This window comes from Microbispora sp. NPDC049125 (assembly GCF_040802045.1).
In the GTDB taxonomy this organism is placed as follows: Bacteria; Actinomycetota; Actinomycetes; order Streptosporangiales; family Streptosporangiaceae; genus Microbispora.
Window position 1 is genome coordinate 173015 of record NZ_JBEZDW010000001.1, and the last position, 56901, is coordinate 229915.

Annotated in this window: 54 protein-coding genes (2 of these 54 only partly in view); 41 read left to right on the top strand and 13 right to left on the bottom strand. The window is 71.3% G+C overall.

Going from position 1 to position 56901, the window contains the following annotated elements; genetic code table 11:
* Positions 1-271, top strand: partial view of a phosphoenolpyruvate carboxylase gene (locus AB0B72_RS00735; protein ID WP_367736148.1) — the 3' end only. Its footprint begins 2366 nt before the window's first position; only the last 271 of its 2637 coding nucleotides appear in the window; its start codon lies beyond the left edge, outside the window; its stop codon occupies positions 269-271.
* A gap of 79 nt (positions 272-350) precedes the next feature.
* On the opposite strand, the gene fdhD is transcribed toward AB0B72_RS00735, so the two are convergent.
* Positions 351-1217 (bottom strand): formate dehydrogenase accessory sulfurtransferase FdhD, encoded by an 867-nt coding sequence (gene fdhD, locus AB0B72_RS00740; protein WP_367736149.1) that lies wholly within the window; start codon positions 1215-1217, stop codon positions 351-353.
* Between the two features lie 166 nt (positions 1218-1383).
* Here fdhD and AB0B72_RS00745 point away from each other — a divergent pair, with 166 nt between their 5' ends.
* The 8 genes from AB0B72_RS00745 to AB0B72_RS00780 all read left to right on the top strand — a co-directional run bounded on the left by AB0B72_RS00745 (position 1384) and on the right by AB0B72_RS00780 (position 8042).
* Positions 1384-2250: a biotin--[acetyl-CoA-carboxylase] ligase gene (locus tag AB0B72_RS00745; RefSeq protein WP_367736150.1), complete on the top strand. Its 867-nt coding sequence runs from the start codon at positions 1384-1386 to the stop codon at positions 2248-2250.
* A gap of 89 nt (positions 2251-2339) precedes the next feature.
* Positions 2340-2852, top strand: a complete 513-nt coding sequence (locus AB0B72_RS00750; RefSeq protein ID WP_367736151.1) for a PH domain-containing protein — start codon at positions 2340-2342, stop codon at positions 2850-2852.
* Between the two features lie 39 nt (positions 2853-2891).
* The gene (locus AB0B72_RS00755; protein WP_367736152.1) at positions 2892-3920 is read left to right on the top strand and encodes an adenylate/guanylate cyclase domain-containing protein; all 1029 of its coding nucleotides are present in this window, start codon (positions 2892-2894) and stop codon (positions 3918-3920) included.
* A 9-nt stretch (positions 3921-3929) separates the two neighbouring features.
* A complete protein-coding gene (locus AB0B72_RS00760; protein ID WP_367736153.1) occupies positions 3930-5015 on the top strand; it encodes an S-(hydroxymethyl)mycothiol dehydrogenase in 1086 nt (361 codons plus the stop codon).
* 101 nt (positions 5016-5116) lie between these two features.
* On the top strand, positions 5117-5296 hold the full coding sequence (locus AB0B72_RS00765) for a bacterioferritin-associated ferredoxin (RefSeq protein WP_367736154.1): 180 nt from the start codon (positions 5117-5119) through the stop codon (positions 5294-5296).
* A 13-nt stretch (positions 5297-5309) separates the two neighbouring features.
* Complete coding sequence (gene bfr / locus AB0B72_RS00770) at positions 5310-5792, top strand: bacterioferritin (protein WP_367736155.1); 483 nt, start codon at positions 5310-5312, stop codon at positions 5790-5792.
* Between the two features lie 276 nt (positions 5793-6068).
* Positions 6069-6737 carry a response regulator transcription factor gene (locus AB0B72_RS00775; protein ID WP_030451323.1) on the top strand — a complete coding sequence of 223 codons (669 nt, stop codon included), beginning with the start codon at positions 6069-6071 and terminating at the stop codon, positions 6735-6737.
* A 36-nt stretch (positions 6738-6773) separates the two neighbouring features.
* Positions 6774-8042 carry an ATP-binding protein gene (locus tag AB0B72_RS00780; RefSeq protein ID WP_367736156.1) on the top strand — a complete coding sequence of 423 codons (1269 nt, stop codon included), beginning with the start codon at positions 6774-6776 and terminating at the stop codon, positions 8040-8042.
* Between the two features lie 27 nt (positions 8043-8069).
* On the opposite strand, the gene AB0B72_RS00785 is transcribed toward AB0B72_RS00780, so the two are convergent.
* A complete protein-coding gene (locus tag AB0B72_RS00785) occupies positions 8070-8552 on the bottom strand; it encodes a GtrA family protein (RefSeq protein WP_367736157.1) in 483 nt (160 codons plus the stop codon).
* Positions 8553-8749: 197 nt separating this feature from the next.
* On the opposite strand from AB0B72_RS00785, the gene AB0B72_RS00790 reads away from it, so the two are divergent.
* From AB0B72_RS00790 to purE, 3 genes are read left to right on the top strand one after another with little or no spacing between them, the layout of a single operon-like run.
* Positions 8750-9727, top strand: a complete 978-nt coding sequence (locus tag AB0B72_RS00790) for a hypothetical protein (protein WP_367736158.1) — start codon at positions 8750-8752, stop codon at positions 9725-9727.
* A gap of 57 nt (positions 9728-9784) precedes the next feature.
* Entirely contained in the window at positions 9785-10951 is a 1167-nt protein-coding gene (locus tag AB0B72_RS00795) for a 5-(carboxyamino)imidazole ribonucleotide synthase (protein ID WP_367736159.1), read from the top strand.
* 7 nt (positions 10952-10958) lie between these two features.
* Positions 10959-11489 (top strand): 5-(carboxyamino)imidazole ribonucleotide mutase, encoded by a 531-nt coding sequence (gene purE, locus AB0B72_RS00800; protein ID WP_367736471.1) that lies wholly within the window; start codon positions 10959-10961, stop codon positions 11487-11489.
* A 111-nt stretch (positions 11490-11600) separates the two neighbouring features.
* Here the strand turns inward: purE and AB0B72_RS00805 are convergent, their stop codons facing one another.
* Positions 11601-12914: a UDP-glucose/GDP-mannose dehydrogenase family protein gene (locus tag AB0B72_RS00805; RefSeq protein ID WP_367736160.1), complete on the bottom strand. Its 1314-nt coding sequence runs from the start codon at positions 12912-12914 to the stop codon at positions 11601-11603.
* A 219-nt stretch (positions 12915-13133) separates the two neighbouring features.
* Here AB0B72_RS00805 and AB0B72_RS00810 point away from each other — a divergent pair, with 219 nt between their 5' ends.
* Positions 13134-14297, top strand: coding sequence for an acyl-CoA dehydrogenase family protein (locus tag AB0B72_RS00810; RefSeq protein WP_367736161.1), 1164 nt, complete (start codon positions 13134-13136; stop codon positions 14295-14297).
* A gap of 87 nt (positions 14298-14384) precedes the next feature.
* Here AB0B72_RS00810 and AB0B72_RS00815 read toward each other — a convergent pair whose 3' ends face one another.
* The 3 genes from AB0B72_RS00815 to AB0B72_RS00825 form a co-directional block, all read right to left on the bottom strand.
* Positions 14385-15017 (bottom strand): hypothetical protein, encoded by a 633-nt coding sequence (locus AB0B72_RS00815; protein ID WP_367736162.1) that lies wholly within the window; start codon positions 15015-15017, stop codon positions 14385-14387.
* Between the two features lie 1193 nt (positions 15018-16210).
* Positions 16211-17809, bottom strand: a complete 1599-nt coding sequence (locus tag AB0B72_RS00820) for a lyase family protein (protein ID WP_367736163.1) — start codon at positions 17807-17809, stop codon at positions 16211-16213.
* A 295-nt stretch (positions 17810-18104) separates the two neighbouring features.
* Positions 18105-18683 carry a TetR/AcrR family transcriptional regulator gene (locus tag AB0B72_RS00825; RefSeq protein WP_367736164.1) on the bottom strand — a complete coding sequence of 193 codons (579 nt, stop codon included), beginning with the start codon at positions 18681-18683 and terminating at the stop codon, positions 18105-18107.
* Positions 18684-18773: 90 nt separating this feature from the next.
* Between AB0B72_RS00825 and AB0B72_RS00830 the strand changes: the two genes are divergently transcribed.
* From AB0B72_RS00830 to AB0B72_RS00840, 3 genes are all read left to right on the top strand, one after another.
* Positions 18774-19220 (top strand): anthrone oxygenase family protein, encoded by a 447-nt coding sequence (locus AB0B72_RS00830; protein WP_367736165.1) that lies wholly within the window; start codon positions 18774-18776, stop codon positions 19218-19220.
* Between the two features lie 315 nt (positions 19221-19535).
* Entirely contained in the window at positions 19536-20786 is a 1251-nt protein-coding gene (locus tag AB0B72_RS00835) for a serine hydrolase domain-containing protein (protein WP_367736166.1), read from the top strand.
* A gap of 311 nt (positions 20787-21097) precedes the next feature.
* Positions 21098-21673 carry a hypothetical protein gene (locus AB0B72_RS00840; protein ID WP_367736167.1) on the top strand — a complete coding sequence of 192 codons (576 nt, stop codon included), beginning with the start codon at positions 21098-21100 and terminating at the stop codon, positions 21671-21673.
* Positions 21674-21911: 238 nt separating this feature from the next.
* Here the strand turns inward: AB0B72_RS00840 and AB0B72_RS00845 are convergent, their stop codons facing one another.
* On the bottom strand, positions 21912-22526 hold the full coding sequence (locus tag AB0B72_RS00845) for a dihydrofolate reductase family protein (protein ID WP_367736168.1): 615 nt from the start codon (positions 22524-22526) through the stop codon (positions 21912-21914).
* Positions 22527-22592: 66 nt separating this feature from the next.
* Positions 22593-23162 carry a cysteine dioxygenase gene (locus AB0B72_RS00850; protein ID WP_367736169.1) on the bottom strand — a complete coding sequence of 190 codons (570 nt, stop codon included), beginning with the start codon at positions 23160-23162 and terminating at the stop codon, positions 22593-22595.
* A 105-nt stretch (positions 23163-23267) separates the two neighbouring features.
* Between AB0B72_RS00850 and AB0B72_RS00855 the strand changes: the two genes are divergently transcribed.
* Positions 23268-24668, top strand: coding sequence for a PLP-dependent aminotransferase family protein (locus tag AB0B72_RS00855; RefSeq protein ID WP_367736170.1), 1401 nt, complete (start codon positions 23268-23270; stop codon positions 24666-24668).
* A gap of 37 nt (positions 24669-24705) precedes the next feature.
* On the opposite strand, the gene AB0B72_RS00860 is transcribed toward AB0B72_RS00855, so the two are convergent.
* A complete protein-coding gene (locus AB0B72_RS00860; protein WP_367736171.1) occupies positions 24706-27477 on the bottom strand; it encodes an AAA family ATPase in 2772 nt (923 codons plus the stop codon).
* Between the two features lie 82 nt (positions 27478-27559).
* Here AB0B72_RS00860 and AB0B72_RS00865 point away from each other — a divergent pair, with 82 nt between their 5' ends.
* The 23 genes from AB0B72_RS00865 (at position 27560) to AB0B72_RS00975 (ending at position 51961) form a co-directional block, all read left to right on the top strand.
* Complete coding sequence (locus AB0B72_RS00865) at positions 27560-30361, top strand: helix-turn-helix transcriptional regulator (RefSeq protein WP_367736172.1); 2802 nt, start codon at positions 27560-27562, stop codon at positions 30359-30361.
* Positions 30362-30465: 104 nt separating this feature from the next.
* Complete coding sequence (locus AB0B72_RS00870; RefSeq protein ID WP_367736173.1) at positions 30466-30999, top strand: LuxR C-terminal-related transcriptional regulator; 534 nt, start codon at positions 30466-30468, stop codon at positions 30997-30999.
* A gap of 260 nt (positions 31000-31259) precedes the next feature.
* Positions 31260-32051 carry an alpha/beta hydrolase gene (locus tag AB0B72_RS00875; protein WP_367736174.1) on the top strand — a complete coding sequence of 264 codons (792 nt, stop codon included), beginning with the start codon at positions 31260-31262 and terminating at the stop codon, positions 32049-32051.
* A 64-nt stretch (positions 32052-32115) separates the two neighbouring features.
* Complete coding sequence (locus tag AB0B72_RS00880) at positions 32116-33048, top strand: alpha/beta fold hydrolase (protein WP_367736175.1); 933 nt, start codon at positions 32116-32118, stop codon at positions 33046-33048.
* Positions 33049-33062: 14 nt separating this feature from the next.
* Positions 33063-33878 carry an alpha/beta fold hydrolase gene (locus AB0B72_RS00885; protein ID WP_367736176.1) on the top strand — a complete coding sequence of 272 codons (816 nt, stop codon included), beginning with the start codon at positions 33063-33065 and terminating at the stop codon, positions 33876-33878.
* A gap of 55 nt (positions 33879-33933) precedes the next feature.
* A complete protein-coding gene (locus tag AB0B72_RS00890; RefSeq protein WP_367736177.1) occupies positions 33934-34722 on the top strand; it encodes an oxidoreductase in 789 nt (262 codons plus the stop codon).
* A 113-nt stretch (positions 34723-34835) separates the two neighbouring features.
* Positions 34836-35561 carry an alpha/beta fold hydrolase gene (locus tag AB0B72_RS00895; protein WP_367736178.1) on the top strand — a complete coding sequence of 242 codons (726 nt, stop codon included), beginning with the start codon at positions 34836-34838 and terminating at the stop codon, positions 35559-35561.
* Positions 35562-35642: 81 nt separating this feature from the next.
* Positions 35643-37349 carry a hypothetical protein gene (locus AB0B72_RS00900; RefSeq protein WP_367736179.1) on the top strand — a complete coding sequence of 569 codons (1707 nt, stop codon included), beginning with the start codon at positions 35643-35645 and terminating at the stop codon, positions 37347-37349.
* 155 nt (positions 37350-37504) lie between these two features.
* Positions 37505-37930: a GNAT family N-acetyltransferase gene (locus AB0B72_RS00905; protein WP_367736180.1), complete on the top strand. Its 426-nt coding sequence runs from the start codon at positions 37505-37507 to the stop codon at positions 37928-37930.
* Positions 37931-38246: 316 nt separating this feature from the next.
* Positions 38247-39545, top strand: a complete 1299-nt coding sequence (locus AB0B72_RS00910) for an extracellular solute-binding protein (RefSeq protein WP_367736181.1) — start codon at positions 38247-38249, stop codon at positions 39543-39545.
* 19 nt (positions 39546-39564) lie between these two features.
* The gene (locus tag AB0B72_RS00915; RefSeq protein WP_367736182.1) at positions 39565-40533 is read left to right on the top strand and encodes a carbohydrate ABC transporter permease; all 969 of its coding nucleotides are present in this window, start codon (positions 39565-39567) and stop codon (positions 40531-40533) included.
* Positions 40530-41360, top strand: coding sequence for a carbohydrate ABC transporter permease (locus tag AB0B72_RS00920; protein ID WP_367736183.1), 831 nt, complete (start codon positions 40530-40532; stop codon positions 41358-41360). Before AB0B72_RS00915 ends, AB0B72_RS00920 begins: the two co-directional genes overlap by 4 nt.
* A gap of 28 nt (positions 41361-41388) precedes the next feature.
* Positions 41389-42759 carry a glycoside hydrolase family 5 protein gene (locus tag AB0B72_RS00925; RefSeq protein WP_367736184.1) on the top strand — a complete coding sequence of 457 codons (1371 nt, stop codon included), beginning with the start codon at positions 41389-41391 and terminating at the stop codon, positions 42757-42759.
* A gap of 230 nt (positions 42760-42989) precedes the next feature.
* Positions 42990-43430, top strand: a complete 441-nt coding sequence (locus AB0B72_RS00930) for an ester cyclase (protein WP_367736185.1) — start codon at positions 42990-42992, stop codon at positions 43428-43430.
* 187 nt (positions 43431-43617) lie between these two features.
* Positions 43618-44910 carry an ABC transporter substrate-binding protein gene (locus tag AB0B72_RS00935; RefSeq protein WP_367736186.1) on the top strand — a complete coding sequence of 431 codons (1293 nt, stop codon included), beginning with the start codon at positions 43618-43620 and terminating at the stop codon, positions 44908-44910.
* Positions 44911-44912: 2 nt separating this feature from the next.
* On the top strand, positions 44913-45839 hold the full coding sequence (locus AB0B72_RS00940) for a carbohydrate ABC transporter permease (RefSeq protein ID WP_367736187.1): 927 nt from the start codon (positions 44913-44915) through the stop codon (positions 45837-45839).
* Entirely contained in the window at positions 45836-46669 is an 834-nt protein-coding gene (locus AB0B72_RS00945) for a carbohydrate ABC transporter permease (RefSeq protein ID WP_367736188.1), read from the top strand. The genes AB0B72_RS00940 and AB0B72_RS00945 overlap by 4 nt, the downstream gene beginning before the upstream one ends.
* 98 nt (positions 46670-46767) lie before the next feature.
* Positions 46768-47472, top strand: a complete 705-nt coding sequence (locus AB0B72_RS00950; protein ID WP_367736189.1) for a FadR/GntR family transcriptional regulator — start codon at positions 46768-46770, stop codon at positions 47470-47472.
* Positions 47469-48614, top strand: a complete 1146-nt coding sequence (gene dgoD / locus AB0B72_RS00955; RefSeq protein WP_367736190.1) for a galactonate dehydratase — start codon at positions 47469-47471, stop codon at positions 48612-48614. Before AB0B72_RS00950 ends, dgoD begins: the two co-directional genes overlap by 4 nt.
* On the top strand, positions 48608-49438 hold the full coding sequence (locus AB0B72_RS00960) for a hypothetical protein (protein ID WP_367736191.1): 831 nt from the start codon (positions 48608-48610) through the stop codon (positions 49436-49438). The genes dgoD and AB0B72_RS00960 overlap by 7 nt, the downstream gene beginning before the upstream one ends.
* Entirely contained in the window at positions 49435-50073 is a 639-nt protein-coding gene (locus AB0B72_RS00965) for a bifunctional 4-hydroxy-2-oxoglutarate aldolase/2-dehydro-3-deoxy-phosphogluconate aldolase (protein ID WP_367736192.1), read from the top strand. Before AB0B72_RS00960 ends, AB0B72_RS00965 begins: the two co-directional genes overlap by 4 nt.
* Positions 50070-51050 (top strand): sugar kinase, encoded by a 981-nt coding sequence (locus AB0B72_RS00970; protein WP_367736193.1) that lies wholly within the window; start codon positions 50070-50072, stop codon positions 51048-51050. The genes AB0B72_RS00965 and AB0B72_RS00970 overlap by 4 nt, the downstream gene beginning before the upstream one ends.
* Positions 51051-51100: 50 nt before the next feature.
* Positions 51101-51961, top strand: a complete 861-nt coding sequence (locus tag AB0B72_RS00975) for an SMP-30/gluconolactonase/LRE family protein (protein ID WP_367736194.1) — start codon at positions 51101-51103, stop codon at positions 51959-51961.
* A gap of 26 nt (positions 51962-51987) precedes the next feature.
* Here AB0B72_RS00975 and AB0B72_RS00980 read toward each other — a convergent pair whose 3' ends face one another.
* Together AB0B72_RS00980 and AB0B72_RS00985 are read right to left on the bottom strand one after the other, a co-directional pair.
* On the bottom strand, positions 51988-52977 hold the full coding sequence (locus AB0B72_RS00980; protein ID WP_367736195.1) for a hypothetical protein: 990 nt from the start codon (positions 52975-52977) through the stop codon (positions 51988-51990).
* Positions 52978-53077: 100 nt separating this feature from the next.
* On the bottom strand, positions 53078-54442 hold the full coding sequence (locus AB0B72_RS00985) for an LCP family protein (protein ID WP_367736196.1): 1365 nt from the start codon (positions 54440-54442) through the stop codon (positions 53078-53080).
* A gap of 221 nt (positions 54443-54663) precedes the next feature.
* Here AB0B72_RS00985 and AB0B72_RS00990 point away from each other — a divergent pair, with 221 nt between their 5' ends.
* On the top strand, positions 54664-55722 hold the full coding sequence (locus AB0B72_RS00990; protein ID WP_367736197.1) for a glycosyltransferase family 2 protein: 1059 nt from the start codon (positions 54664-54666) through the stop codon (positions 55720-55722).
* Here AB0B72_RS00990 and AB0B72_RS00995 read toward each other — a convergent pair.
* Both AB0B72_RS00995 and AB0B72_RS01000 read right to left on the bottom strand, forming a co-directional pair.
* Positions 55699-56313 (bottom strand): Uma2 family endonuclease, encoded by a 615-nt coding sequence (locus AB0B72_RS00995; RefSeq protein ID WP_367736198.1) that lies wholly within the window; start codon positions 56311-56313, stop codon positions 55699-55701. The genes AB0B72_RS00990 and AB0B72_RS00995 overlap by 24 nt on opposite strands.
* Positions 56314-56366: 53 nt before the next feature.
* Positions 56367-56901 carry the 3' portion of a CDP-glycerol glycerophosphotransferase family protein gene (locus tag AB0B72_RS01000; RefSeq protein ID WP_367736199.1) on the bottom strand. The gene runs 1238 nt beyond the window's last position, so the window shows 535 of its 1773 coding nt (coding positions 1239-1773); its start codon lies beyond the right edge, outside the window; the stop codon is at positions 56367-56369.

Sequence of the window (56901 nt, forward strand, 5' to 3'; positions counted from 1 at the left end):
CGCGGGCCAGGTCCTCGAGGAGTACGACCTGACGCGGCGCCTGGTGCTGGAGGTGACGGGCCACGGCAGGCTGCTGGAGAACCGGCGGGTGCTGTCGCGCGCCGTCCAGCTGCGCGACCCGTACGTCGACGCGCTCAGCCACCTTCAGCTCCGCGCGCTGTCGGCGCTGCGGGCAGACCCCGACCTGCCGGAGGAGGAGCGGGAGCGCCTGTCCACCCTGCTCCTGCTGAGTGTGAACGGCGTGGCGGCCGGCCTGCAGAACACGGGCTGACCGGAACACGGCTGACCGGAACACGGGCTGACCAGAGGACGGGCTGACGGCGGGACACCGGGCCGGCGGCCGTCCGCGCTCAGGTGGCGATCCGCTCCTCGCCGGCGTAGATGTTGAAACGCTCCTCGCGCAGGAACCCGACGAGGGTCATGCCGAACTCGCGGGCCACGTCCACCGCGAGCGACGAGGGGGCCGAGACCGCGCAGACCGTCTGGACGCCGGCGGCCATGGCCTTCTGCATGATCTCGTAGCTGGCGCGCCCGCTGACCAGCAGCACGTGATCGTCGAGGGGGAGCCGGCCGCCGAGGAGCGACCAGCCGACGAGCTTGTCGACCGCGTTGTGCCGCCCCACGTCCTCCCTGACCCCGACGAGCGCGCCTTCCGGGGTGAACAGGCCGGCCGCGTGCAGGCCGCCGGTCCTGCCGAACACCCCCTGGGCCCGGCGCAGCAGGGCGGGCAGGCCGTAAAGGACCTTGGGGGAGACGGTCATCGCCGTGCGGGCGGCGGGCGGGCGGCAGCGGTCGCGCAGGGCGCCGAGGCTGGCGGCCCCGCAGACGCCGCAGGCGCTGGACGTCAGGAAGTGCCGTTCCAGCGAGGCGATGTCGGGCATGGCGGGCAGCGCGAGCCGTACGGTGACGGTGTTGTAGCGCGCCTCGGGCTCCAGGTCCTCGTCGGTGCAGTAGCCGATGGCGGCGATGTCGCCGGGCCCGGCGACCCCCTCGCCGTGCAGGAACCCGGCCGCGAGCTCGAAGTCGGCGCCGGGCGTGCGCATGGTGATCGCCACGGTACGGCTCTCGCCTCCGGCCAGCAGCCGGATCTCCAGGGGCTCTTCGGTGGCGAGGTCGTCGCGGCGGTCCCGTACGTCCGAGCCGGACACCTGCCGGACCCGGATCCGGGTGACGGGCCCTGGGCGGTGCGCCGGCCCCCGGCTGCCGTCCGGTTCCATTCCGCTCCCCTTCCCTTCGAGTTCCCTTCGAGGCACTCCAGCTTCGAGGCGTTCCCGCTTCGAGGCACTCCAGCATGGCCGATCACGCGCCGTCCCGTACGGGCGGGGGCCGCCAGGAAAGGGCGCCGGACGGTCGTCGGCGCTCCGAGCCCGATAACCTGGGCATGTGCCCGACTCGCCGTACACCGATCTCGACCGGCCGCCGCTTTCCGAGGCGGCGCTGCGTGGAGCGCTGCTGCGCCCCGGGTCGCTGTGGTCCTCCCTCGACGTCGTCGAGCGGACCGGGTCGACCAACGCCGATCTCGCGAGAGCCGTACGTGAGGGGACGCGTGAGGGCGCGGTGCTGGTCGCCGAGTCGCAGTTCGCCGGGCGCGGGCGGCTGGGCCGGGCGTGGACGGCGCCGTCCCGGTCGGGGCTGACGTTCTCGGTGCTGCTGAAGCCGGATGTGCCCATCGCGCGCCAGGGCTGGCTCTCGCTGCTCGTGGGGCTGGCCGCCGCGTCGGCGGTCCGGCGCGTCGCCGAGGTCGACGTCCGGCTGAAGTGGCCGAACGACCTGCTGGTGGGCGAGCGGAAGCTGGCCGGGATCCTGGCGGAGCGGGTGGACCGGGCCGTGATCATCGGCATGGGCATGAACGTCTCGCTGCGGCCCGGGGAGCTGCCGGTGGACCGGGCGACGTCGCTCGTCATCGAGAACGCCGCCTGCGCCGACCGTGACCCGCTGCTGCGGGCCGTCCTGCGGGAGATCGAGTCCCACTACCGCGACTGGGTCGCGGCGGAGGGCGACGCCGACGCCAGCGGTCTGCGCGCCGCCTATCTCGCCTGGTCGGCCACGGTGGGGCAGGAGGTCAGGGTCGAGCTTCCGGGGGAGCGGGTGCTGACGGGTCTGGCCGTCGGGGTGGACCCGTCCGGTCACCTGCTGGTGCGCTCCCAGGGTGAGGATCACGCGCTGAGCGCGGGTGACGTCGTGCACGTCAGGCGGCCTCCGGAGCAGGCTCCGCCCGGCCTCGGCCGTCCCGGCCTGGCGGACGGCTGACCGGCGGCTCAGCGGGCAACTCGGGGGACAACTGAGCGGGCTGCTGCTCCGGCATGCAAACGCAACGCGAACGTGTCACGATTTGCGCCATGGGTCTCCCGGATCATCACCTGACCGAGGGCGAGCGGGTCGTTCTATCGTTCCATCCGCACTGGAAGCGGCTGATCATGCCGTTCCTCGCCCTCATCGTTGTCGTGGCCGCCGTCGGCGCCGCGTTCTTCCTCCTTCCCGGCGACTACGAGTACGCGGGGTACGCCTGGATCGCCGTGGGCGTGGTCGCGTTCGTCGCGCTCGTGCTGTGGTCGATCATTCCCTTCCTGCGGTGGCGGACGACGTCCTACACCCTGACCTCGCACCGGTTCGCCATCAGCGTCGGCGTACTCAACAAGTCCGAGGACGACATCCCCCTCGCCAAGGTCAACAGCGTCAGCTCCGACCAGAAGTTCATCGAGCGCCTCCTCGGCTGCGGCACCCTGCGGGTGGAGTCGGCCTCCGAGAAGGGCGAGATCGACTACCGGGACATCCCCAAGATCCAGCTCGTCCGCCAGGAACTGTTCCGCCTGGTGGAGGACGCCTCAGATGGGAACATCGACGGCAGATGACCAGGGCGCGGACCACGCGCCGGCCGGGGGGAGGGGGACGTGGACAGATCCGGGCGTCCCGGCGCCGACGACATGCGGAGGCTGATTCTCGGGCCGTCGCCGTCCTACACCCGCCGCCAGGTGGCCGAGGCGGCGGGCGTCCCGCAGGATCTGGCCGCCCGCGTCTGGCGGGCGCTGGGCTTCGCCACGCTGGCCGACGACGTGGTGGCGTTCACCGACGCCGACCTGGCGGCGCTGAACCGGATCCGCGACCTGCTCGACGAAGGGCTCCTCGATGAGCGCACCGTCATCCGGATGGCCCGGGCCCTCGGCCGTACGACCGCGCGGCTGGCGCAGTGGCAGGCCGAGATCATGATCGAGACGCTGCTCGACCCGCAGGGCAGGCCGAGCGACGACGATCTCGCGCGGGCGATGGAGACGGTGACCCGGCTGCTGCCCGACTTCGAGCAGACCCTGCTCCACGTCTGGCGGTCACAGCTCGCGGCGGCCGCCAGCCGTCTCACCGCCCTCGCGGATGCGGGGGACGAGCCGGTGCCGACCCGGCCGGACCTCGCCGTGGGGTTCGCCGACCTGGTGTCGTTCACCAGGGTGTCGCGGGAGCTCGACGAGCTGGCCCTCGCCGACCTGATCGAGAGCTTCGAGTCCCGGGCCTCCGATGTCATCGCGGCCCATGACGGGCGGCTGGTCAAGACCCTCGGCGACGAGGTGCTGTTCACGGCCGCCGACCCGCCCACCGCGGCCGCCATCGCGCTCGACCTGGTCGACGAGCTCAGGCCACGGGGTGAGGGGCCGGACGTGCGCATCGGCCTGGCGTACGGACCGGTCCTGCCCGTCATGGGCGACGTCTTCGGCACCACGGTCAACCTGGCGGCCCGGCTCACCTCGATGGCCCGTCCGGGCACGATCGTCACCGACGACGGGATGGCCGAGGGCCTGGCCGGGGCGGCCGGCACCGACCTGCTGAAGCTCCGCCGCCGGCCCGCCCGCGGGCTCGGCGTCGTCCAGCCGTACGTTCTCCGCAGGGCCGACCCGGCCCGGCGGAGGACTCAGCGAGAAGAGAAAGAGTGAGGTACAGGCATGCCGTACGAAGTGCAGGGCGTGGTGGCGCGGGGCAAGGGCGAGCCGGTGACGCTGGAGACGGTCCTCGTGCCGGATCCGGGGCCGGGGGAGGCGGTCGTCGCCGTGCAGGCCTGCGGGGTCTGCCACACCGACCTCCACTACCGCGAGGGCGGCATCAACGACGACTTCCCGTTCCTGCTCGGCCATGAGGCCGCGGGCGTGGTGGAGGCCGTCGGCGAGGGCGTGACCGGGGTGGAGCCGGGCGACTACGTGATCCTCAACTGGCGCGCGGTGTGCGGCCAGTGCCGGGCCTGCCTGCGCGGCCGCCCGTGGTACTGCTTCAACACCCACAACGCCACCCAGAAGATGACGCTGGCCGACGGCACCGTCCTCAGCCCCGCGCTGGGCATCGGCGCGTTCGCGGCGAAGACGCTGGTCGCCGCCGGGCAGTGCACGAAGGTCGACCCGGCGGCCAAGCCCGCGGTGGCCGGCCTGCTCGGCTGCGGCGTCATGGCGGGCCTCGGGGCGGCGATCAACACCGGCGGGGTCACCCGCGGCGACTCGGTGGCCGTGATCGGCTGCGGCGGCGTGGGCAACGCCGCGGTCCTCGGGTCGCGGCTCGCCGGGGCGCGCAAGATCATCGCGGTGGACGTCGACGACCGCAAGCTCGCCTGGGCGCGCGACTTCGGCGCCACGCACCTGATCAACTCCAGCGACACCGACCCGGTGGAGGCGATCCGCGAGCTGACGGAGGGCAACGGCGCCGACGTGGTGATCGAGGCGGTCGGCCGCCCGGAGACCTACACCCAGGCGTTCTACGCCCGCGACCTCGCCGGGACCGTCGTGCTCGTCGGCGTGCCGACCCCGGAGATGCGGCTCGACCTCCCGCTGCTCGACGTCTTCGGGCGCGGTGGCGCGCTGAAGTCCTCCTGGTACGGCGACTGCCTGCCGAGCCGCGACTTCCCCATGCTGATCGACCTCTACCTGCAGGGCAGGCTCGACCTGGACGGGTTCGTGTCCGAGACCATCGGCGTCGGCGACGTCGAGGAGGCGTTCGCCAAGATGCACCGCGGGGAGGTGCTGCGGTCGGTGGTGGTCTTCTGACGTGGCGGCGAGGTTTGTGAGGCAGCACACATAGGCATACCTAACATTGTGGGTTACCTTAGGTATGCCTAACCTCGCCTACCACTGAGAGGCCCTCCCGCATGTACGTCTGCGTCTGCCGCGCGGTCACCGAGAACGACGTGCACGACTGCATCGCCGCAGGGGCCAAGACCGCCCGCCAGGTGCGGGACGCCACCGGCGCCGGGGGGGACTGCGCGTCATGCGTCCGGAAGATCTGTGCGATGCTGAAACGGTCAGAGGACCTGGTCACCAGCGCATAGAACGAGGAACGCGATGCAGGGGGACAAGGAGATCATCGCGCTGCTCAACGAGCAGCTCACCTCCGAGCTCACCGCCATCAACCAGTACTTCCTGCACGCCAAGATGCAGGCCAACTGGGGATACACGAAGCTCGCGGGCTACACCCGTGCCGAGTCGTTCGACGAGATGAGGCACGCGGAGGAGCTCACCGACCGCATCCTCTTCCTGGAGGGGCTGCCGAACTACCAGAAGCTGGGCACGCTGCACATCGGTCAGACCGTACGCGAGCAGCTCCAGGCAGACCTGGAGCTGGAGCTGGGCGTGGTCAAGCGGCTCCGGCCGGGGGCCGCGCTGATGCGGGAGCGGGGCGACATCACCTCCGCCGCGCTCTTCGAGCGGATCCTGGCGGACGAGGAGCACCACATCGACTATCTGGAGACCGAGCTCGGGCTGCTCGACAGCCTGGGCGAGCAGCTCTACCTCCAGCGCTACGCCGAGCCTCCGTCGCCCTCCTGAGACGCCCTCCTGAGACGCCCTCCTGAGGCGCTCCCGAGGGGGTCCCGAGAGCCATGAGAACGCCTGCCGGATTCTTCCGGCAGGCGTTTCTTCTGTTTTGCAGTACTAAGCCCTCGAAGGTCTAAATGGCGGAGGAATAGGGAGAACATCAGGGCCCTTGCGTGTTGACTATCCCGGATTTATCAGTGTTTGCCCAGGTCATTTAATGAGTCAACGACAAGTCAAACTGCGCGCTGTAGCCGGGAAACGATCGCTTAAGGTCCTACGATCGCATCCATGACCTGCGTACTTCTCGCCGAGGATGACACCTCGATATCAGAGCCGCTGGCGCGTGCCTTGCGCCGGGAGGGCTACCAGGTGGAGGTGAGCCCGGATGGCCCGCAGGCCCTGGAGAGGGCCCTGTCGGGGGGCGTCGACCTGATAGTTCTCGACCTCGGCCTTCCGGAAATGGACGGGCTGGAGGTCGCTCGCCGCATCAGAGCGGAAGGGCACGGGACTCCGGTCCTGATCCTCACCGCCCGTGTCGACGAAGTCGACACCGTCGTCGGGCTCGACGCCGGGGCCGACGACTATGTGACCAAGCCGTTCCGCCTCGCAGAGCTGCTCGCCCGTGTGCGGGCACTGCTGCGGCGCGGGACGTCCGAGACCCCGGTGGTGCAGGGCGTCCGTATCGACGCCGATTCGCGCCGGGCATGGATGGGGGACAAGGAGCTGCACCTCACCACGAAGGAGTTCGACCTGCTGCGCGTGCTCGTACGAGACGCCGGCAAGGTCGTCACCCGCGAGCAGATCATGCGCGAGGTGTGGGACACCAACTGGTGGGGATCCACGAAGACACTCGACATGCACATCTCATGGCTGCGCCGCAAGCTGGGGGACGACGCGGCCAAACCGCGCTACATCACGACCGTCCGAGGGGTCGGCTTCCGTTTCGAGCGCGAGTAGGCCACCGTGAGGTGGCCGTCGGGGAGGAGCTAGCACGTGCGCCGGCGCCTGCTTTCCTCCATGTTGCTCGTCGCTGTCATCGCCGTCCTGTTGTTAGGCGTGCCCCTGGGCGTAGTCGTCGTCCGGCTCATCAACGACGAGGCCGCCCAGGAGCTCAGATCGGACGCGAGCAGGCTGCTCATCGGAGTGGAGTACTCCGTCAGTCAGCGGCAGCCCATAGATCCGTACCAGCTCGCCAAGAACTATCCGGACCGATACCTCCAGGTGTTCGTCCGGGGAAACCCGTCCCTGATGGTGGGCACGCCGCCGCCGGTCGGCCGCGAGCTCACCGAGGAGGCACGGTCAGAGAACGGTTACGTCCGGGTCGGCCGCGACGCCGGCCAGATCCAGCAGGACATCCAGGCGCGGCTGGTGCTCACCACCGCGCTCGCCGTGGTCGCGCTCGGCGCCGCCATCGGCCTGGCCACCGTCACCTCGCGCCGCCTGAGCCTGCCGCTCCAAGACCTCACGAAGATCGCGGAGCGGCTGGGCTCGGGCGACGCCAGGCCCAGCAGGCACCGCTACGGCATCCCCGAGCTCGACCTGGTCGCCGAGGTCCTGGACCGCAGCGCGCTGCGGATCTCCGACCTGCTCGCCCGCGAGCGGGAGTTCGCCACCGACGCCTCCCACCAGCTCCGCACCCCGCTCACGGGGCTCACCATGCGCCTGGAGGAGATCGTCGCCGCGGCGGCCGATCCCCGGGTGGTCCGGGAGGAGGGCGAGGCCGCCATCGTGCAGGTCGAGCGGCTCACCGCGGTGATCGACGAGCTCCTGGCCGCCGCGCGGCGGCAGCGCCACGCCCAGGCGGAGCCGATGCCCGTCGACGACGTCGTGGAGCAGCAGATGACCGAGTGGGAGCCGGCGTTCCGCCGGGCCCAGCGCTCACTGGTGCTCGCCGGGGACCGGGGCCTGTACGCCCTCGGCACCACGGGCGGGCTGAGCCAGGTGCTGTCGACCCTGCTGGAGAACTCCCTGAAGCACGGCGGAGGCGCCCTGACGATCAACACGTCGAGCAGCGAGAGGTCGATCGTGATCGAGGTGGCAGACGAGGGGCCGGGCATCCCGGAGGCGCTGGGCCAGAAGGTCTTCGAGCGCACCGTCAGCGGCGGCGACGGGACGGGGCTCGGGCTGACGCTCGCCCGGGCCCTCGTGGCGGCCGACGGAGGGCGGCTGGAGCTGGTCAAGCGCCGCCCCGCGACCTTCGCCATCTTCCTGCGCCACGTCCGTGACAACGACCGGCACCGCGTGGTGAGCGGCCCCGCCTGAGGGCCGCTCCGGCGGGCGCGTACGGGGTCAGCGGGTGGGCAGCGGCCCGGCGTTCGCGGCCAGGTCGACTTCCTCCGGAGGGACCGCGAGGAACACCCACTTCTTGTACGACCAGAAGCGGAAGATCGTGCCGAGCACCAGGCCGATGCTCTGGGCGATGTTGTAGCTCAGGATGTCGTGCCTGCCCAGCGAGTAGGTCACGAAGCCGATCACGAGGAGCGAGATCAGCAGGCCCACGCCGTTCAGCAGGAAGAACAGGACGTACTCCCGGGCGAGGCCGCTCTGCTCCCGGTGCCGGAAGGTCCAGAAGCGGTTGCCCAGGTAGGCGATGGTGGCGGCGACGACGGTGGCGATGGCCTTGGAGACAAGGGGCCCCATCTCGACGCCGAACCGCAGGAGGTTGGTGCCGCCGAAGTCCACCACGAAGGCGAGCGCGCCCACCATGCCGAACTTGAGCAGCTCGTGGAGCAGTGCGGCGAACCGCTCGTAGGCGAGTCGAAGAAACTGCACGTCCCGCAGGTCCCTCCTGGTTGGCGGCGAGGTCATCTCAGGCTACCGGTACAGGTGATGAATCGGGCTGTTACCTCCACCTCCCCGTGTTTCGCCCCAGGTCACGAAAGAACATTTCAGAGAAAATCGCACTATCAGGCATAAGGCGAAGTGTCACCTACTACGCTCTCGCCCGACCAGGATCACCCGAAATCTGCGTGTTCTGGAGAGGTGGCACCTACGTGCTCCGCGCGATCATGGCCCTCGGCGTCGTCCTCGGCCTCGTCCTGCTCACGGCGTGCGGGAACGAGAGCGCGGGGGAGGTCACCGGCGTGCCCAGCGACTCGCCCGTCGCGTCGGCGGCGACGATCGGCCGGGCCGACGCCGAGGCGGTCTTCGGCACGCTCAAGGGGCTGGACGACGCCTGGAAGCGCGAGGACTGCGCCGAGATCGGCCGCCTCACCGCGTGGGCGGAGAGCACGCTGGGCCGCCGGGCCTGCGAGGCCGGCCGCGCGGCGCCGAGCGTCGGCGGCTACGGCGACGCCGAGTTCTTCCTGCCGGCCACGGGCGACGACGAGGACGGGGCGTGGTTCGTCGCGCTGGCCCGCCATCCCAAGCCCGCGTATTTCGTGTTCGTCCAGGAGGACGGCGGGTGGCGGCTCGGCGCCGGGCCCATCCCCGTCGTCGGCGACGCGCCGGAGCTCCAGGGCGAGGTCGAGGCGGCCGGCCAGGAGCCGGGCTCCGCGCTCAGGGCGAAGCTCACACCCACCCGGCATGTGGCGTTCCTGACCGACGCCGCCGGGGTCAGCGGGGTGAGGTTCGCCTCGGGCGACCCGATGCGCGCCCTCCTGGCCGAGCTGGTCCGCGCCCCCGCCCGGGTCCGCCCCGACCGCCTGACGACCGACGTCCGGCTCGAAGGGCCCGCCCGCGCGCTGGCTCTGCCCGGCGGGGCCGCGCTGGTCTTCCACGTGCTGCGGGTGGTCTTCACCCAGAAGCCGGGCTCCGGCCGCTCAACCCTCGCCCACCCCCGGTACGGCGCCGCCGACGTGCGCTCCTTCGCCGGTGACAGCCGGCCGGGGGAGATCACCGGAAGTGAGCTGGTGTTCCTGGCCACCGAGGTGTCCAAGGACAACCGGATGAGGACGGTCGCCATGCGCCGGGTCCTGGCCGACATCGCGGCCGGCGACTCCGAGTAGGCGTACGACCTGGGCGGCGGCGGCCGTACATCCGGTGAATCGGTAGGCTGACCTGTCGTGAGCAGCCAGAACGTTTCCCCTCTTCGATCCGGCTCGGCCCCCGTCGTCGGCATGGTCGGCGCCGGCCAGCTCGCCCGGATGACCCAGCAGGCGGCCATCGCCCTCGGCGTCGAGCTGCGGGTGCTGGCGAACGCGCGGGACGAGAGCGCCGCCCGGGTGATCGTCGACACCCGGCTCGGCGACTACCGCGACCTCGCCGACCTGCGGGAGTTCGCCAAAGGGTGCGACGCCGTCACGTTCGACCACGAGCACGTGCCGACCGAGCACATCCGGGCGCTCGTGGCCGAGGGCCACGCCGTCCACCCGGGCGCGGACGCGCTGATCCACGCCCAGGACAAGGCGGTCATGCGGGAGCGGCTGACCGCGATCGGCGCCCCCTGCCCCGCGTGGGCCAGGGTCTCCACGATGGCCGACGTCGAGGACTTCGCCGCCGGGAACGGCTGGCCGGTCGTGCTGAAGGCCGTACGCGGCGGGTACGACGGCCGCGGCGTGTGGGTCTGCCGGTCGGCGGAGGAGGCGCGCGAGCCGCTGGCCTCGGGCGTGGCGCTGCTCGCCGAGGCGTTCGTGCCGTTCGAGCGGGAGCTGGCCGTGCTGGTCGCCCGGTCCCCGCACGGCCAGGGCGTCAGCTACCCGGTTGTGGAGACCGTGCAGAAGGACGGCATCTGCGTCGAGGTCATCGCCCCCGCGCCGGGCCTGTCCGAGGAGGACGCGGCCGCGGCCCAGCACATCGCGCTCAGCATCGCCCGCGACCTCGGCGTCACCGGGCTGCTCGCGGTCGAGATGTTCGCCACCGCGTCGGGCCTGGTCGTCAACGAGCTCGCCATGCGGCCACACAACAGCGGCCACTGGACCATCGAGGGAGCGCGGACCTCCCAGTTCGAGCAGCACCTGCGGGCCGTGCTGAACCTGCCCCTGGGATCGCCCGCGCCGGCCGCGCCCGTCGTCGTGATGGCCAACCTGCTCGGCGGCCCCGACCCGGACGTGTTCTCCCGCTACGAGCACGTGATGGCCAACGACCCCGGCATTAAGATCCACTTCTACGGCAAGGACGTACGCCCCGGCCGGAAGATCGGCCACGTGACCGCGCTCGGCACGGACCTCGACGAGGTCAGGGCCCGCGCCCTGCACGCCGTCACCTGCCTGAGAGGACCCGTTGATGCCTGACGTGCCGATGCCTGACGTGGGGATAGTCATGGGGAGCGACTCCGACTGGCCGGTCATGCGGCTGGCCGCTGAGGCGCTCGCCGAGTTCGGCGTGCCGTTCGAGGCGGACGTCGTGTCGGCGCACCGGATGCCCGCCGAGATGATCGAGTACGGCTCCCGCGCCGCCTCCCGGGGGCTCAAGGTGATCATCGCCGGCGCCGGCGGGGCCGCTCACCTGCCGGGCATGCTGGCCGCGGTCACCCCGCTGCCGGTGATCGGCGTCCCCGTGCCGCTGAAGTACCTCGACGGGATGGACTCGCTGCTGTCCATCGTCCAGATGCCCGCCGGGGTGCCGGTCGCGACCGTGGCGATCGGCGGGGCGCGCAACGCCGGTCTGCTCGCCGTACGCATCCTCGCCGCCTCGGACGAGACGCTGCGCGGGCGGATGGAGGAGTTCCAGGCGGCGCTGCGAGAGCAGGCGCACGCCAAGGGCGAGCGGCTGCGCGCCGAAGCCGCCGCGATGCCGGCCGCGGTCACCGGCTCGTCGCACGGCGGCTGACGCGGGAGGGCGGCCCCGCCGACACGACGGAACGCCGTCGCCGGGCGGTCAGGACGCCCGGCGACGTGGTCGCGGGTGATCAGGGCCGGATGAGTTCAGGGTCGGGTGAGTTCAGGGGCGGCCGAGCGCCCGATAGTTCCAGCCCGCGCACCGCCAGGTCTCGGCGTCCAGCACGTTGCGGCCGTCGATCAGGTTGCGGGCCGCCACCGTGGCGCCGAGCTCCTCCGGGTCGAGCGCCAGGAACTCCTGCCACTCGGTGAGGAGCAGGACCACGTCGGCGTCCCGTGCCGCGTCGAAGGCCGACTCGGCGTATCCCAGATGCGGATGGGCGGCCCGGGCGTTGCCGAGGGCCGCCGGGTCGTAGACCTTGACCTTCCCGCCCTGCTCGGCGATCGTGACGGCCACGTCGAGCGCCGGCGAGTCGCGGATGTCGTCCGAGTTGGGCTTGAACGCGGCCCCGAGCACGGCGACCGTGCGGTCGTCGAACGAGCCGCCGAGCAGCTCCCTGGCCAGGTCGACCACCCGGACCCTGCGGCGGATGTTGATCGAGTCGACCTCGCGCAGGAAGGCCAGCGACCGATCGGCTCCCAGCTCCTCCGCGCGGGCGATGAAGGCCCGGATGTCCTTGGGCAGGCAGCCGCCGCCGAACCCGAGCCCGGCGTTGAGATACCGGCCGCCGATCCGGTCGTCGTACGACAGGGCCTGCGAGAGCTGCCGTACGTCGCCGCCGGAGGCCTCACACATCTCCGCCATGGCGTTGATGAAGGAGATCTTGGTGGCCAGGAAGGCGTTCGCCGCCGACTTGACCAGCTCGGCCGTCGGGAAGTCGGTCACCACGATCGGCACCTCGCCCAGCGGGGCGTACACGTCCCTGAGCACCTTCTCGGCCCGCTCCGACGCGACGCCCATCACGATCCGGTCGGGCCGCAGGGTGTCCTGGACGGCGAAGCCCTCCCGCAGGAACTCGGGGTTCCAGGCCAGCTCGACCTGCATCCCGGCGGGCGAGAGCCGTACCAGCTTCTCGGCGAGACGCTCCGCGGTGCCGACGGGAACGGTGGACTTGCCGACCACGAGGCACTCGCGGTCGAGGTGGGGCGCGAGGGACTCCACCACGGCGTCGAGGAACGAGACGTCCGCGGCGTACTCGCCCTGCATCTGTGGCGTTCCCACGCAGATGAAGTGCACGTCGCCGAAGGCGGCCGCCTCCTCGTAGGAGGTGGTGAAGCGGAGCCGGCCGGACTCCAGGTTCCGCTGGAGGAGCTCCTCCAGGCCTGGCTCGTGGATCGGCAGCTCCCCGCGCCGGAGGCGCTCGATCTTGCCCGGGTCGACGTCCAGACCGAGCACTTCGAAGCCCATCTCGGCCATGCACGCCGCGTGCGTGGCACCCAGGTAACCGGTCCCGAGCACGGTGAGGCGGTACGGCACGGCAGCTCCCCTCTTACCGACTCTGTGTGATGTGGCATGGTACCGGGCCGGTCAACTGCCCCGTGAGCCGCCAGGGTTAACCCATCCCTGGCCCAAAGGTACGGTGGTCATCGCCGCACGTCGACGGCGGGCCGCCGTTCGGCTGGGGTTACACGCCCAGTCAAGAGACGAGGCCGTACTGGCTGGTAACCTTCTGTTCGGACGTCCTAGTATCTCGCTATGAGCTTCCCTCTCTACGCGCTGCCCGAGGAGCACGAGATGCTCCGCGAGACGGTCCGGGCCCTCGCCGAAGAAAAGATCGCCCCGCGGGCCGCGGCGGCGGACGAGAACGAGGAGTTCCCGTGGGAGGTCTACAAGGACCTCGTCGCGGCCGACCTGCACGCGGTGCACGTCCCCGAGGAGTACGGAGGGGCCGGGGCCGACGCCCTCGCCACCGTGATCGTGATCGAGGAGGTGGCGCGCGCCTGCGCCTCGTCCTCGCTGATCCCGGCCGTCAACAAGCTGGGCACCGTCCCGCTGCTGCTGTCGGCGTCCGAGGAGCTCAAGCAGCGTTATCTCGCCCCGGTCGCACGCGGGGAGGCGATGTTCTCGTACGCGCTCAGCGAGCCCGAGGCGGGCTCCGACGCGGCCGCGATGAAGACCCGCGCCGTCCGGGACGGTGACCACTACGTGCTCGACGGCACCAAGATGTGGATCACCAACGCCGGGGTGTCGGAGTTCTACACCGTCATGGCCGTGACCGACCCCTCTGCCGGCGCCCGGGGCATCTCGGCGTTCGTCGTGGAGAAGGACGACGAGGGCGTCTCCTTCGGGGCCAAGGAGAAGAAGCTCGGCATCAAGGGCTCGCCCACCCGTCAGGTCATCCTGGAGGGGGTGCGCATCCCGGCGTCGCGGATGATCGGCGAGCCGGGGACGGGGTTCAAGACCGCACTGGCCACACTCGACCACACCCGTGTCACCATCGCGGCGCAGGCGCTCGGCATCGCGCAGGGCGCCCTCGACTACGCGATCGGGTACGTCAAGGAGCGCAAGCAGTTCGGCAAGGCGATCGCCGAGTTCCAGGGGCTCCAATTCATGATCGCCGATATGGCGATGAAGCTGGAGGCCGCCCGTCAGCTCACCTACGCCGCCGCCGCCAAGTCGGAGCTGGCCATGCACGGCACGCCGGTCAAGGACCTGACGTTCTTCTCCAGCGCCGCCAAGTGCGCCGCCTCCGACGCCGCCATGGAGATCACCACCGACGCCGTCCAGCTTCTCGGCGGGTACGGCTACACGCGGGACTACCCGGTCGAGCGCATGATGCGCGATGCCAAGATCACCCAGATCTACGAGGGCACCAACCAGATCCAGCGCGTAGTCATGGCTCGCCAGCTTTTGAAGTAGCCCTTGACGTGCAGAAACCCCGCTTCCGGTGTATGGGGAGCGGGGTTTGCCATGTCGAGTTCCGGACCTCTGCGCGATCTTGCTCGTCTACCTGGCTCCCATGATCAGGGCTAGGAGCCCCATGCGGACGACGACGCCGTTGAATCCCTCGACCCAGTAGCGCGCGTACGGCGTGTCGTCTATCTCCTCGGACAGTTCGTCCAGGTGTGGCAACGAGTGCAGGACGATGAGGTCTGGTTTGGCTTTCTCCCGGAGCAGGTCCAGAGTGAGCCGGTATTCGGGCGGAGTGGCGTCGGCGCCGGCGGCGCGGGTCGAGCTGGACGCGCCGTGGTCCGGCTGTCGGAGCGCCTCCATGTACACCACGTCGGCCGTGCCGATCACGGACTCGATGCTGTCCGCCTGGACGAATTCGGCGCCGGCCGCCCGGATCTCCCTGCAGAAAGACTCGGCCGGGGCCATCTCCGGGCGTGTCACCCATGTGATCTTCATCGGGAACAGGGTGGCCGCGAAGGCGAGCGAACGCATCGTGCGCATGCGCATGTCGCCGGTGCACACGATGTGCACTCCCTCCAGCTTCCCGAATTCCTTCCAGATCGTATAGAGGTCGATCATGACCTGGGTCGGATGCTCGCCCCAGCCGTCACCGCAATTGATCACGGGGACGGACGCCCATCGCGCCGCCTCATGCGGAGCGCCTTGGTCGATGCGCTCGTGAGCCAAGGGATCATGGAAGACGTCAACCCTCACCAGCTCCAGCGCCTGCTGAGAACCACGTCAGGCTGACCCTCACCCTTTTGCGGAGATTCGCGGGGAAAGCAGGCTGGCGGATCTACGCTTTGGCCACGGAATCCCACGATCCCACCTTGATCCGGACGTAACGTGACCGAGCCACCGAACATCCGCACCGCACGCCGCCGCTACGCCGCGGCCTGCGCGCTCTTCTGGCTGCCGACCGGGCTGACCATCGCACCCCTGATCCTGCTGTTCACCGAACGGGGCATGTCACTCGCGGCCATCGCGGCCTTCTTCGCCTCGCACTCCGTCACCGCCGCCGCGCTTGAGCTGCCCACAGGAGGGCTGTCCGACGTCCTGGGTCGCCGCACCGTCCTGGCCGCCGCCGGACTGCTGAACCTGGCCGCGCTGGTCCTCCTGGGCCTGGGCACCACAGCCTTGATGCTCACCTGCGGCATGGTTCTCATGGGAGCGGGCCGGGCCCTGTCCAGCGGACCGGCCGAGGCATGGTACGTCGACACCGTCCACGCGCACTCCGGCCCCGGCGCCGACCTGCGCCCGGGTCTGGCCAGCGGCAATACCGCGACGTCGGCGGCACTGGCCACCGGCACCCTGCTCGGCGGCGCCCTACCCTGGCTGCTGGCGACGGGCCCTGATGTCGGCGCACGGCTGGGTGAGGCGACCTCGGGCCTGGTTCTTCCGCTGTCGGTTCCGCTGCTGGTGGCCGCCGCGCTCGAGATCGCCTTCGTGCTGTACGTCCTGGCGGCCCTGCGCGAGCCACCCCGGCCCGCGGCCACCGTACGGGACATCCTGCGCGGCATCCCCGTGACCGTCGCAGGCGGGCTGAGCCTGGGCGCACGCGACGTGCTGGTCCGGCGGATCCTCCTCAGCGCGGCGGCCGCCGGAGGCGCCTTGGCCGCCATGGAACTGCTGACACCGGGCCGCGTCGCCGCCCTGACCGGCGCGTCGGAGTCGGGCGCGGTGGTCTTCGCCGGGCTGGCCTGCGCCGGTTTCGTCTGCTCGGCCCTCGGGAGCCACCTCGCGCCGCTCGTCGCGTGCCTTGCGGGCAGCGGCGAGCGCGCGGTCCTGGCCAGTCTTGCGACCAGTGCCGGCGGCCTGCTGATCCTCGGCGTCACCGCGGCCTTCAGCGGAGTGCCCGCGACGGCACTCGCGGCCGTCGGCTACGGGCTGGTGTACCTCGGGCTCGGCGCGTCGGGCCCGAGCGAGAACGACCTCCTGCACCGCCGGGTCACCAGCGCGGGCCGCGCCACCGCCCTGTCCGTGCAGTCTCTGGCCCTGCAACTGTCCGTCGCCCTCACCGGCCTGCTCATCGGCGTCCTGCCGCACGGCCCGATTCCCTGGCTGCTGGGCGGTGTCATCCTGCTGACCGGAGCCCTGTTGTGGATCCGCCGCGCGGGCCCGGCTCCTGCGACCGCCACGGGCGCGCCCGAGCAGACCACGACGGTGCCGGATCCGGACGCGCCGCCCCGCGCCTGACGACGCGGCTCAGCCGTAGGCGATCCAGTCGCACCGCTCGAGGGAACGCCCTGAGCCACCAGCTGTTCTGACGGCGCGGTGGCGGCGGTCAGACCGGCGTCGGCCCGGCGCTGGAACGCGCCCGGGTCCGGACGCCCCCGGGCGATCGCCATGCGGGTGATCCGTACGGCGTCGGCCATCGCCCGCAGGGCGGGCCACACCGGCCGGACCGCCTCGGTCCCCACCGCGACGGAGTTGGTGAACGGGGTGCCGCGCATCGCGCTGACGGCGGAGACGAACGAGCCGAGCGGCTGCACCGTCATTCCCTGGACGTGCTCGAGCACGAACACGTTGCGCTTCTGCGGCATCATCGAACTCGACCCCACCAGGCCGTCCGGCATCGTCAGGAACCCGAACTCCTGGCCAGACCACAACAGCAGGTCGAGCGCGACGCGGTCCAGCGTGGTGGCGAGCGACGTCATGGCCGCCAGCAGATACAGGATGGCCGTCCGGCTCGCCACCGCGTCGAGGGAGTTCACCACCGGAGCGTCGAAGCCGAGCAGCTCCGCCGTACGCGCGGCGTCGATCGGCACGGTGGTCCCGCCGACGGCCCCGGCTCCGAGCGGGCAGGTGGCCATAGCCGTGCCGGCGTGCCGGAGGGGGTCCAGGTCACGTCCGACGGCCGCGGCGACGCCGAGGAGATAGTGGCCGTAGGTGATCGGCACCGCTGGCTGGAAGTGGGTGTAGGCGGGCATCATGGTGGCCCGGTGCCGGCGCGCCCGCCCGAACAGGACGTGGCCCAGCCGTACCATCTCGCCGGTGAGACGGCGGTAGACGGGGCGGAGGTGCAGCAACAGGCACGTGGCGTTGAGGTCGTTGCGGGAACGGCCGGTGTGCAGGACGCCGCCGATCTCATCGCCGGCCTGTTCGATGAGATGCCGTTCGTAGGCCAGGTACACGCCCCTCTGCATGGGCGCGCCGGCCAGGGCGGCGTAGCCGGAAGCGCGCAGATCGAGGATGGCGCGCAGGAGAACGGCCGCCGGCCCGGCCTCGATGATCCGGCGTTCGGCCAGCATGGCGACGTGGGCCAGGTCAACGGTGCTGATCTGGCGTAGCTCCGCGAGCCGGTCCGGATGGGCGGCGGGACGCTCCTCGAAGAGCATCTGGCGGACGGACGGAAAGGCGGGCGCCAACAGGCGGCCGGTCGCGGGATCGCCGGCGGCGGCGGAGTCCGGGCCCAGCTCGCGCACGGCCGCCCCAGCGGCGTGAGCGGCCTTCTCTGCTGTCGGCGCGCGGGTGATCACGTGTCCCAGACGATCCCTGAAGTCGCCGTGGCCGCCGGGCGGGGCCGCCCGGATCGTGCGCCTGCCCCGGCTCGGCCAACTGCGGCAGGTCCACCCCTGACACCTCGACCTGCCTGCGCCGACGCCAGGAGAGGGGCGAATCCCCTGGTGGCGGGGTCGCGGCGGACGACCGCCAGCTCCTCAAGTAGGCCTTGACCAGCGAAAACCCCGTCTCCCTTTTGTTGGGGAGGCGGGGTTTGCCGTTACGCTCAGTGAGGCCCGAGGGCCCCGGCTGCGTGCCCGCCGGGATGGTGTGTCAGACCATGGCGAGCCGGTCCACCAGCAGCTCCACCCTCGGCTCGGTGTCCTGTGGCGGCAGCCGTCCCGCTCGGGTGAGGGTGGCCAGCCCGTGCAGGGCCGCCCAGAACACCTCGGTGAACAGTGCCGGGTGGACGCCGTCCCCGGCGACCTCGCCGAGGCTTTCCAGCAGGGCGGCGAAGGCGTCCTTCAGAGGTTGTGGGGTGTCCTCGTTCGCGAAAGCCAGGCCGCCATCGAGCTCGAACATGGCGTCGTAGACCGCCGGGTTGCGGGCGGCGAATTCGAGGTAGGTGCGGGCCAGGGCGGTGACCCGGGTGCGAGGTCCGTCCGCGGCGGAGGTCGCGGCCCGCAGCGCCCCGGCCATCTCGGTGGCGCCCTCGAGGGCGACGGCACCGATGATCTCGCGCTTGCCGCGGAAATGGCTGTAGAGGACGGGCTGGCTGTATTCGATGCGCTCGGCGAGCCGGCGGGTGGTCACCGCGTCCCAGCCTTGCTGCTCGGCGAGTTCGCGGGCTGTCGCCACGATGAGGCGCTCGCGCGCCGCCCGTTCGCGTTCCTTGCGTTCCTGTACCGACACGGTTTGATCCTAGCATCGCTAGACAATCAAGCGGTAGCAGTACTAGCGTTGCCTCATCAGCTAGCAACACTAGATGCCGGGACGGTCGTCATGCTCAACGCACTCGAGGTCTTCACCACCGTGGTCGTCGGCCTGATGGTGGGGGTGGAGTTCTCCGTCGCCTTCGTCATCAACCCGATTCTCAACGCACTCCCCGGTGACGGTGGCCAACTCGGCCGCGCCCACGGGGGCCGGATGCTCGGCGCCGTGATGCCGGTCTGGTACATCACCTCGCTCGTCCTCGTCGCGGTCTGGGCCATCGCCAGATGGCACCACCCCGGAAGCGGCCTCACCGTCACCGCCGGCGCGCTGCTGATCCTCAGCGTGATCATGTCGATCCTGCTGCTCGTCCCGATCAACAACCGGGGCAGGACGTGGACCCCTGACAACCGGCCCGCCGACTGGAAGCAGCAGATGAGCCGCTGGGACCGCCTCCACTACGTCCGCGTCGCCGTCATCATCGCCGCCTTCACCCTGCTGGTCGTCGCCCTCCTCTGACCTTGCGGGCCGGTGCCGCGCCGGTGGCGCACAATCCCCACTCGGAACACGAGAGCGATCGTCCAGCGCCGGCTGCGGGCGTGCGTACGAATCCGCAGGTTCGAAAGGCGAAGGAGCACGGCCGGCCATCATGCCGTACGCGTTTCACTCTCCTGGTGGCTGGAGCTCTGGCACGCCACACGCGGCATTTCGCGGGGTCATGAGCTGGGCGGACGTAATTGTCGGCAGGCGTAATCGTGCCCGCTTGCGTAAAGGGCGGCCCAGATACCCGTAAAATGCGTGACCTAATAAACGGATGTGACTTGGGAGCTTGACGTGACGCTACTCTCCCGCAGGAGCCTTCTCAAAGCGGGCGCGATCGGGGTGCCGGCCGCGGCCCTGGGCGCCGCGCGCCCCGCGCAGGCGGCCGCGCCTCTCCCGGTGGTGGAGACCTCGGGCACCGCGCCCGCTTCGCTGGCCGGGTTCGACACCGTGGTCAAGAACTTCGTGAAGGCCCGAAAGATCACCGCCGCCCAGCTTGCCATCATGAAGAACGGCAAGATCGTGCTCGCGCGCGGCTACCGCTACAACGACTACTCCAGAGCACTGCCCACGGTGTCGCCGACGTCGCTGTTCCGGATCGCCAGCCTGAGCAAGAACATCACCGCCACCGCGATCATGCGCCTGGTGCAGGACGGCAAGCTGAGCCTGTCGGCCAAGGTCACCCAACTGCTGGGGCTCACCCCGGCCGACGCCCGCATGGGGCAGATCACCGTACTCAGGCTCATGCAGCACCTCGGCGGCTGGGACTCCGCCGTTTCCGGGGACCTGCTCTGGCTGGACCACACCATCTCGGCCTCGCTCGGTGTGCCGCTGCCGATCGGCCACGCCGACATCATGCGGTACGCGACCGCACGCAAGCTCGACTTCGACCCGGGCACGAAGATGGTCTACAACAACTACGGCTACATGCTGCTCGGCCGGATCATCGAGAAGGTCTCCGGCATGTCCTACGAGTCGTACGTCAAGACCAAGCTGCTCCAGCCTCTGGGCATCACCCGGATGCGGCTCGGCAAGAGCCTCAGGAGCGAGGCCGCGCCGGGCGAGATCGCCTACGAGTCGCAGTACACGAACAAGTCCGTGGTGGACACCTCAGGCACCACCGTCCCGTATCCCTACGGCGGCTTCAACATGCCCAACCAGGACGCCAACGGCGGCTGGCTCGCCTCCGGCGTGGACCTGGTCCGCTGGACCCTCGCCCTCGACAAGCCGGGCACGGTGCTGAACACCACCTCGATCGCCAAGCTGATCGCCAAGCCGGAGATCGGCGTCAACGAGAACGGCTCCTGGTACGGCGGCGGCTTGTGGGTCCGCCAGGTCACCGGTCACGTCAACACCTGGCACAGCGGCTCGATGCCGGGCACGTTCACCTACCTGGCGCGGCTGCAGAACGGGTTCAGCTACGCGGCATTGTTCAACCGCCGGGAGGAGACGGGGTCGCTCGACTACGACACGATCGATGACGACATGAACAAGGTCAGTGTGTCCTCCTGGCCCACGACGGACCTGACCTCGAAGTACTTCTGACGCGCGGCGATCTGGGCCGGCGCCTGGCGGAGCCGGTCCAGCAGGCTGGGGTGGCCGTTCCGACCGTCGCGGGCAAAACCATTGCGGTCAGCTTGTTCTGGCCGCTGTCGTCGATGAACACCAGTTGCATGCGCCCTCCTGTTGGTATGCGAAACGCAAGGTCTAATGGACTCTCTGTCATTGATGGGGAGGAGATCCGGCCCCGGCTTATGCCTGAAGAGAAGAAAGCCGGTCGTCGACAGCCGTGCCGCGCTCGTGCTCACTCAACGTGACCACCATTGATCATGAAGGGGAAGATATGGTCAAGCGGCATGAAGTCGGAAATCAGGCGCTCGCCCGGCTACGTCGACGGAGCTGCCGGTAAAGCGCCGTTGTCGGGACAGCTCACGAACGAGGAAGTGATGAGCGGCTACGCCGGCCTGTCGACACCCGTCGTGAAGGCCACGACGTTGATTGCCTATGTGGCGTCTGTCGGAGCCGTGACCTGGGCGACTATCAACAACCAACTCGGCGATCAGATCTACGGACGGCTGATCATGGCCGTTCTCAGCTTTCCCGTATCGATCATTGACTGGTTTGCGGGGGATCGCGTCTTCGCCGCGCTCCGGGGCGAACGCCATGGCGTCAACACATCTGGCTGGGACTATGCGGCTCTCGGCTGGCCGGGGCTGGTAACGGCCTTTGTTCTGATCGGCTCCATGACGCTGTCTCGTACTCAGCTTCTCGGCAGAGTTGTGAGTTGGTATTTCGCCGCTGCAACGCTCATCTCGGGTGTGGTAATCGCCATCGACGGATGGGCGCCACGTCGTCCCTGGGGGTGGCCTCTTGTGGCATGCGGCGTCGTCATGGCCGTGGGGCTGAGGCTCTCCAAGCGTAGGGCACCTTGAGTTCTCGGACTGGTTTCATCGGACGCCGGCGCTCAGCAAGGTCGGGCTTCTCCCTCGTGGCGCTTTGATCCCTGAGACGGCGCAGGGCCAGGCCGCGACGAGGGCGGGTCTCCAGACGAGGGCCGCGTTCTTCCTGATCGGCTCGTCCGCGACGGCCGGCTCAAGGACGCCTCGCAGGACAAAACGCCTCGCAGGACGAGGAACGACGTCTTGATGGGCGACCGGCCGTAACGCTCGTTCAGGTCCCTGATCCACGCCAGGATCGGTCCGGCTCCGTACGGATGGAGATCTTCGCCGTTGTGGTGGGCCGGTACCGTACACGGGCGGTCGCCGCGGGATCGCCGCCGTCGAGCCGGTGGAGGCGGATCGGCGCTCCGCCGGGGTTGTGGTACAGCCGGATCCCTTCGCCGAGCAGGACCGGCGCGATGTGGATGTCGATCTCGTCGATCAGCCCCAGGTCCAGAAGCTGAGCGCCGATGGTCGGCGAGAACACCCCGAGATGTCTGCCCCCGGCGGCCTCCAGCCCGATCCGCACCGCCTCCTCCGCGGGGCAGGACAGGAAAGTGATGTCGGGGGTGGGCGGCGCGTCCTCGGGATGATGGGTCAGGACGAAGATCGGCCCGGCCCATCTCCCGCCCCAAGGCCGTGAGTCGCCGATGGCACTGTCGAAGCCGTCGCGGCCCGCCAGCACGGCACTGGTGCTCTCGATGTACTCCTCGATCAGGCCCGGCTGGGCGGTGAAACCAGTCATCCAACTCATGTCGTGGTGTGGTCCGGCCACGAACCCGTCAAGGGACATCGTGAAGGTCCAGAGCACTTTTCCGGTCGCGGTCCGCGGGTGGGTGTCGTTCATCGGTCGTCTCCTGCGATCTGCTTGTGCGCCGCGCTGCGGCGCCTGCTGCTCGGGTGTGGAATTCGCTCACGGCCCGACGGGAAGGTCGTAGAAGCGCAGTGCGCTGGAGCCGATGCGGGATAAATCGGTGCCGTACACGTGGATCGTGACGGCGGTGCCGTCGCCGGTGTTCGCGACCCGGTGGATGTCGCCGGGCGGGGCGAAGCCGGTGACCGCGCCGGTCGCGTTCGTGGTGCGTCCCGCCGGGACGAGGACGTCGCCGCCGCTGCCGAGCGTGAACAGCTCCTCGTCCACCGCGCCCTGGATGACGCCGAACACGCACCAGGTCACGTGGTCGTGGATCCGCGTGATCCGGCCCGCCGGCCACACGATGGCCTGGATCGAGAAGGCCCCGTCCGGCTCGACGTGCAGCAGCCGGCCGCGCGGGTCCTCCTGGACGCCGGGATGGGCGCCGGAATGGACGCCGGGAGGGATGCCGGTCAGCACCTCGGGCGAGGGCAGGTGGCGCCGCAGCACGCTCGCGACGCGCTGGGCGGTGCGCCGCCAGTCGTCGCGGCGGCTCAGCGCGGCGCGGATGCCGGTCGCCAATTCGTCCAGCCCGGACGCGGTGGACGGTGGCCGGCTCAGGAGTGTCATGGCTGTCCCTTCGGCGGTTGCGGCCGGTACGGCGTCTCCGCGGTGCCGCGACACCCAACGTACGAATAGAGTGGCGCTGATAAGAGATCCAATTCTGGACGAGTTATGAGTACCAGTTCGCCTGAGTTGTTCGTGGAGCTCGACCGCTCCCGTCCCCGTGGCCTGCGCGCCCAGCTGGAGCGGAGCCTGCGTGACGCCATCAGGGCGGGCCGGCTGCGTCCCGGCGTCCGGCTGCCGTCGTCCCGGGCGCTCGCCGCGGACCTCCAGATCACCCGTGGTGTCGTCATCGCGGCCTATCACCAGCTCACGGCCGAGGGCTACCTGACCTCCCGGCAGGGCTGGGGCACCGTCGTCAACACGATCACCGTCCCCGAGGGATCACAGCGCCGCCGCCCGCCTCCGGCCGGCATCCGCTACGACTTCCAGCCCGGAGCCCCGGACGTCGGCCTGTTCCCCCACGCAGCCTGGGCCCGGGCGACCCGCGCGGCGATGCGGTCCCTCCCCGGCCGGTCACTTGGCTACGGCGACCCGGCCGGTCTCACGGAGCTGCGCGAGACGCTGGCCGACTATCTGGGCAGAGTCCGGGGCGTGTCCTGCGAACCGGACGACGTCGTGGTGTGCAACGGCTTCTCGCACGGGTTGAGCCTGCTGGCACAGGTGCTCGCCGAACGGGGCATCGCCGTCGAGGACCCCGGCCACCCCGACTGGCGGGAACAGATCACCTGGGCAGGCGCGAGCTGCCACCCCATCGAGGTCGACGACGAGGGGCTGCGGGTGGACCGGCTCGCCGCGTCCGGGGCGGGCGCGGTACTCACCACACCCGCCCACCAGTACCCGACCGGTGTGGCGCTCTCGCCCGGCCGACGGACCGACCTGCTCGACTGGGCCCGCACCAGCGGCGCGTACGTGATCGAAGACGACTACGACGCCGAGTACCGCTACGACCGCCAGCCCATCGGCGCCCTCCAAGGGGTCGCGCCCGATCACGTCGTCTACGCCGGCAGCCTGTCCAAGAGCCTTGCCCCCGGGCTGCGGCTCGGCTGGCTGGTCGTCCCCCCGGCGCTACGCGAGGAGGTGGTCGCCACCCGCGCGCGCGGTGACCGGTTCACCAGCTCGATCATCCAGGCCACCGTCGCCGAGTTCGTCCAGCGCGGCGACCTCGACCGGCACCTGCGGCGAACCCGTCGCGGTTACCGCCAGCGACGCGACGCACTCATCGCGGCCCTGCGCCGGCACCTGCCCGCCTGCCGTGCGACGGGCATCTCCGCGGGCCTGCATGTCCTGGTCACGCTGCCCGGCGGCATGGACGCGACCCGCCTCGCCGCCACCGCCGCCCGGCACGGCATCCTCATACAGCCCCTCGACCGCTACCGGGCCTGCCCGGCGGCGCCAGGCCGGTCCCCGGCCCTGGTGATGGGTTACAGCAGGCTCACGCCCCACCACATCGAGGAAGGCATCCACCACCTCGCCACCATCCTGAACTCGGACGGCGTCACCACCCTTTGAAGACCAGGGTGACGTCGCCAACCGGTCAGCCGGTTCATCAGTCCATCCGGTCCCGGCGGAGGGCGGGCAGGTCCGCCCGGGAGGCGATGCCGAGCTTGGGCAGCAACTGCGCCAGGTGTGCGCCGACCGTCCGGCGGGACAGGTAGACCTGCTCGCCGATCTCCTCGTCGGACAGGCCATCGGCGGCGAGCCGGGCGATCTGCAGCTCCACCGGGGTGAGCTTGTCGCGGGCCGCCAGGACGCGGTCGGCACTGGCCTCCCCGCAGGCGCGCAGCCCACGCCGGGCCCGGTCGCTCCACGGTACGACGCCCAGCGCGTCGAACGTGTCGCGGGCGGTGCGCAGCAGCGGCCGGGCCGAGCCGGGATCGCCCTGGTCCAGCAGCCACTCGCCGTAGGCCACCTGCACGTACGCCCGGGCGAACGGCCAGCGGGCGTGGTCGGCGGCGAGCGCGTCGGCGAACCGGGCCCGCGCGTCCGCCGGGTCGGCGAGCAGCGCCCGGGCGAGCGGCAGGCTCACGTGCAGCGCGGGCGCGGGCGTCGTCCGCGCCACCTCCTCCAGCTCGCGCAGCACCGCCCGGGCCGCGACGGCGTTACCGCTCCCGGCGGCGGCGTCGGCGAACGCGGCCACCACATAGCAGCGCAGCGCGAGCTGGTACGACGGATCGGCGGGGTCATGCAGACGGCGCAGGTGCTCGTACGCCTCCGCGTGCCGGCCCTCGCCCAGCGCCGCCAGGCCGCGGGCCATCTGCACGGTGGCGAGCACCGGCCGCACCCCGGCGGCGACGCTCATCGCCTCGGCCCGAGCCGCGAGCTCCCGAGCGCGGTCCGGTTCGCCGCGCAGCGCCGCGAGCATCGCCTGGGTGGACACGGCGGTGCCGTACATCTGCGGCTGGTCCGTCTCGAGGGCCAGCCGGGCCGCCTCCTCGGCGGCCGGGATCGCCACGTTCAGGTTGGTCCGGAGCACCGCGCTCCACGCCTGCTGGGCGAGGGAGCGGGTGAGCAGGTAAAGCCGTCCCTGGGCGCGTAATCCGGGCAGCGCCGCCGAGGAGAAGCTCTCCACGTGCTCGAACGCCCCGACGAGGACCGCCGCGGAGCCCAGCAGCCGGGCCGCCAGAGGGTCGATGACCGGCCGCGTGGCGAGCTCCCGCAACGCGTCGATGACCACGGCGCCGCGGTCGAGCGGCGCGGCGTACGCGAGGATCGCCAGCAGCAGCGGGTTCGCGGCCGGCACCGGCAGGCTTTCCGCGGCCGCGACGATCCGGCTGCGCGCCTCGGCGCCCGGCTCGATCCAGAAGCACTGCAGCGCGGCGCTCCACAGGATGCGTAGCGCCTCTTCGGGCCGGCCGTCGGCGGCGACCGACTCGGCGAGGGCGGCGAGCACCTGCGGGCCGGTCGCCCGGCCGTCCGAACCGTCGTTGAGGGTGCCCCGGATCCACTGCGCCTGGGCTTGCTGCCGGGAGGTGAGCGGCAGCAGCTCGGTCTGGCGCAGCAGCCGTACGACGACGTCGCGGCCACCCAGCTCGACGGCCTGGTCCGCCGCCCGGAGCAGCCGGTCGGCCCGCAGGCGCGCGTCCTCGGTGAGCTTGGCCGCCTGCTCCAGCGCGGTCACCGCCTCGGTCGGGGCGCCGCGCTGCGCGACGCGGGCGGCCATGGTGTCCAGCGCGGCCGCGATCTCCTCCTCGGGCCGGGCGGCGGCGGACGCGCGGTGCCAGAGCCGGCGGTCGGCGGCGCGTTCGCCACCCTGCGGGGCGAGCGCCTCGGCGAGCGCGGCATGGCCCGCGCGGCGCTGCGACAGCGTGGCGGCCTGGTAGATCGCTGAGCGCATGAGCGGGTGGCGGAACCGGATCTGGGCGGCGTCCGGCTCGATCAGCCCGGCGCGAATCCCCGGCGCCAGGTCGTGGTGCGCGACGGGCCCGGCGGTGAGGACGGCGGCGGCCGTGATCGTCTCGTCCAGCGAGGTGCCGTCGTCGAGGGCCGCGACGAGCAACAGAGCTCGCGTGGCGGCGGGCAGGTCGCCCAGCCGGGCGCCGAAGGCGCGCTCCAGCCGCTCGGTCAGCGGCAGCCACGGCGAGGAGAGCAGGCCGGCCCCCTGGTCGCGCCATTCGCCGGTCAGTTCCACCAGCGCGAGCGGGTTGCCGGCACCCTCGTCGAGCAGCCGCCGCCGGGCCGGCGGATCCATGCCGGGGGCGCGCGCGTCGATCAGGCGCGCCGCGGCCGCGTCCGGCAGCGGCCGCAGCACAAGCTCGGGCAGCCCCGCCTCGGCCAGCGCGCAGGGCACGCCGTCGCGCAGCGTGGCGAGCAGCGCCACCGGCTCGGCCTCCAGCCGCCGGGCGACGAAGGACAGCACCCCGGCGGTGGGCGGGTCGAGCCACTGGCCGTCGTCGGCGAGCACCAGCAGCGGAGTCCGGCTCGCCGCCTCCATCAGCAGGTTGAGCGTGGCGAGAGCGACCAGGTACAGATCGGGGACGGGAGCGTCGATGAGCCCCAGCGCGGCCGCCAGCGCGCGCCGCTGCGGATCGGGCAGCGCCCCGTCGTCCAGCCGGGCGGGATGCAGCAGGCGGTGCAGCCCGGCGTACGGGAGATGGAACTCGGCCTGCGTGCCGGCCGTGGACAGCACCCGCAGCCCGGCGTCCCTGCCGGCGTCCGCCGCCGCGGTGAGCAGTGCGGACTTGCCGATGCCGGGCTCGCCGCGTACGACCAGTGAGCCGCCTCCGTCGCGAAGCCCGCGGAGGAGGCCGGAGAGCCGGGCGATCTCCGGCTCTCGCCCGAAAAGCGCTGACTCAGCTGACTTAGCGGATTCGCTGGACATGGTGAAATAGTCTCCTGGTGCCGCCTCCCGGTCGAACCGAATCCGGCTTCGGCATGTGCGCAGGCATCGTCGAGGGGGATTCGTGTCCGACGACGTCACTGGTCAGGGACCTCGGGCGGCGCCCGCGTCGCTGCACGGCCGGGACGCGGAACGACACGTGATCGACGAGATGATCCGGCGGCTCGGCGTGCGGCTCAGCGACACGCTCGTCCTCGCCGGAGAGCCGGGCGTCGGCAAGACCCGGCTGCTGCGGGCGGCGGCCTCGGCGGCCTCGGCCGCGGGGCTGCGGGTGCTCACCCTCTCCGGCGTCGAGTCGGAGTCTCCGCTTGGCTTCGCCGCGCTGCACCACCTTCTCGCGCCGTTCCTCGATCGGCTCGAACGGATCCCCGGCCCCCAGGCCGACGCCCTGCGGCGGGCGTTCGGGCTGATGCACGGCCCTGCGCCGGACCAGTTCCTGATCGGTCTGGCCACCCTCAGCCTGCTCGCCGAGATCGCGTCCGATCGGCCGCTGCTCTGCCTCGTCGACGACGCGCACTGGCTGGACCGCGACTCCGCCCAGGCGCTCGCGTTCGTCGGCCGGCGGCTGCACGCGGAGGGGGTCGGGGTGCTCGTCGCGCTACGCGAATCCGGGGCCGCGGTCTTCGAGGGCCTGCCGGTGCGCCCCGTCCGCGGGCTGCGTGACGCGGCCGCCCGCCGGCTGCTCGCGGAGTGCGTCGCAGGGCCGCTCGATGACGCGGTGGCCGAGCGGGTGGTGGAGCAGACCGGCGGCAACCCGCTCGCGCTCATCACCCTCGCCACCGTTCTGTCGCCGGAGCAGCTCGCGGGCCACACCGAGCTGCCGGTACGGCTCCCGCTGGGCGCGCACCTGGAGACGTACTTCCTGAGCCAGGTCAGGGCGCTTCCCCCGGCCACCAGGGAGCTGCTGCTCGTCGCCTCCCTCGCGCCCCCGCACGACCAGGCGCTGCTCTGGCGGGCCGGGGCGCTGCTGGGCATGTCCCCGGTGGACGCCGACCCGGCGCTCGCCGAGGGCATCCTGCTGCTCGGCGACCTGGCCGGCGGCAGCGTCACCTTCCGGCACCCGCTCATCCGGGCCGCGGTCTACAACGCGTCCACGCCGGCCGATCGCCGCCGCGCGCACCGCGCGCTGGCGGACTCCAGCGACCCCGTGCTCGACCCGGACACCCGGGCGTGGCACCTCGCCGCCGCCACCGCGGGCACCGACGAGAGCGTCGCCCGGGACCTCGAAGCCTCCGCCGAGCGGGCCGGAGCGCGCGGCGGCCACACCGCGCAGGCCGCCTTCCTGGCCCGCGCCGCTGAGCTCAGCCCGGACGCACCGGCGCGCGGCGGCCGGCTGCTCGCCGCGGCCGGGGCGTTCCTGGTCGCCGGGGACATCGCCGCGGTCCGCCGGCTGCTCGACCAGGCGCGGCCGATGCTGCACACCCCGGTCGCCCGGGCGACGGGGGAGCGGCTGCGCGCCGCCGTCGCCAACTACGACGACCGGGTTGCGTACGCGCCCGCGATCCTGATGGACGCGGCCGCCGCGCTCGGCGGCCGGGACGAGCGGCTGACCCGGGTGATGCTCCGGGAGGCGATGGAGACCGCCATGGTCGCGCTGGAGCACACGGTCGGCACAACGCCGCTCGAGGTGGCCCGAGCGGTGCTCGCCGTACCGGCCGATCCGGCGGGGACGGCGGCCGACCTGCTGGCCCGGGCGTTCGCCACCCGGGTCACGGCCGGGTACCGGGCCGCGGTGCCGCTGATGCGTGCCGCGGTCGCCGAGCTGTGCACGGCGGAGCGGCTCAGCGAGGAGGGCATGCCGATCGGGCTGCTCGGCGGGCTCGCCGCCGACGAGCTCTGGGACGAGCAGGGCCGGTCCACCCTGCTGCGCCGGCTGGCGGCGTCCGCCCGTGAAAGCGGGGCGCTGCACGCGCTCCGTGTGACGCTCACCCTGCTCGCCGGCAGCGAACTGCGCGCGGGCCGGATCGCCGTCGCCGACGGGCACTACGCCGAGAGCTTCGACCTGTACGCGATGAGCGGGGTGATGCCCCGGGGCGGCCCGCAGTGGCAGATCGAGCAGCTGGTCTGGCAGGGCCGGGAGCAGGAGGCCCGCGCCGCCGCCGACCAGATCGCCGTCATCGCTGTCCAGAACGTCCCGGTCCTGGTCAACCAGGCGGCCCAGGCCATGACGGTGCTGGAGGTGAGCCTCGGCAACTACCGCGAGGCGCTCGACCGGGCCCGCCCGCTGTTCGACCGCGACCCGCCGGGCAGCGGCAACCGGGTTCTGCCCGACCTGGTCGAGGCGGCGGTACGGGCGGGCGACCCCGACACGGCACGGCAGGCGCTGGCGCGGCTGGAGGAGCGGGCGCCGATCAGCGGCATGCCCTGGGGGCTCGGCCTGCTCGCGCGCGGCCGTGCGCTGCTCGGCGAGCAGACCGGCGGAGCCGCGGAGCCGCTCTACCGGCAGGCGCTGGAGCTGCTCGGGCGCACCCGGATGCGCACCGACCTGGCCCGCACCCACCTGCTGTACGGAGAATGGCTCAGGCGGAACCGGCGTCGGGGCGAGGCCGGGGCGCAGCTGCGTACCGCGCACGAGATGTTCGCCGCGATGGGCGCCGGGATCTTCACCGAGCGCGTCCGGGTAGAGCTCGCCGCGACCGGCGAGCGGGTCGCGTCCCCGGCCGCGCCGGTCGGCCCCGCGCTCACCCCGCAGGAATCCAAGATCGCCGCCCTTGCCGCCGAGGGAGCGACGAACGCGGAGATCGCCCGGCGGCTGTACGTCAGCACCTCGACCGTCGAGTACCACCTCACCAAGGTCTTCCGGAAGCTGCGGCTCACCTCCCGGCGGCAGTTGCGCGAGCTGTTCAAGGACGGCCTCGCCGGCTGACCCCCCGGGCCTCGCGGACACACTGGGGTGTTTCCCTGATTCGGCGGCACGCCCCGGCGCGGTTCCATGAGGACGACCGGTCAAGGCGACGCAGGGAGGAAACGGTGCTCGCTCACCATCCGCACACCGCCGGGCCCGGCCGGCAGCGGGCTTTGCACACGCATTTTCTTGAGGTGCGCCGGAAGGCGAAGGGGCCCGTCGCCGTCGTCGACGGCCGCACCATGTTCGTGAACAGCGCCGCCGCGGGCCTGCTGTCGTCCGCGGACCGCACGCTGCTGTGGGAGTGGGCCAGGCGGCGGCTGAGCACCGCGTCGGGGCGGCAGCCCGGGCGGCTGACCCTGCCGTCGGGGACGCTGACCGGGCGGTGCGAGGGCGTCTACGACGACCACGTCCTGACCGGCGCGGTGATCTGGCTGGCCGGCCGGCCGGCCGGCGCCGGACCGGCCTGGGCCCGGCTCACCGATTCCGAACGGACCGTCGCCGAGCACGTCGCCCGGGGGCTCACCAACCGGGAGACGGCCGCCCTGCTCTTCATCTCGCCGCACACGGTCGACTACCACCTGCGGCAGGTGTTCCGGAAGTTCCAGGTGCGGTCCCGGGTGGAGCTGGCCCGGCTGATGGCGACCCAGGCCGGCTGAGCCCGGAATCGCCGGCCCACGACGTGCGGGGTCCCGGATGGCCGAGGACTACGTGTTCACGTGGGGTGGTTCGCAGGCCGGATCCCTAGCGTGACGGGTGTACCCGCGCTCGTACGCACTATGGAAAGGCGGCGCCCCCCATGACCGACACAGGGCTTTCCGGCGAGCCGTTCTGGCGCGATCATCGCCTCGGCCGAGACGTTCCGGCTCCACGTCGCGGGTCCCCCGCCTTCGGCTTGACCACCTGCTGAGAGGTCACCATGAGCACTCCCGTCATCTTCATCCACGGACTGTGGCTGCACGCCACCTCCTGGAACTCCTGGACCGACTTGTTCCAGAAGGCCGGCTACGCCCCGAGCGCACCCGGCTGGCCCGGCGACGGCGCGACCGTCGAGGAGTCCAGGGCGAACCCTGAGGCCCTCGCCGGCCACGGCATCGACGACGTCGTCGAGCACTACGCGAAGATCATCAATGGCCTGCCGGAACGGCCGATCCTGGTCGGCCACTCGTTCGGCGGCATGATCGCCCAGAAGCTGCTCGGGATGGACCTCGCGGCCGCCGCCGTCGCGATCGACGCCGCGCAGATCAAGGGCGTGCTGCCGGTGCCGCTGACCGCGCTGCGCTCGGCGCTGCCGGTGTTCCGCAACCCCGCCAACCGCAACCGGGCCGTGTCGCTCACCGAGGAGCAGTTCCGGTACGCCTTCGGCAACGCCGTCTCCGAGGAGGAGTCCGGAGAGCTGTACCGGCGCTGGAGCATCCCCGCCCCCGGTAAGCCGCTGTTCGAGGCCGCGGCAGCCAACTTCGACCCGCACTCGCCCGCCAAGGTCGCGACCGCGAACGAGGCCCGCGGCCCGCTGCTGCTGATCACCGGCGGCCGTGACCACACCGTGCCCGAGGCCGTCACCCGGGCCACCCTGAAGCAGTACCGGCACTCCGCCGCGGTCACCGACTTCCACGAGTTCCCCGACCGGGCGCACTCGCTCACCATCGACGGAGGCTGGCGCGAGGTCGCCGACGTCACGCTGGCATGGCTCGCCCGCCAGTCGCTCTGATATCGAACGGACCAGAATGTCGAACACATCCGTGGTCGCCCGGACGAAATGGCGATCACTCTTCGTGGCTGCGCTGATGCTCGGCGTATCCCTGCTCTTGCCGGGGGCCACCGCCGAGGCGGCCCCCGGCGACCATCCCCGGGTGCCGGCCGGGTTCACCGAGCGGAAGGTCAGGGTCGGTGATGTCGGCATCAACTACGTGCGCGGCGGGCACGGCCCGACCCTGGTGCTCGTCCACGGCTTCCCGCAGACCTGGTACGAATGGCGGGAGATCCTGCCGGAACTGGCGAAGCACTACACCGTGATCGCCCCTGACCTGCGCGGCGCGGGCCGGAGCGACGCACCCGCCGGCGGCTACGACAAGAAGACGATGGCCGCCGACATTCACGGCCTGCTCGCCCGGCTCGGCCTCGACCGCGACATCCGCCTGGTGGGCCACGACATCGGCACCATGGTCGCGTACGCCTACGCCGCCGCGCACCCTCGCGATGTCCGCAGGCTGGTGCTGAGCGAGGCGCCGATCCCAGACAAGAGCCTTTATGGTTTCGCGTCGCTCACCGCACAGGGCCCCGGTGCGTGGCACTTCGGCTTCTTCAGCCTGAAGAACGGGCTGCCCGAGCAGCTCATCGACGGGAACGAGGAGGTCTGGGTGGACCGCTTCACCGACTCCCTCGAAGTCCGCAAGGGCGCCATCGGCCCGGCACAGGTGCGGGAGTTCGCCCGCTACCTGCGCGACGACCACCACCTGCGGGCGAGCCTCGAATGGTTCCGCGCCTTCCCCGCCGACATCGCCGACAACGCCCGCTACCGCAGGACGAAGCTCACCATGCCGGTGCTCGCCATCGGCGCGAGCGGCAGCCTCGGCGATCTCGTCCCCACTCAGGTGCGGTCGTACGCCACCCACGTGACCGGACTCGTGATCGCGGACTCCGGCCACTGGATCTACGAAGAACATCCGGCCGAGCTCACCCGGCGCCTGCTCGCCTTCCTCGACTGAGAGCTGGATCCATCATGATGAACCACCCCCTGCGTCCTTTCCGCCGGCTCGGTGCGATGGTCGCGCTGGCCGCCCTCGCCCTGTTCACGCTCGGCGTCCCCGCATCGGCCGCCGGCCGTTCCGATCGCCCGAAGCCGACCATCGTCCTCGTGCACGGCGCCTGGGCCGACGCGTCGAGCTGGTCGGAGGTGACCGGCCGGCTGCAACGGCTCGGCTACACCGTGCTCGCGGCGCCCAACCCGCTGCGCGGGCTCAGCGGCGACGCCGCGTACCTGTCGGCGTTCCTCGCCCAGCGGACCAGCGGCCCGGTCGTCCTGGTCGGCCACTCCTACGGCGGCGCGGTCGTGACCGACGCGGCCGGCACCGACCCCGACGTGAAGGCGCTCGTCTACGTCAACGCGTTCGCGCCCGACGAGGGCGAGACGGTCCTCGGCCTGCAAGGTGGCGGCGACCCGAGCGCGCTGTTCGACGCCGTGGCCTACCCGGGGGCGCCGGCCGGAGACGTCGACCTCTACATCAAGCCGGCGGTGTTCCCGCAGGCGTTCGCGGGTGATCTGCCGGCCGCCACGGCCGCCCGGCTGGCCGCCGCTCAGCGCCCGATCGCGCTGAGCGCGCTGCAGGAGCCGTCCGGGCCGCCCGCCTGGAAGAAGCTGCCGAGCTGGTACCTGGTAGGCACGAAGGACGGCATCCTGCCGCCGTCGCTGCAGGTCACCATGGCGAACCGGGCGCACAGCCACGTCACCGAGGTCGCCGCGTCGCACCTGTCGATGCTGTCCAAGCCGCAGGCCGTGGTGGACGTCATCGTCGCCGCCGCCAAGTCCGCCCGCTGAACCCGCACGCGGCCCCGCCCCAGGGGCGGGGCCGCGTCCCGCAGAAAGGCCCGTCGTGGACCTGCACCTGTCAGGCAAGACCGCCGTGGTCACCGGCGCGAGCAAGGGCATCGGGCTGGCGATCACCCGGGCGCTCGCCGCGGAGGGCGTCAGCGTGACCGCCGGAGCGCGGCACATCAGCGCCGAGCTGTCCGAGCTGGCGGCGGGCGGCCGCGTCCGCCCGGTCGCGGTCGACCTCGCCACCCTGGACGGCCCGGCCCAACTGGTCGAGGCCGCCGGCACGGCCTTCGGCGGCCTGGACATCCTGGTCAACAACGTCGGCGCGGTACACCCGCGCACCGGCGGATTCGCGTCCGTCACCGACGTGGACTGGCTCGACACCCTGACCGTCAACTTCCTGGCCGCGGTGCGCGCCACCCGCGAGGCGCTGCCGCTCATGCTCGGCCGCGGCGCCGGCACGATCGTGTCCGTCAGCTCGGTCAACGCGTCGCTGCCGGACCCGCTGGTGATCGACTACAGCGCCGCGAAGGCGGCCCTGGCCAGTTTCAGCAAGTCCCTGTCGAAGGAGCTGGGCCCGCACGGGATCCGGGTCAACACCGTCAGCCCCGGGCCGGTCGCCACCGACCTGTGGCTCGGCGCGGACGGCGTCGCCGCCACGCTCGCCCGCCACAACGGCGGCGAGTCGCGCGCGGTGGCGGAGCAGGCCGCCGCCGACTCGGTCACCGGCCGGTTCACCCGTCCGGACGAGGTCGCCGACCTCGTCGTCCTGCTCGCCGGCGAACGCGCCGGCAACGTCACCGGCGCGGACTTCGTCATCGACGGCGGCCTGATCGGCACCCTGTGACCCGGGCGCTCGACCCCGTCCGCCCAACCCCGTCCGTTCGACCGCGGCGGCAGGCGCCGCCGCCCAGGCCATCGAAGTACTCAAGGTCGCCCTGACCTCTGGAGAGGAAACTCATGCCCACCACAGAACAGCCCGTCGTCGTGCTCGTCCACGGCGCCTTCGCCGAGTCGGCGAGCTGGAACCGCGTCATCCAGCGCCTGCACGGCCGCGGGCTGACCGCCGTCGCGGCGGCCAACCCGTTGCGGAGCGTGGAGGGCGACGCCGCCTACGTCCGCGACGTGATCGCCGGCATCGGACGGCCGGTCGTCCTGGTCGGCCACTCCTACGGCGGCATGGTGATCAGCCAGGCGGCGTCCGGCAATGACGCCGTGCAGGCCCTCGTGTACGTCGCCGCCTTCGCGCCCGAGCCCGGGGAGAGCGCCCTGGTGCTGTCCGGAAAGTTCGAGGGCAGCACCCTGGGCGGCACGCTGGTCGCCTACCCGGTCTCCTCCGGCGGCAACGAGTTCCGGATCGCCGAGGACAGGTTCCACCACCAGTTCTGCGCCGACCTCGACGCCGATGAGGCCGCCCTGATGGCGGCGGCCCAGCGCCCGGTCACCGAACAGGCGCTGGCCGAGGGGCTGACGGTGAGCGAGCCGGGCTGGCGAACCAAGCCGTCCTGGTTCGTCCACGGCGACCGCGACCTCAACATCCCGGCCGAGGCGCTGAGGTTCATGGCCGAACGCGCCGGATCGCGCGGAACACGAGAGATCGCGGGCGCCTCCCACGCCGTCGGGGCGTCCCAGCCCGACGCGGTGGCCGCGGCCGTCTCCGACGCCGTCGGCCACGTACAGGGCTGAACGCGCTCATGCCGAGGTGCGGACGTCGGCAGGGGCGGTATTTCGATTGACACCGGCGCGGCCGGTGTAAAGGGTGACGTCGTGTCTGATGATCTGCCGCTTGAGGTGCGCACGGCATTCGGGGTTCCCTCCGCTCCCGCGCGGCTGTTGCCTGGAGGGGGCGGCACCTGCTGGCAGGCGGGTGAACTGGTGTTCAGACCCGCCCCGCGTCCGGCGGTGGCATCGTGGCTGGCCGAGGTGTTCGCCGATCTGCGCGGGCCGGGCTTCCGGGTGCCCCTGCCGGTGCGCGCGGCCGACGGCTCGTGGGTCGCCGGCGGGTGGGCGGCGTGGACCGCTGTCGAGGGCGAGCCGGATCCCGTGACGCGGTGGCCGGACCTCGTCGCGGCCGGCCGGGCTTTCCATGCGGCTCTCGCCGATGTGCCCGCGCCGGACTGGCTGGGACGTGGCCGGAGCCGCTGGGAGGTGGCCGAACGGGTGGCCTGGGACCAGGCCGACGTCCGGCTGGCCCCGGAGCTCTCCGATCTCGTGGACCGGCTGCGGGCCGCCACCCGGCCGGTGGGGTTGCCCAGCCAGCTCGTGCACGGTGACATCGCGGGCAATGTGTTGTTCGCGGCGGGGCAGCCGCCGGCGGTCATCGACTTCTCACCGAGCCGGCGGCCGGCGGGCTACGCCTTGGCGGTCGCCGCCGTGGACCTGCTGACCTGGTCCGCCGCGCCGCCGAGCATCCTGGACGAGCTGGCCTGTGAAGACGACATCGACCAACTCCTGCTGCGTGCTTTGATATGGCGCCTGGTCACCGAGTCGCTGGGCCGGCCCGACGCGGGCAGCAGGCAGGCGGTCCGCAGCGCCAGCGAACCGGTGGCCGAACTGCTGCTGTCGCGGGTGTCCGGCCGGCCCATGTCCGGCCGGCCCATGACCACCGGGCCGGCAACCGACGCCGACATCGCCATGTCGGTCGGCCGCGTGCTCGGCCGCGAGATCACGGGGCTGCGGCCGGTCATGGGCGGGCACAGCAGGTCCGTGGCGCGGATCGCCGACGATGCCGGTGGCGGTTCGGTGTTCGTCAAGGCCGTCGCGCCCGCTGACCGCGCCGAATTCGGTGTGGAGCTGGCCGTGTACGAGGCGCTGGGCGACCGCCCGTTCCTGCCTCGGCTGCTGGCGAGCGCAGGCGAACCGCTGCCGATACTCGTACTGGAAGCGCTGGAGCAGGAGCACTGGCTTCGCGGTTGGACCCCGGCTCTGGTCGCAGCCACCCGCACGCTGCTCCACGACCTGCACACGCTGCCCGCGCCGTCCGGTGTGCCGGTGTTGCGGGAGATGTTCAACCCCTGGGAGGCCATCGCCGCCGACCCGGCACGTCTGCTGCGTATGGGCGTGTGTTCGCGCCGGTGGCTGGCCGAACATCTGGACACCCTCCACGCCGCGGCCGCCGGGGCGCCCATCGAGGGGGACAGCCTGATCCACCGCGACGTACGTGCGGCGAATCTCTGGTGCCGCGACGGCCGCCTGGTGCTGGCCGACTGGGCGTCGGCGGCGATCGGCGATCCCTGGCTCGACCACCACCTGTGGCTCGTCGCCCTGCACGCCGAAGGCGGCCCCGCACCGGACACCGGCCAGGGGCCGCACGCCATCGGCCACGCCGCGCTGATCGCCGGGCAGCAACCCCTGCTCACCCCGGCGCGCGACAGCGATCCGGCCCTGTTCGACCAGCGCCGGCGCCGCCTCACCGCCGCCCTGTCCTGGGCAGCGCGCCTTCTGCACATCCCACCCCCACAGTCGACCATCTGACACGCGACGCCGCATGCGCGCCGAGCCGTATGGCCGGATATCAGCCCGAGCCCTGGTGGTCGACGATGCCTGACATTCGGATAAGGCGAGCCGGCGCGTCTGATCGCGGCCGGATCGCCCGGACACTCGCCGATCGCTGGGGGAGCCCGGCCATCGTGGCTCACGGCCAGGTGCACGACGCCTCCGCCCTGCCCGCGCTCATCGCGGAGCGAAATGGCGAGCTGGCCGGACTGCTCACCTATGCGGCCGGCGATGACGGCCTGGAGATCGTCACCCTGGACGCACTCGTCCAGGGTGTTGGGGTGGGCACTGCGCTGCTCGCCGCGGTCGCGACGATCGCGCGGGAGGCGAAGCTCGGCCGCCTCTGGTTGATCACGACGAACGACAACCTGGACGCCCTCCGTTTCTATCAACGGCGAGGGCTGCGGATCGTGGGTATCGACGCCGGAGCCGTTGACGTGGCGAGGGGGCACAAGCCGTCGATCCCCCTGGCCGGCGAGTACGGGATAGAGATCCACGATGAGATCACCCTGGAACTGCGCCTGCCGGGCGCGGAGCGCCGTACGGCCGGCGACGGCTGATCGCCGGAGGACGTCGCGTACGACGGCCGCACCCGGGCGCCTCGGTACGCGGAGGCTGGCCTGACCCGCCTCGTCAGGACCTTCACCTCGTCATAGTCCGCGTGCGACCGCTCCCGCCACGTTTGACGCGACGTCTGCGGGAGAAATTTCGCCGAAACATTTCGGAATCCGGGAAGGCGGGGTTCAGTCCCAGTTTGGGATCGCTCTGCTCCGGACTATTGACGTGTTACATGGAGTTTACTTATCCTCCGGACACGAAAACATTCGGGGAAACAACGAAACTTTTTTAAACATCTCCCGGAAAGGGAACCCCCCCATGCTTAGTCGGCGAAGCATTGCGGCGCTGGCGGCGTCCGCGCTCCTCCTCGGGGCGTGTGGTACGGGTGCCAGCAAGGAAGACGGCAACTCGGGCCAGAGTGCCGGGGCCAAGAAGGTGACCATCGAGTTCTGGAACCTTGCGACCTCGGAGCCGCTCAAGTCGGCCTACGCGGACCTGATCAAGCGGTACACGGCGCTGCACCCCAACGTCACCATCAAGAACGTCGCCATCGAGAACGACTCGTACAAGCCCAAGCTGGCGACGCTCACCCAGTCGGGCAAGGTGCCCGATGTCTACTCCACGTGGGGCGGCGGCGTGCTGAAGCAGCACGTCGACGCCGGCCTGGTCAAGGACCTCTCAGAGGACGCCTCGGACGTGATCGGCCAGCTCACGCCCGCGGCGCTCGCGGCCTACCAGTTCGACGGCAAGACCTGGGCGCTTCCGGTCGACATCGGCATGGTGGGCTTCTGGTACAACAAGTCGCTGTTCAAGAAGGCGGGCATCGAGGAGCCGCCGGCCACCTGGACCGAGTACATCGACGACGTCAAGAAGCTGAAGGCGGCCGGCATCACCCCGATCGCCCTCGCGGGCAAGGCGAAGTGGCCCGGCCACTACTACTGGGCCTACCTCGTCATGCGCGTGGCCGGACTGGACGCGCTCAAGCAGGCGGCGACCACCAACGACTTCACCGGGCCCGACTTCGTCACCGCGGGGCAGAAGCTCAAGGAACTGGTCGACCTGCAGCCGTTCCAGAAGGGCTTCCAGGGCGCCGACTACGGCACGCCGGATGGCCAGGCCGCCACGATGGGCAACGGCAAGGCCGCCATGGAGCTGATGGGCCAGTGGGGCCCGAACGTGGAGAAGGACTCCTCGAAGAAGGGGATCGGCGACGACCTCGGCTTCTTCACCTTCCCCACGGTGGAGGGCGGTAAGGGCTCGGCGACCGACGCGTTCGGCGGCGGCGGCGGCCTGGCGATCAGCGCCAAGGCGCCGGCCGAGGCGCTCGACTTCCTCAAGTTCGCCCTCACGATGGAGAACCACAGCAAGACCGTGAAGATCGGCGGCTGGCTCCCGGTGCTCAAGGGCGAGGAGTCCGCGGTCACCGACCCGAACACCAAGGTGGTGGCGGACAACCTGCTCAAGGCGACCGGCTTCCAGCTCTTCCTCGACCAGGCGTTCCCGCCGGCCGTCGGCCAGGAGGTCAACGACACCGTGGCCGAGCTGATCGCCGGGAAGATGACCCCCGACCAGGTCGCCAAGCAGATCACCGAGGTCGCGAAGCAGGAGTCGGAGTAGCGATCCAGTGGTAGAGACGATGACGGGGCCGGACACACGTCCGGCCCCCACCGGGAAGACTCCCACGCGCGGGCGGTCGTCCAGACGCCGCGGCCGGGGTTTCCTCACCGCGATCCTGTTCATCCTTCCCGCGCTCGTCCTGTTCCTGGTCCTGGTCGTGGCCCCCATCGTGATCGCCGCGTACCTGAGCCTGTTCAAGTGGAACGGGATCGGGCCGCCGACCAACTTCATCGGGCTGGACAACTTCACCCGGATGTTCGCCGCGACGATCTTCACGGGCGACCTCCAGCACATGGTGATCCTGATCGGCCTGTCCCTCCTGGTGCAGCTGCCGATCTCCCTGGGCCTGGCGGTGCTGCTCAACCAGAAGATCCGGGGACGGGCCTTCTACCGGCTGCTGTTCTTCGCGCCGTACATCATCTCCGAGGCGATCACCGCGGTGCTGTTCAGCGCGATCTTCTCGCCGGAGGACGGGCTGGCCAACAAGATACTGGAGGCCGTCGGCGTCGACGGGGGGTGGACCTGGCTCTCCGAGCCGGAGACCGCGCTCTGGACGGTGTTCCTCGTCATCACCTGGAAGTACTTCGGGTTCCATATGATCATCTATTTGGCGGGGCTCCAGGGCATCCCGAAGGAGCTGACCGAGGCCGCCCGCATCGACGGCGCGGACGGCTGGCGGGTGTTCCGCCACATCACCGTGCCGCTGCTCGGGCCGACCATCCGGATCAGCGTCTTCCTGTCCGTCATCGGCGCGGTCCAGCTGTTCGACCTGGTCTACATCCTCACGGGCGGCGGGCCGTCGCACTCCTCGGAGACCTTCGCCGTATCGATGTACGACTACGGCTTCAGGCGCACCCAGTTCGGCTACGCCAGCGCGTTCAGCATGGTCATGTTCCTGCTGAGCCTCGTCTTCGCCCTCGGCTACCAGCGGTGGGTGCTGCGCCGTGACCTCGAAGGCGCGTCCACCGCGATGGGAGACTCCCGATGAAGCTGCGTTTGAAGCTGCGGTCCCTCCCGACTCACGTGGTCCTGTGGCTGGCCGCCGCTTTCATCGTCGTGCCGCTCCTGTACGCCGTGTTGGGAGGCTTCAAGAACACCGGCCAGTTGTCGGTGAACGCGCTCGGCCTGCCCGACCCGTGGGTCCCGGAGAACTACACCGACATCCTCGCCAGCGGCTCGTTCTACCAGCAGCTGTTGAACAGCGTGATCATCGGCGTGCTGACCACGGTGCTGATCGTCGGCCTCTCCGCCCTGGCCGCCTTCGCGTTCGCCAGGTTCGCCTTCAGGGGCAGGGAGTTCCTTTTCACCCTGTTCGCGATCGGGCTCATGTTCCCGTTCGCGGTGGCGATCCTGCCGCTGTTCATCCTGCTGAAGACCTTCGGCCTGCTCGACAACACGTGGGGGGTGATCCTGCCGCAGGCCGCCTTCGGGCTGCCGCTGACGATCATCATCCTGCGCACCTTCTTCCGGGGCATCTCGAAGGAGGTGGAGGAGGCCGCGACGATCGACGGCTGCTCCGCGTTCGGCTTCTTCTGGCGGGTGCTGCTGCCGATGGCCCGTCCGGCCCTGGCCACGGTGTCCGTGCTGGCGATCGTGGCGAGCTGGAACAACTTCTTCCTTCCCCTGGTGGTCCTCAACGATCCGAACACGTGGACCCTGCCGCTCGGCGTCCAGCAGTTCCAGGGGGAGTACCTGTCGGACACGGCCAAGATCCTTGCCTACGTCGTCGTCTCGATGGTTCCGGCCCTGCTGTTCTACGGCGTCGCCGAGCGGCAGCTCGTCAGCGGACTCACCGCGGGCTCCACCAAGGGATGAATCTCTCGAATCTAGTCAAGGAGTGTTGATGACTCTGCGTGTGTCCGGATCCCGCCTCGTCGGGCCCGACGGAGACCCCGTCCGGCTCCGAGGTGTGGGCCTCGGGGGCTGGATGAACATGGAGAACTTCATCACGGGCTACCCCGCCAACGAGTCCACGATGCGCTCGGCCGTCCGGGAGGTGCTGGGGGAGGAGCGGTACGAGCTGTTCTTCGACCGCCTGCTGACGTCCTTCTTCGGCGCCGCCGACGCCGACCTCCTCGCGGGGATCGGGACGAACTGCGTGCGCATCCCGGTGAACTACCATCACTTCGAGTCCGACGACCGGCCGCTTGAGGTCATGGAGCACGGCTTCCGGCACCTGGACCGGGTGATCGGCCTGCTGGGCGAGCGCGGCATCTACAGTGTGATCGACCTGCACGCGGTGCCCGGCGCGCAGAACCAGCACTGGCACTCGGACAACCCCACCCATGTGGCTTCGTTCTGGCAGCACCGGCACTTCCAGGACCGGGTGGTCCACCTGTGGGAGGCGATCGCCGACAGGTACAAGGACAACCCGTGGGTGGCCGGATACAACCCGCTCAACGAGCCGGGCGACGTCGGCGGGCGGGTGATCGGGCCCTTCTACGACCGCCTCGTCAAGGCCGTGCGCGCCGTGGACCCGGCACACGTGCTCTTCCTCGACGGCAACACCTACTCCACCGACTTCTCGATCTTCCGCGAGGTGTACGAGAACACGGTCTTCGTCTGCCACGACTACGCTCTGGCGGGCTTCGCGCACGGCGGGCCGTACCCGGGGTACACCCGCGGAGAGTGGTGCGACCGCGGCCAGCTCGAGCGGGAGTTCGCCCGGCGGACCGCCTTCCAGCGGGAGACCGGCACGCCGATCTGGGTCGGCGAGTTCGGCCCGGTCTACACCGACGATCCGGCCGTCGACGAGCAGCGCTACCAGATCCTCAGAGATCAGCTGGAGATCTTCGACGCCCACGAGGCGGGCTGGTCGATCTGGACCTACAAGGACGTCGGCCTGCAGGGCCTCGCCTACGCCTCCGGGCCGTACATGGACCGGTTCGGCCCGTTCATCGCCAAGAAGACGCGGCTCGGCGCCGACCGGTGGGGCTCCACGATGGAGGAGTCGGCGAGCGAGCTCGCGCCGCTGTACCGGCTGGTGGAATCGGAGTTCCCCACGTGGGACCCCTACCCGTGGGGCGCCCGCTACCAGACCGACGACCTCATCCGGCACATCCTCATCGCGCAGGCCCTCGTGCCGGAGTACGCCGAGCTGTTCCGCGGCCTCACCGACGACAAACTGATCGCTCTCGCCGACTCCTTCAGCCTGGAGAACTGCGTGCGGCGCAAGCCGCTGATCGACCTGCTCTCCGAGAACCTCACCGGCTGATCTCCGTCGTACGACGCCGAACGGCGGTGCCGGCGAGCCGAGGTCTGGTCTTCGTGGCACCGCTGTGGGCCGCCCATGGTGTGGTGGGGCTGTTCCTGGCGGAGACGCGGTACGGGGCTGTCCGGTGCTTACCTTCCTCTGAGTAGCGTGAATGAAGCCGGAGTGCGGCGCCTCACCCCATGGCCCCCGGCGGGCCCGGGCCTCGTACGCACCAGTGAAGGACTCACGCCGTGACCTCAACATGGGAGATCAAGCATCGTCTGAGCAAAGCGGTCAACGCCCACGACCTGGGCAGAGTGATCGACTGCTACAGCCCGGACGCCGTCCTCGTCACGCCGGCCGGCATCGCGGAGGGCCACGACCAGATCGCCTGGTTCTACGAGGCCTTCCTCAGCGCGTTCGCGGACTTCCGCGTGACCGCATGGTACGAGGCTCCGTGCGACGAGCCCGCGGTCACGGAATGGACGATCACCGGCACCCATACGGGGCCGCTTCTGCTGCCTGACGGGTCCGTGCTCGAAGGAACGGGCCGCCGCGTCATCGTCCGGGCATCCTGCGCCGCGTACTCCGACGGCGACAAGATCATCACTCACCGGGAGTACTACGACCAGCTGGAGCTGTACACCCAGCTCGGGATCGGCCTGGCCAGGCCAGGACTTCCGGCACTGTAACCACGCGTTTCCCGCTCCCGCCGGGCGCCGTCCGCTCCGCTTCACCGCCGTGAAGGTGTCATGGCCGCATGTCGATCACCTAAGTTTTCATTTCTTATGAATAATTATTGACGGTCTCAGGCCTGGGATGCCAGGCTGCCTCTGTCTCGGCCGGCCCACCCCCCGCCGGTCCCTACGGAGGTCCCCTGTGAGTCACCCCAACCTGAGCCGTCGCGGTTTCCTGGTCGGCGCCGGCACCCTCGGCGTGGTCTCGGCGCTGGGCGGATGCGCCACCAGCACCCCCGCCCCGTCGGCCGCCGGCTCAGGCGCGAAGTCCGCCACGCTGCTGCTGAAGTCCCGCGAGACCGGCGAGAAGAGCCGCAAGGCCATGCAGGCGTTGCTCGACGAGTTCGCCAGGCAGCACCCCCAGTACAAGCCGACGCTGAACTCGATGGAGGCGGCCGCCTTCCAGCAGCAGATCCGCGCCGACCTCACCCTGTCCACGCCGCCCGACGTTCTCACCTGGTTCGCCGGGGAGATCGCGAGCAACTTCGCCCAGCAGGGCCTGCTGCTCGACGCGACCTCGGTGTTCCCCGCCGACGGCTACAGCGACCAGTTCGCCGGGCTGTCCTCCGACGCCTCCGGCAAGAAGATCTTCATCCCGACCAACTACTACTGGTGGGGCGTCTTCTACCGGAAGTCGTACTTCGAGAAGTGGGGCGTGTCCGAGCCGAAGACCTGGGACGAGTTCATCGCGCTCTGCAAGACGCTGAAGGGCAAGGGCGTGTCGCCGCTCGCCCTGCCGCTCTCGGACTCGGCCTGGCTGACCGCTTCGTGGTTCGACTACCTCAACCTCCGCGTCAACGGCGCCACGTTCCACCGGGCGCTGCTGGCCGGACAGGAAAGCTACACCGACCCCCGCGTGGCCAAGGTGCTCGACGTCTGGCGCGAGGTCCTGCCGTACCTCGACCCCGCAGGCAAGGGCCTGGCCTTCCAGGAGGGCTCGGCGAAGTGGCAGCAGGGCAAGGACGCGATGTTCCTGTGCGGCCCCTTCCTCGCCGACGCGATGCCGGCCGACGTGAAGGCGGACGTCAGCTTCTTCCAGTTCCCCATCATCGACCCGGCCGTGCCGGTCGCCGAGGAGGCCCCGCTGGACGGCTTCATCGCCAGCGCGCGCAGCGCCGATCCCGAAGGCGCCAAGGCGTTCCTGGGGTATGCCGCCACGCCGGCCGCGCAGGAGCTCTACCTGAAGATCTCCGAGGGCACGCTGATCCCGGCCAACGGCAACGCCAAGTCCCCTCTGTCCACCCCTCTCATCGAGAAGGGCCGGGCCATGGTCGCCTCCGCGGCCGACGTGACGCAGTTCTTCAACCGCGACTCCAACGACGACCAGCTGAGCGCGCTCACGACCGCCCTGGTGAAGTTCATCGACAAGCCGGGAGAGGCCGCCGGGATCCTCAAGCAGTGGCAGAGCGACTCGGCCAAGGCGCGCGGAAACTGACGATGACCGCCGTTCCCAAGGCCGTCTCACGCGGGGCCCGCGGCGCGGGTGCCCGTACGGCGTCGCGTGAGACGGCCGTCCTCCTCGCCTTCGTGCTGGTCCCCTTCACGCTGGAGATGTTCTGGACGTTCTGGCCCGCGCTGAACAGCGTCTACATCTCCCTCACCCGCTGGGACGGCATCTCCCCGCCGGTGTTCGTCGGCCTGGACAACTACCTGCGGATGTGGTCCGACGAGACGTTCCGTACGGCGCTTCGCAACACCGTGGTCTGGCTGGTGCTGTTCGGAGGGCTGTCGGTCCTGGGCGGGCTGGGTCTGGCGCTGCTGCTCGACAAGCCGCGCCGGGGCGTCGGGATCTACCGCGCGATCTTCTTCCTGCCCGTGGTCTTCTCGATGGTCGTCTCCGCGCTGGTCTGGCGGATGATCTACCAGCCGGACGGCGTGGTCAACGGCCTGCTCGGCGCCGTCGGCCTGGAGAGCCAGGCGAGGATCTGGCTCGGCGAGCCGGAGACGGCGCTGTACGCGCTGATCCTCCCCGCGCTGTGGCGCCAGATCGGCTACATCATGGTGCTGTTCCTGGCCGGGCTGAAGACGGTGGACCCCCTGCTGCACGAGGCGGCGAAGACGGACGGCGCCACGGCCTTCGAGCGGTTCCGCCACATCACGCTGCCGCAGCTGCGCCCGGTCAGCACGGTCGTGCTGGCGGTGACAGTGATCGACGCGCTGCGCTCCTTCGACATCGTCTGGGCGCTCACCAAGGGCGGGCCGTACCACTCCTCCGAGCTGCTGAGCACCTACCAGTTCTCCACCGGCGTGCTGGGGTCGCAGCTCGGGTACGGCTCCGCACTCGCTGTGGTGATCTTCGCGCTCACCGCCGGCACGATCGTCGTCTATCTCGTCCGGAGCCTGCGTACGGAGGAAGCGGCATGACGGCGACCGGATCCCGGCTGCGGCCGTGGCTGTTCCACGGCGGGATGGCGATCCTGGCGGCGGTGTGGCTCGTCCCGCTGGCGCTGGTGCTCGTCACCTCGCTGCGCACGTTCGACGACCTCGCGGCCACCGGGCTGGCCAGTCTGCCCGGGAGCCTGACCTTCGGCTCCTACCGGCAGGCGCTCGCCGGGGCGGGCGAGCTGCGCTCGATCATGAACAGCCTGCTCATCACGGTGCCCGTCGTCATCGTGACGCTCGTGCTCGCGTCGATGGCGGCGTACGCGCTGGCACGGCACCGCATCCCCTTCCGCAAGACCGTGCTGCTGCTCATGCTGGCCGGCAACCTCCTGCCGTCGCAGCTGCTGCTGATTCCGGTGCTGAAGCTGACCGAGCAGTTCGGGATGTTCGACACGCGGCTCGGGATGATCGTCGTGCAGACGGCGGTGGGGCTGGGTTTCTACACGTTCGTCCTGCACGGCTTCATGCGGGGGATCCCCGGCGAGGTCACCCAGGCCGCGAAGATCGACGGAGCCACGACCTTCGGCGTCTACCTGCGCATCGTCCTGCCGCTGACCAGGCCCGCGATGGCGGCGCTCGGCTCCCTGGCCTTCACCTGGACGTTCAACGACCTGCTGTGGGCCATCACGCTGCTGCGCGACGAGGGAAAGCTGCCGGTGACCCCGGCGATCCTCGGCATGCAAGGACAGTACGTCTCCTCGTGGAACGTCATCGCGGCCGCGACGGTGATCGCCGCGATCCCCACGGTGGTCGTGTTCTTGCGCTTCCAGCGCTACTTCATCTCGGGCCTGCTGATCGGATCGTCCAAATGACACGGTCACGGGTTGCCGCCTTCCGGTGGACGGCGGCTGGAGCGCGGTGAAGGATGCCGCATGATCGTAAAGTTCCCCCCCACCCAAGGACGGCGAAATTGAGCGTCTATCCCGGCCGCGGCATCCACGGCCAGGTCGTCGAGGCGGTCGGCCGGCGCATCGTGACAGGCAAGGACGCCCCCGGCTCCACCCTCGATCTGGACGCGATGGAGTTCACCTTCGACGTCAGCAAGACGGTGGTGCGCGAGGCGTTGAAGGTCCTCGCCGCGAAGGGACTGGTGGACGCCCGGCCCAAGCGGGGCACGTTCGTCCGGCCGCGCTCCGAGTGGAGCCTGCTCGACCCCGATCTGCTCCGCTGGCAGTTCGAGGAGCCGGAGGGCTCCGGGCTGCTCGACGACCTCTACGAGGTGCGGATCATCGTGGAGCCGGCCGGCGCGCGCCTGGCGGCGGCCCGCCGTACGGAGGAGGACATCGCCCGGCTGTCGGCCACGCTCGCGACGGTCACCCCGGAGTGCGGGGCGAAGGAGATCGTCGAGGCCGACCTCGCCTTCCACCGCCGGCTGCTCGAGGCCTCGCACAACGAACTGCTGATCCGAATGGAGTACATCATCGAGATCGGGCTGCGCGCCCGTGACCTGCTCGTCCACGCCGAGGGGCACACCGGCGACTTCCTCCCGCCGCACCAGGCCGTGCTCGACGCCGTACGCGCGTCGGACGCCGACGGGGCGGAGCGCGCGATGCGGGCGCTGCTGGAGCAGGCAGCCAAGGACGAGCAGGAGATCAGGAACCGGGGGCGACAATGAAGATCGTTAAGGTGGAGACGTTCCTCGTGCCGCCGCGCTGGCTGTTCTGCCGCGTGGAGACCGACGAGGGCGTGGTCGGCTGGGGCGAGCCGGTCGTGGAGGGCCGCGCCGAGGTGGTCCGCGCGGCCGTCCACGTGCTGGCCGAGTACTTGCTCGGCGAGGATCCCCTGCGTATCGAGGATCACTGGCAGGTCATGGCCAACGGCGGCTTCTACCGGGGCGGCCCGGTGCTGTCCAGCGCGCTCGCCGGCCTCGACCAGGCCCTGTGGGACATCGCCGGCAAGACGTACGGCGCTCCCGTGCACGCGCTGCTCGGCGGGCCGGTCCGCGACCGGGTCCGCATGTACGCCTGGGTGGGCGGCGACGATCCCGCCGAGCTCGCCGAGGGCATCACCGCCAGGCTGGAGGCCGGGTTCACCGCGGTCAAGATGAACGCCGGCGGGCGCATGCCCGCCCTCGCGACCGCCGCCGACGTCGCGGGGGTGGTGGACCGGGTCGCGCTGGCCAGGGAGATCCTCGGGCCGGCCCGCGACGTGGCCGTCGACTTCCACGGCCGCGTGTCGGCGGCGGACGCCAGGCGGATCCTGCCGCTGATCGCGGGGTTCCAGCCGATGTTCGCCGAGGAGCCGGTGCTGCCCGACCGGCCCCACCTGCTGCGCGACGTCGTCACCGCCAGCAGCGTGCCCGTCGCGACGGGGGAGCGGCTGTACTCCCGGTGGGACTTCCGGGCCGCGCTTGAGGCCGGGGTCGCCGTGGTGCAGCCCGACCTTTCCCACGCGGGCGGCATCTCGGAGACCCGCAGGATCGCCGCGATGGCCGAGGTCTGGGACGCGAAACTCGCCCCGCACTGCCCGCTCGGCCCGGTCGCCCTCGCCGCCAGCCTCCAGGTCGCCTTCGCGACCCCCAACTTCCTGATCCAGGAGCACTCGATCGGCATTCACTACAACCAGGGCGCCGACCTGCTCGACTACGTGCTCGACCCCGGGATGTTCCGCTTCACCGACGGCTACGTCACCCTGCCCGGGGGCCCCGGGCTGGGGGTCGAGATCGACGAGGCCGAGGTCAGGCGCGCCGACCAGGCGGGACACGCGTGGCGCAACCCGGTCTGGCGTCACGCCGACGGCGGGCTCGCCGAATGGTGACCTCCCGGGTGCCGCTGCGGGCGGGCTTCGACCTGGCCCACGGCGGCAGATGGACCTCCCTCGCCGGAGGCGGACGGGAGTGGCTGTGGTCGCGCCCCGATCCCGCCCGGGCCGCCGTCGTCCCCGGCGCGGGCTTCGTCGACGTGGGAGGGCTGGAGGAGTGCGTTCCCACGGTGCGGGGGCTGCCCGACCACGGTGACGCCTGGAGCCGCCCGTGGGCCGGCACGCCCGTCCAGAGCGTCGTGACCTGTGACGGCTTCGAGTTGCTGCGCGAAGTGAGCGAGGAAGGCGGGGCGGTGGTGGCGGCCTACCGGCTGTCGGCCGACCCGGGATTCGCGTTCGTGTGGGCGGCCCACGCCCTGCTCGACCTCGGAGAGGACGCCCGGCTCAGCGCTCCCTCAGGCACCCCCACGCGGGTCTTCCCCGAGGCCGCGCCGCTTCTCGACCGCGCCTGGCCGCCCGGCGCCGCGCACGTGGAGGGCCCCTGGCCCACCCCGTACGGCCTGGCGCTCGACCGGCTCGGCCCCGACGACGGGACCGCCGCCGGCGCGGTGCTGCGGTGCACCGCCGTGCGCGTCGTCGACGGCGCCGACGTCCTCGACCTGCGCGTGGAGGCGCCGCCCGGCGTCCCGGTCTCCACCGCGCTCTGGCGCAACCTCGGGGGATTCCCCTCCAATGCGCCGTACCGCAGCATCGGGGTTGAGCCGATGCTCGGCGCGGTGTTCGACCTGGCGGAGGCGGGGCCAGGCGACGCGGCCGTCGTCCCGCACTCCGGTGAGCTGACCTGGCGGCTCGTGCTGGCCGCGGAACGGATTGAGCGATGACAGAACGCCCCTTCGACGACTCGCGCCTCCTGGAGGAGCTGGCCTCCCGGCGGCTGCTGGCGATCGTGCGCGGCACCGACGCCGACGCCGCCCTTCGTACGGTCGTCACGCTGGTGGAGGAGGGCGTCGAGCTGGTCGAGGTGTCCCTCGTGACCCCCGGCGCACTGGATGTGATCCGCGGGGCGCGGGCGGCCCTGGGGGAGACGGCGGGTCTGGGCGCGGGCACGGTCCTCACCGCCGCGGACGCGCGCGAGGCCGCCGAGGCGGGTGCCTCCTATCTCGTCACGCCCGCGCTCGGCGAGGCGGTGGCGGCCGGTCGGCGGCTCGGGCTGCCCGTTCTCGCGGGCGCGCTCACCCCCACCGAGGTCGTGGCCGCGCTCGGCGCGGGGGCGGCCGCCGTCAAGCTGTTCCCGGCGTCGCTCGGAGGCGTCCCCTACCTGCGCGCGCTGCGCGACCCCTTCCCGCAGGTGCCGTTCGTGCCCGTGGGCGGGGTCGACGCGGCGGCGGCGACCGGCTACCTGCGGGCGGGTGCGGTCGCGGTCGGCGTCGGCTCGCCCCTGGTCGGCGACGCGGCGAACGGCGGGAGCCTCGACGAGCTCAGAGCCCGGATCCGCGAGTTCAGGACGGCGCTGTGAGCGGCGGGGCCGTGAGCGGCGAGGCCGTGGGTGGCGGGGCTGTGATCGACGTCGCCACGTTCGGGGAGACGATGGCCTCGCTGCGTGCGCTCGACCCCGTCAGGCTCGGCGGGACGATGCGGCTGTCGGTCGGGGGAGCGGAGTCCAACGTCGCGATCGGATTGGCGCGCCTCGGCCACCGTGCCTCCTGGACCGGGCTCGTCGGCGACGACGAGACGGGTGAGCTGGTGCTGCGGACGCTGCGCGCGGAGGGCGTCGACGTGACGCACTGCCGGGTCGACCGGCGCGGGCCGACAGGGCTGATGCTGGTGGAGCGGCGGGTGGGCGACCTGACCCGGGTGCTCTACCACCGGGCCGGCTCGGCCGCCTCCTTCCTGTCGCCGCCGGACGTCCTGCCCGCGCTGGACCCGCCGCCCAAAATGGTGCACGTCACCGGTATCACCCCCGCCCTCGGGCCCGGCCCGGCGGCGGCCGTGCGCGCGGCCGTGGACTCCGGGCTGCGCGTGAGCCTGGACGTCAACCACCGCTCCCGCCTCTGGGACCGTGAACGCGCGGCCGAGACGCTCCGGCCGCTGGCGTCCCGGCTGTCGGTGGTCATCGCGTCCGACGACGAGCTGGAGCTCGTCGCTCCCGCGTCGGCCACGACCGAGCGCGACCGGGTGGCGGCGCTGCTGGACGCGGGGGTGGCCGAGGTGATCGTCAAACGCGGCGCCGACGGCGCCACCGGTCACACCCCGGCGGAGACGGTGGACACCCCGGCCCGCCGCGTACGCGTCGCCGACCTGGTCGGAGCGGGGGACGCCTTCACCGCCGGTTATCTGTCCGGGCTGCTCGACGGCCTGGATCTGGCCGGTCGCCTGAGCCGGGCCGTCACCACCGGAGCCTTCGCCGTCGCCTCGTCCGGCGACTGGGAGGGCCTGCCCGACAGGCGGGAGCTCGGTCTGCTCGACTCTCTGCCCGGCTCCACCCTGCGCTGAATCCCGTGCATGCTGACCCGTGTGCCCCGGCTGAACGAGGGAGAGATCGAATGGACGTATGGTGCCCGGTGAGCTGCGAGCTGGGCGAAGGGGCGAGGTGGGTGGACGGGCGGCTCATCTTCGTCGACATCCTCGCCGGGAGGCTGTTCGCGGCCTCCACCGACCGGCCGGGCCCGGCCGAGGAGCTCACGCAGGCCGGCGTGACGCTCGGCGCGGTGGCCCCCGTCGCCGGCAGCCCGGGCACCTGGCTCGCGGCGGCCGGCCAGGGCTTCGCCCTGCTCGACCAGACGACCGGCGTCCTCGACTGGATCGCCCGGCCGCTGCCCGCGACGTCCCGGATGAACGACGGTGTATGCGACCCGGCCGGCCGGTTCTGGGCGGGCAGCATGGCTTACGACGTGACGCCGGGCGCCGGAACGCTCTACCGGGTCGGCGCCGACCTGACCGTGACGGCCGTCCGCACAGGACTGACCATCCCCAACGGTCCCGCGTTCACCGCGGACGGCCGGGTCATGTATCTGGCCGACACAGCCGAGGGCCGGATCGACCGGCACGCGGTCGACCCGGCCACCGGCGACCTGGGGGAGCCCTCCGTCTTCGTCACCCTGGAGCACGGCTCGCCCGACGGGATGACCATGGACGACGAGGGATACCTGTGGGTCGCGGTGTGGGGCGCGTCCGCCGTCCACCGTTACGCCCCCGACGGCCGGCTCGACCGAGTCGTCCCGGTGCCCACTCCCCAGCCCACCAGCGTCTGCCTCGCGGGCGGCCGTCTGTTCGTCACCACCGCGGCGTACGGCCTGAGCCCCGCCGAGGGGGCGGGCGCGGTGTACGCCGTGGAGGGCGTCGCGGAGGGCCGTCCGGCCGTCCCGTTCCTCATGGACGCCGCCGCGCCCCGTTCCGCGCGGTAGAGGTGCGCCGTCCGCCCGGACGGCCGTCAGGGTGCCAAGGGCAGGAAGTACGTCATGACGAGCCACGCGACCAGGGCCACGGCTCCGAGAAGCAGAGTGAGGTCACGCGCCCCGGAGGGGACGGCGTTCCACCGTGCGCGCATTCTCCCGGTCGTGGCGGCCCATCCGGGCGGGCCCCAGGCGAGGGCCACGACGAGGACGGCGGAAAGGACCAGTGGCCATCTGACGAGCTGCGCCAGGCCTGATGAGTCGCCCCAGCAGGCGGCCACGTCGGCGAGAGCCACCGCGAGAAGGACGATCGCGGCGCAGGCGCTGGCCACTCGGGCGGCCCTGCCCTCACCCGCCGCTCTGGCGGCCACGGCCAACGCGACCACCGCGAGCGGCACGCCGGTCATCTCGGCCGCCGCGAAAGACCCGGAGATCCTTTCCAAGGGGGAGGGGTCGATGAGGATGTTCCCCGCGTACCACCCGAAGGTGTCCTCCGCGTACCCGCTGGGGATGTCCAGCTCCAGCAGGCAGGTCAGCGGGGTCCACACCGCCGCGACGGACGCGGTGAGCGCCAGCAGCCCGGCGGGACGGCGGCCGGTGGGCGACCCGGCGCCCAGCCGGTGGAAGGCGATCAGCGCCCCGGCGCCCACGAGGTAACACGCCATCAGGGGCCAGGGCGTCGACGTGGGAAGCGGTGTGCCACGGCAGGGGTCGGAGCCGGGAAGCACCACGCCGTCTACCACGGCCGCCACGAGGATGGCGGCGATCGCCGCCCCGCCCCGGACGGCCGCCCTTCGGGGTGCGAGCAGCAGGAGCCCGGCCAGCAGGGCGGGCAGCAGCAGCTCGGCCCAGAACAGCGGCAGGGAGGCCACCCGGTCGGCCCTCACCGCGTCCGTGCCCAGGAAGCACACCCGGGCGACGCCGGCCTCTCCAGCAGTGGCCAGGATCAGTGGAGCCGCGGTGGCCGCCACCGCCGTGAAGCCGAGCACCGGAGCGGTCCGGCGGCTCGTGCGCGCGCCCTCGTCCATGCGGCCCGCTCCCTAGGCTGAAGATCGGACCGGAAGAGCGTATCGGCCGGTTTTCCGCCGTGCCACCGGGCCGGAGACCAGCCGGGTGCGGGGTGATGTCCTACTTCTTGCAGATGTTCTGCGTGGCGGTCCTGGCCGCGGGAGTCGCCACGGCTCCGGCGGTGGGCGTGGCGGCGGCCACCGTCACCTTCTTGACGTCGTGGTTCTTCTGCCCCACCACGACCTCGATCCCGGCGACGTCCTGCTCGCGCATCTCGGACCCGGGGAAGGCGGCGGCCACCGTACGGGCCGAGTCGGCACGTCCGGGCGGGTAGCGCACGATGGTGTTGCCGAAGTCGCGCCTGGCCGTGTCGCCGGGCGTGGACGGCACCTGGAACCCGGCCGCGACGAGGGCGGTCTTCGTCCTGGCGCCGAGACCGGTGATGAGCGTCCCGTTGAGGACGCGGACCGCGATCCGCTCGGGCGGGATCGTCAGCTCCGCCGAGGACGCCGCCGGGGAGGATGCCGGGGAAGCCGTGGGGGACGCGCCGGGAGACGCGGCCGAGGACGCCGCGGGTGATGCGGACGACGTAGATGCGGAGGACGGCTTGCCGGACGGCTTCACGAGGGGTTCGTCGGCGTTGATGCGGCGGAACAGCTCCCGCGCCGCCGCCTTGTCCCACAGCACGGCCGACTCGCCCGTCGGAGCGCGGAAGTTCACGTCGGCCAGCGGCACGGTGGCGAACGACACGTCGTCCGTCGAGACGTCCTTCAGCTGGCCGGCCAGGCCGATCAGGTCCTGCGCGAGCGGCTTGTCCACGGTGATGGTCTTCAGCGTGGAGTTGACGAGCCCGGCGAGCTTCGCCGGGTTCGCCAGCGTGCCGCCGCTCAGCGCCTTGCTCAGCAGCGCCGAGATGACCTGCTGCTGGCGGTCGATCCGGTCGAGGTCGGATCGTGCCGTGGCGCGCGTGCGGGCGTAGGCCAGCGCGTTGACCCCGTCGAGCGTGTACGTGCCGGGCTGGAGGGCGAGCCGGGTCTTGGTGTCGTTGATCGCGACCGGCGTGCAGACGGTCACCCCGCCCAGCGACTCGACGACGTCGATGAAGCCGAGCACGTTGACCTCGACGTAGTGGTTGATGCTCAGGCCGGTGGCCTGCTCCACGGTCTTGACGGCGAGCTTGGCGCCGCCGAACTGGTACGCCGAATTGATTTTGTGCGTGCCCTGGCCGGGGATCGTCGTCCAGCTGTCCCTCGGCAGACTGACGACGGTCACCTTCCTGTGGTCGTCGGACAGGTGGATCACCATCATGGTGTCGCTGCGCTGCCCGGCCTCGCGGCCGAGGTGAAGCTGGTTCTGCTGGCGCCTGGTGAGGTTGTCGCGCTTGTCCACGCCGACCAGCAGGATGTTCATCGCGCCGCTGGAGCCGGTCTCGCTCGTGCCGGCCTCGACGACCTGGATCTTGCTGGCGGCGTAGTTCGGCACCATCCACAGCACGCCGGAGCCGAGCAGTACGACACCCGAAAGGGAGCCGGAGATGATGAGAGATCTGACATTTGTCCGTTTTTGGCGGGCGCGCCTGGCTGCGATCCTGACCCCCCCGACTCCGTCGCCACCTACGTGGACGCCGGAGTCTTCTTCATGGTCGCCGGACATTCCGTCCTCCGGTTGCCGTCTCCGCCCCTCCGTACAGTAGCGTGAGCGCAGCCATGAAGCCCTTACCCGACTCGCGCCGAACGAGCCAGACGTCAACAGGGGACTGGCCACCGGTCTCGGTGATCATGCCGGTTCTCAACGAGGAGCGCCACCTGCGCGACGCCGTGCGGCAGGTGCTCGAACAGGACTACGACGGCCCGCTGGAGGTCGTCCTCAGCGTCGGTCCCTCGCAGGACCGGACGCAGGAGGTCGCGGACGCGATCGCGGCCGAGGACCCTCGCGTCGTCGTGGTCCCCAACCCGACGGGCCGCACACCCAACGCGCTGAACGCCGCCATCGCCGCGTCCCGCAACCCCATCGTGGCCCGCGTCGACGGGCACGCCCTGCTGCCGCCGGACTACGTCCGCACGGCCGTCGAGACGCTGGAGCAGACCGGCGCCGACAACGTGGGCGGCATCATGGCGGCCGAGGGCGTGACGCCGTTCGAGCAGGCGGTCGCCTGCGCGATGACTTCGAGGATCGGCGTCGGCAACGCGGCCTTCCACACCGGTGGGCAGGCCGGCCCGGCCGACACCGTCTACCTCGGCGTCTTCCGCCGCGAGGCGCTCGACCGGGTGGGCGGCTACGACGAGCACTTCCTGCGTGCCCAGGACTGGGAGATGAACCACCGCATCCGGGAGACCGGGGGCCTGGTGTGGTTCCAGCCGCGCATGCGGGTCTCCTACCGTCCCCGGTCCACGGTCAAGGCCCTCGCGAAGCAGTACTTCCACTACGGCCGATGGCGGCGGGTCGTCGCCCGCACCCACGAGGGCACCATCAACCTGCGCTATCTGGCGCCGCCGGCGGCGGTCGCGGCCATCGTCGCGGGCCTCGTCGTCTCCCCGTTCTTCTGGCCGGGCCTGCTGATCCCGGGGGCGTACGTCGCGGGGATCCTGGCCGGGTCGGTCCTCACCGGCCGGAGCCTGCCTCCCGCCGCGCTGCTGCGCCTTCCGGTCGCGTACGCGACGATGCACATGTCCTGGGGGACCGGCTTCCTCACCAGCCCGCGCAGGCTCGGCAAGCTGCGGCCCCAGGCCGAACGGGCCGCCCTACAGGACCTCTTCGAAGACTGAGGTGTCGAGCGTGAAGTCGATCGGGTGGGGGACAAGGACCTCCCGCCCGAAGGTCGCGGTCGCCGACATCTGGTAGAGGCCTTCCTTCGGCTCGCTGTAGACGGTCACCGTCGGAGGCGTCGCCAGCGGGTCCACGAGGACCATCACGGGGACGCCGCCCCGGGCGTACATCACCGGCTTCTTCTCGCGGTCGTCCTGGGCGCTGCCCCTGGAGACGACCTCCGCGACCAGCTTCAGGCCGGAGGAAAGCAGTTCGCGCTCTCCCCACCGGGGGCAGTCCTTCGGCGCCAGCACGAAGTCGGGCTCGACCGGCTCGCGCGAGCCGTCAAGGCAGACGTCGACGTTGCCCGTCCAGCCGTCCCATCCTCGCTCATCCATGAGGGGGATGAACGCGCGAAACAGTCGCATGGCCGCGCGGCCGTGCTCGGGGGTGCCCACGGGGGTCACGATCAGTCTCCCGTCGATGATCTCGGTCCGCAGACCGGGTAGGGGGGGCAGTGAGTCGAACAGCTCGCGAGGGGTGCTGGGCAACGGACCGTCGGACACGGGCACCAGCGTGGGGCCGTGCGGCTTACGTGAGATCGCGACCATGGTTGCATCCCTTCGTATCTGTGTCGACACGCTGAGTAGGTGCCGCCAGTATTTCAGTCGAGGGCGGGCAGCGCGAGAGATTCCTCGTCGATGCGGACGGCGGCCCGGTGGCAGGCGTCCATGACCGCCTCCTCGAAGCGGGCGACCGGGTCCGGATGGTCGGGGCCGAGCAGGTAGGCGCGCAGCTCACGCCGCGCGCCCGCCATCCGGTCCTCGCCCCGTTCCAGCCGGTCCAGGACGTCCGGCAGCTCCCGCAGATCGCCGCCGAGCAGGTACGCCGCCCCGGCGGCCGAATAGCGCGCCCGGAACTCCCCGGCGGCCAGTCCCGCCACGTTGGTGACGGCGTACGGCTTGCCGCTGGCGACGAAGTCGGACACCACGCTGGAGATGTCGCCGATCAGCAGGTCGGCCTCGTTGAAGCACTCGTAGAGGGTCGGCTCGGTCTCTGTCACGGCGAGGTGCGGCACGCCGCCGGAGGAGGCCTCGCGCAGCAGCGCCATGATCTCGCGGTGCGCGGCCCGTGCCGCCGGGGAGCGGTGGCCGGTCAGCGGGTGCGGCTTGTAGACGACCCGCACCTGCCGCTCCAGC

Excerpts from the sequence above, each read along its gene's own strand:
- AB0B72_RS00965 (WP_367736192.1), top strand. The coding sequence starts at position 49,435 with ATGACAGAACGCCCCTTCGACGACTCGCGCCTCCTGGAGGAGCTGGCC.
- AB0B72_RS00810 (WP_367736161.1), top strand. The coding sequence starts at position 13,134 with ATGAGCTTCCCTCTCTACGCGCTGCCCGAGGAGCACGAGATGCTCCGC.
- AB0B72_RS00995 (WP_367736198.1), bottom strand. The coding sequence starts at position 56,313 with ATGGTCGCGATCTCACGTAAGCCGCACGGCCCCACGCTGGTGCCCGTG.
- dgoD (WP_367736190.1), top strand. The coding sequence starts at position 47,469 with ATGAAGATCGTTAAGGTGGAGACGTTCCTCGTGCCGCCGCGCTGGCTG.
- AB0B72_RS00775 (WP_030451323.1), top strand. The coding sequence starts at position 6,069 with ATGACCTGCGTACTTCTCGCCGAGGATGACACCTCGATATCAGAGCCG.
- AB0B72_RS00895 (WP_367736178.1), top strand. The coding sequence starts at position 34,836 with ATGCCCACCACAGAACAGCCCGTCGTCGTGCTCGTCCACGGCGCCTTC.
- AB0B72_RS00990 (WP_367736197.1), top strand. The coding sequence starts at position 54,664 with ATGAAGCCCTTACCCGACTCGCGCCGAACGAGCCAGACGTCAACAGGG.
- AB0B72_RS00765 (WP_367736154.1), top strand. The coding sequence starts at position 5,117 with ATGTACGTCTGCGTCTGCCGCGCGGTCACCGAGAACGACGTGCACGAC.
- AB0B72_RS00885 (WP_367736176.1), top strand. The coding sequence starts at position 33,063 with ATGATGAACCACCCCCTGCGTCCTTTCCGCCGGCTCGGTGCGATGGTC.
- AB0B72_RS00915 (WP_367736182.1), top strand. The coding sequence starts at position 39,565 with ATGACGGGGCCGGACACACGTCCGGCCCCCACCGGGAAGACTCCCACG.
- AB0B72_RS00945 (WP_367736188.1), top strand. The coding sequence starts at position 45,836 with ATGACGGCGACCGGATCCCGGCTGCGGCCGTGGCTGTTCCACGGCGGG.
- AB0B72_RS00760 (WP_367736153.1), top strand. The coding sequence starts at position 3,930 with ATGCCGTACGAAGTGCAGGGCGTGGTGGCGCGGGGCAAGGGCGAGCCG.
- AB0B72_RS00830 (WP_367736165.1), top strand. The coding sequence starts at position 18,774 with ATGCTCAACGCACTCGAGGTCTTCACCACCGTGGTCGTCGGCCTGATG.
- AB0B72_RS00910 (WP_367736181.1), top strand. The coding sequence starts at position 38,247 with ATGCTTAGTCGGCGAAGCATTGCGGCGCTGGCGGCGTCCGCGCTCCTC.
- AB0B72_RS00985 (WP_367736196.1), bottom strand. The coding sequence starts at position 54,442 with ATGGTGCCGAACTACGCCGCCAGCAAGATCCAGGTCGTCGAGGCCGGC.
- purE (WP_367736471.1), top strand. The coding sequence starts at position 10,959 with ATGCCTGACGTGGGGATAGTCATGGGGAGCGACTCCGACTGGCCGGTC.
- AB0B72_RS00980 (WP_367736195.1), bottom strand. The coding sequence starts at position 52,977 with ATGGACGAGGGCGCGCGCACGAGCCGCCGGACCGCTCCGGTGCTCGGC.
- AB0B72_RS00940 (WP_367736187.1), top strand. The coding sequence starts at position 44,913 with ATGACCGCCGTTCCCAAGGCCGTCTCACGCGGGGCCCGCGGCGCGGGT.
- AB0B72_RS00925 (WP_367736184.1), top strand. The coding sequence starts at position 41,389 with ATGACTCTGCGTGTGTCCGGATCCCGCCTCGTCGGGCCCGACGGAGAC.
- AB0B72_RS00975 (WP_367736194.1), top strand. The coding sequence starts at position 51,101 with ATGGACGTATGGTGCCCGGTGAGCTGCGAGCTGGGCGAAGGGGCGAGG.
- AB0B72_RS00845 (WP_367736168.1), bottom strand. The coding sequence starts at position 22,526 with ATGAACGACACCCACCCGCGGACCGCGACCGGAAAAGTGCTCTGGACC.
- AB0B72_RS00875 (WP_367736174.1), top strand. The coding sequence starts at position 31,260 with ATGAGCACTCCCGTCATCTTCATCCACGGACTGTGGCTGCACGCCACC.
- AB0B72_RS00920 (WP_367736183.1), top strand. The coding sequence starts at position 40,530 with ATGAAGCTGCGTTTGAAGCTGCGGTCCCTCCCGACTCACGTGGTCCTG.
- bfr (WP_367736155.1), top strand. The coding sequence starts at position 5,310 with ATGCAGGGGGACAAGGAGATCATCGCGCTGCTCAACGAGCAGCTCACC.
- AB0B72_RS00860 (WP_367736171.1), bottom strand. The coding sequence starts at position 27,477 with ATGTCCAGCGAATCCGCTAAGTCAGCTGAGTCAGCGCTTTTCGGGCGA.
- AB0B72_RS00855 (WP_367736170.1), top strand. The coding sequence starts at position 23,268 with ATGAGTACCAGTTCGCCTGAGTTGTTCGTGGAGCTCGACCGCTCCCGT.
- AB0B72_RS00850 (WP_367736169.1), bottom strand. The coding sequence starts at position 23,162 with ATGACACTCCTGAGCCGGCCACCGTCCACCGCGTCCGGGCTGGACGAA.
- fdhD (WP_367736149.1), bottom strand. The coding sequence starts at position 1,217 with ATGGAACCGGACGGCAGCCGGGGGCCGGCGCACCGCCCAGGGCCCGTC.
- AB0B72_RS00960 (WP_367736191.1), top strand. The coding sequence starts at position 48,608 with ATGGTGACCTCCCGGGTGCCGCTGCGGGCGGGCTTCGACCTGGCCCAC.
- AB0B72_RS00840 (WP_367736167.1), top strand. The coding sequence starts at position 21,098 with ATGAAGTCGGAAATCAGGCGCTCGCCCGGCTACGTCGACGGAGCTGCC.
- AB0B72_RS00750 (WP_367736151.1), top strand. The coding sequence starts at position 2,340 with ATGGGTCTCCCGGATCATCACCTGACCGAGGGCGAGCGGGTCGTTCTA.